Here is a 56962-nt window from a genome sequence, read left to right on the forward strand (position 1 = left end):
GTGACGGCCAGCACCCAACTGTTGAGCACCAGCTTCAGCGCGCTCGCGGCGCCGCTCCCCCCGTCGTCGCCGACCAGGAGGACCCGGCTGCCGATCGCCTCGAAGACCGGCCCGGCCAGCGCCCGCGCCGCGGCGGGACCGGCCACCAGCACCGTCAACTCACCGCTTTCGGCGGGGGCCTTGGTGCCCAGGACGGGTGCGTCGAGGAAGAGCAGGCCGTTCGCCGCGGCGACCGCGGCCAGTTCGCCCTGCGCGTCCGGCCCGACCGTGCTGCTCTGCACCCACACCGCGCCCTGCCGCAGCGCGGGCGCGGCGGACCGCATCACGTCGAGCACGGCGGGGCCGTCGAGCAGCATGGTGAGCACCACGTCGGCGCCCCGGACCGCCTCGGCCGGATCGGCGGTGACCTGCGCCCCGGCGGCGGCCAGCGGCTGCGCACGGGCGATCGTACGGTTCCAGGCGCGGACGTCGTGGCCGGCGGCGGCGAGGTTGCGGGCCATGCCGGCGCCCATGATGCCGGTGCCCAGGACTGCGACGGTGAGCTTCTGCGTTGACATGCCAGCAGGCTATTGCGCGGGCCGGGCGAACGCGGCGGCGGCGTACGGCGGGAGCGGGCTCGGTCGTCCGGCTGGTGGTACGTCAGACCACCTGGTGCAGCCAGCGGACCGGGGCGCCCTCGCCTGCGTAGCGGAAGGGCTCCAGTTCGTCGTCCCAGGGCTTGCCGAGCAGCCGGGACAGCTCCGCCTCCAGGTCGGCCTCGCCCTTGCGGGCGCGCTGCATGGCCGCGCGCAGCCGGTCCTCGGGGATGAGGATGTCGCCGTGCATGCCGATGACGGCGTGGAAGATGCCGAGTTCGGGGGTCGCGCTGTAGCGCTCGCCCTCGGCGGTCGCGCAGGGCTCCGCGGTGACCTCGAAGCGCAGCAACTGCCAGCCGCGCAGCGCGGACGCCAGCTTCGAGGCGGTGCCCGGCTCTCCCTGCCAGGAGAACTCGGCACGCCAGGTGCCCGGAGCCGCGGGCTGCCGGACCCAGTCGAGGTTCACACGCACGCCGAGGACGCCCGCGACGGCCCACTCCACATGTGGGCACAACGCGCGCGGTGCGGCGTGCACGTACAGAACACCACGTGTCGTCACCGGTACCTCCAGTGTGGGACGAGGTTCGCCTTCCCCAGCGGCCTCACCCTCGTACTGGTTGAACCCGGGGCAACATGACACAGTCTGCACTATTCAGCCGAATCAGGACAACTTTCCGCCACCGTCGCCCGTCGTGCGTCGACCTCCCGTCAGATCGGTACACCTGTCAGGGGAAAAGCTACCCTGCGACGTCTGCCGGAGGGTGGCGTACGGCCGGGCCGGCGGCAGATGTCACCCACTCGTCGGAGGGAATCGTGAGGAGAACGCGCATGCGGAAGCCGTCACGGCACGGGCTGGTACTCACCGTGACCGCCGCTCCGCTGGGCCGATGCGGGTTCGGCGGCGGCGCGCCCGGCGGCGGCCGGGGGACGCCGTCCGCACACACTTCGCAATCCGGTTCCGCCGCGCCCTCCGGCGGCACCCCGCGCAGGGTCGCGCCCGCCCGGCGACGCGGCCGGCCGGTCCGGCGACGCGGCCGAGCCGCCCCGGCGGCGGAACCGGCCCTCAGGGGGCGTCCGAGGCGGGCAGGGGGGCGGTCAGGAGGGGGGCCGCGCTGGAGCGGGCCGCGTCCACGGTCAGCGGGCCCGGCACCGGCCGCCATCCGCCGGCCTCCTCGTCCCACCACTGCGCCGCCCGCGCGGGCACCTCGATCACGGCCTCGGCGCTCTCGCCCGGCCCCGCCGCCACCGCGGCGAACCCGGCCAGCCGGCGGTCCCCGTCGGCCGGCGTGAGGTAGAGCTGCACGACCTCCCGGCCGGCCCGGCCGCCGGTGTTGCGCACCTCGACCCGGACCGTCGCCAGCACGCCGTCCGCCGCGGAGGGCCGCACCTCGATCGCGGTGTACTCCCAGGAGGTGTAGCCCAGTCCGTGCCCGAAGGGGTAGGCCGGGGCCGGCCCGGAGCGGGCGGCCCAGGCGCGGTAGCCGATGGACGGGCCCTCGTCGTAGGCGAGTTCGCCGTCGTGCGGGGCCACCTGGCGGACCGGGGCGTCGGTGAGGCTCGCCGGCCAGGTGGTCGGCAGCCGCCCGCCGGGCTCCTCGGCGCCCAGCAGCACGTCGGCCAGCGCGGCGCCGGCCTCCTGCCCGGGGAACCACGCCAGCAGCACCGCCGCCACCTCCTCGCGCCACGGCATCTCCACGGGCGCACCGGCGTTGACCACCACCACGGTCCGGGGGTTGACCGCGGCCACCCGGGCCACCAGCTCGTCCTGCCGGCCCGGCAGCCGCAGGTCGGCGCGGTCGAAGCCCTCGGACTCCACCCGCTCGGTGGTGGCGACCACCACCACCGCGGTCTCCGCGGCGGCCGCCACCGCGACCGCCTCCGCCAGCAACTCGTCCGGGTCCTGCTCGGGTTCGCCGTGCAGCAGGCTGAAACCGACGGCCTGGAGGGGTAGTTCGGCCAGCTCGGGCGGCAGCGTGTAGCGCAGCGCCACCTCGACCGGCTCGCCCTTGGCGAGTTCGACGGCGCCGCGCTCCAGCGGGCGGCCGAAGAACGCCTCGAACGGGTCCTCGTGGGTGTCGGCCTGGACCCCGTCGAAGAGCACCCGGCCGCCGACCTCCAGCCGGAAGCCGCCGTTGCCGCGGGTGCCGAACCGGTGCGCACCCGCCACGGCCGGCACGAACTCCCCGCGCACCTCGACCGCGACCACCTCGTCGTAGGCCACGCCCTCGGGCAGGTCGCCCATCCACTGGACCTGGCCGCTCGGCAGCGGCTCGCCGCCCAACTCCCGTCCGGCCGAGTCCAGCGCGACCGCCCGCAGCACGAACCCGGCCCCGGCGGGCGCCAGTTCGTCGCTCGGATCGGCGCCCGTGGCGTACACCAGCGGGGTGCGGCGGGGCAGCGCGGCCCGCAGCCCGTCCAGCGGCGGGACGACGTGGTCGGGGAAGACCTGCGCGGACCCGCCGCCCAGCACCCGGGCGTGCCGCGCGGCCGCCCCGATCAGCGCGACACCGCCGCCGTACGGGTCGATCGGGAGCACCGGCCGGCCGTGCCGCGGCGCGTTGCGCAGCAGGACGCAGCCGCGCACGGCGACCTCCCGGGCCAGTGCCGCGCCGTCCACCTCCGCCGGCGCCGCCGGCCGCGCGGGCGCCCCCGCGAGCAGTCCGGCCCGGGCCGCCAGCCGCAGCACCCGCGCCGCCGCCTCGTCCACCAGCCGCTCGTCCACCTCGCCGGCGCGCACCGCCGCGGCGAGCGCCTCCCCGTAGACCGTGACCGGCCCGGGCATCGCCAGGTCCAGCCCGCCGCGGATCGCGCCGGCGGTCGAGCGGGCCCCGAACCAGTCGGAGACCACCACCCCGTCGAAGCCCCACTCCTCCCGCAGCACCCCGCGCAGCAGTTCCGCGTGCTCGGTCATCGGCACGCCGTTCACCGCGTTGTAGGCGGCCATCACGCCCCAGGGCCGGGCGCGGCGCACGATCGCCTCGAACGGCGCGAGGTACAGCTCCCGCAGCGCCCGCGGGCCCACCGTGTTGTTCACGGTGAACCGCTCGCTCTCGGCGTCGTTCGCCACGAAGTGCTTGACCGTGACACCGACACCGCCGTCCTGGACCCCCCGCACGTAGGCCGTGCCGATCTCCCCGGTCAGGAGCGGGTCCTCGCTGTACGCCTCGAAGTGCCGCCCGCCCAGCGGGCTGCGGTGCAGGTTCACGGTGGGTGCCAGCAGCAGGTGGACGCCCTTGCGGCGGGCCTCCTGAGCCAGCAGCCGTCCCACCCGGCGGGCGAGTCCGGGGTCCCAGCCGGCCGCCAGCGCGGTCGGGCTCGGCATCGCGACGGACGGGTCCACCGCGGTCCACCGCCGCCCCCGCACGCCGATCGGCCCGTCGGACATCACCAGTTCGCCGAGACCGATCCCGGGCATCGCGCGCAGCGCCCACATGTCCCGGCCCGCCAGCAGGTCCGCCTTGGCCGCGAGGTCCAGCCGCTCCAGCGCCCGTGCCACCGCCCGCTCGACCGCGTCCCGCTCCGCCATGCCCGCATCCCTCCGCCGACGCCGCCACCGCCACCCGCGCCCCAAGTATCACCGCGGCACCCCGCCCGGGAGGAGACCCCGGCACGCGCCGGCGCACGACGGCGCCCGCCCCCCGGCGGGCGGCCGGGGGGCGGGCGGTGGAGCCGGAGGGGCGGGTCAGATGACGCTGAGCTTCACGTCCACGTTGCCGCGCGTCGCGTTGGAGTAGGGGCACACCTGGTGCGCCTTCTCCAGCAGGTCCTTCGCGGTGGCCTCGTCCACGGCCGGGATGGACGCGGCGATCTCGACGGTCAGACCAAAGCCGCCGCCCTCGACCTTGCCGAACCCGACCTTCGCGGTGACGCGCGAACCGGAGATGTCAGCCTTCTGCTGGCGGGCCACCACGCCCAGCGCGCCCTGGAAGCAGGCGCTGTAGCCGGCCGCGAAGAGCTGCTCCGGGTTGGTGCCCGCCCCGCTGCCGCCCAGCTCCTTGGGCGGGTTCACCACGACGTCGAGCTTGCCGTCGTCGCTGGCGACCCGGCCGTCCCGGCCGTTCTCCGCGGTGGCGACCGCCGTGTACAGGACATCTACGGACTGGATGGTCATGAACGGTTCCTCCCGCGGAACGGCCTCGCGTGGCGCCTGTGAAGTTTCGTTGCCTAATGAACCATGTCCTTGATGTTTCAGATTGTCAAGGAAACGAGTAGCCTCCCCCCATGACCCGCCGCACCGATCCGCTGACCGCCGAGGTCGTCGACCTCATCGGCGCGGTCGTCGCGCGGTACCACCAGGAGTACGACGCGGCCGCGGCCGGGCACCGCATGACCGGTGCCCAGGCGCGCGTGCTGGCGATGCTGTCCGCAGGGCCGCTGCCGATGCGCGGCATCGCCGAGCGGCTGCGGTGTGAACCGTCCAACGTCACCGGCATCGTGGACCGGCTGGAGGCGCAGGGGCTCGCCGAGCGGCGCCCCGACCCGGCCGACCGCAGGGTCAAGCTCGCCGCCGCCACCGAGCGCGGACGTGCCGTGGCCGCCGACCTGCGGGACTCCCTGGAGTTCGCCCGCGAGCCGCTGGCGGCGCTGTCGGCCGGGGAACGCGCCACGCTGCGGGACCTGCTCGCCCGCGTGCTCGGCTGAGGCCCGGCCCCGGGGTCGGCGGCGCCACCCGGCCGGGGCGCTCGCCTCATCCCGCCCGCCTCATCCCGCGCGCTTCACCGTCACCGCGCCCCACATCGCCAGGCCCTGCACCCTGATCCGCGGCGCGCCGACCGCCCCGGGCCCGCTCGCCCGGCGGCCGAACAGGCCCAGCAGCCCGACCCCGCCCACGTACACCTCGGCGTCCGCGGGGACCACGACGCGCATCCCGCCCCACAACGCGTAGGCGCGGACGCGGGTTTCGGGTCCGGTGAAGCGCGCCTCGCTGAGGTCGATCACCCCTCCGCCCCACAGGCACAGCGCGGTGATCGAACGCGGCACCGTCCAGGCGCCCTTGCGGGCGAACCCGCCGAACACGGCGACCGCCCACCGCGATCCCCACGCCGCCCGGCCCGTCGACGGCGCCGCGGCGCCGGCCGCGCCCGCGGGCAGGTCCCGGGTGAGGACGTCCAACGCTCCGTAGCTGCGGGCGTCGTAGGCCGCGCCGATCCGCTCGTCGAGTTCGGCGAAGTCGATCCGCCCCTCGGCCGCCGCCGAGCGCAGCGCCTCCGCGACCTGCTCGCGGTCGCGGTCGGAGGGGCGCAACTCCTCCCGCCGCCCCCGCGCGGGAAGTCCGGTCATGGCCCGATGCTCTCACGCCCCGCCGACATCGGGGCGGCGCGCAGGGAGAGCGCGGAAGGACGGCGGACGCGGGCGGTACGGCGGCCCGGCGGGCGCACACACCGGCGCGGGCGGACCCGGGCCCAGGGGCGGCGGTACGGACGGCCCCGAGGCGCGGACGGCCCCGAGGTACGGGCGCGGGCGCCACCGGGGCCACCGGGGCCGCGGGGGACCCGGACGGTACCGGAGCGGGAGCCGCCGCGCTCGCGGGGACCGGGATCAGTCGCACCACCACAGGACCTGGTTGCAGGTCGACTGGGACGGCGAAGGGGTGGCCGTCGTGGGCGGCGGGGTGGTGGGCGCCGTGGTGGCGGCTCGGGTGGAGGGTTCGGGACGGATCGAACCGGTCACCGGGGACGCCTTGCCGGTCGAGGAACCGCCCGGCGTGGCGGTGGGCGACGCGGACGCCGGCGTGGTGGACGGGGCGGTGGTGGCGGCGGAGGACGACGGGGTGCCCGCGGTGCCGCTCGGCGCGGGCGCGTCGGGGCCGGTGGCCTCGGGCGAGGCGTCACCGGAGGTGGGGGCGGGCGGGTTCTGGTCCAGCGGTGCCGCGGGGCTCCCGTCGCCGCCCGACCCGCCCGACAGCGCGGCCACCGAGAACATCGCCGCGGCGCCGACCACGGCGATCACCCCGATGCCGTAGACCGTGGCCCGCTGCCGACCGCGCCGGGCGCGGTCGGCCGCCTGTCCGCGCGCGGCGAGCCGCCGCGCGGCCCGCCCGCCCGCGCGCGGGGCGTCACCGGCGGGGAAGTCGTCCGCCGCGCCGAACGCGGGGAGTCGGGCGGTCTCGCCCACCGCGGGCAGGACCGGCCGGTCGGCCGGGGTACCGCATCCCGGGCACGAGTAGGCGCCGTTGAGATGCCGTCGGCAGGCGTAGCAGTAGTCCATGGCGGAAGGGACACTAGGGGACGGCTGTGGCGGGAGGGAACCCTCGCCTTCCGCTTGCCGCGCCTTTGCCCGGAAACTCCGCGCGGGGCCGGGCACCGATGCCGCGCACGACGGGCGAAACCGGGCGCGGCCGCGGTGACCGTAAAGAACCCGTCAAGGTACCGGTGAGTCGCCCCACATCAGGCCCGTTTTGACGGGGATTGGGAGCACCTACGCCTTGACGCGCACACCACGGGATCCTTTTAATTAGGGTCGCCTAAGTTCGCCGGCCCCCGCACAGCCTCCGCCCAGCCGGCGCACAGACCCTTTTCCGCCAGAGCCCGGCCGGTGCCGGAACCGTGAAGGACCCCCATGCTCCCCACGTTCGTGATCGGACTCCGCGAAGGACTCGAAGCGGCCCTCATCGTGGGCATCATCGCGTCCTTCCTCGGCCAGCAGGGCCGGCGCGACGCGCTGAGGAAGGTCTGGCTGGGCGTCGGCATCGCGGTGGCGATCTGCGTCGCGGTCGCCGTCGCGCTCCAGGTCTTCTCCAGCGAGCTGCCGACGCGCCAGCAGGAGCAGTTGGAGACGGTGGTCGGCGCGATCGCCGTCGTCATGGTCAGCTACATGGTGCTGTGGATGCGCCGGCACTCCCGCGACCTGCGCAAGGACCTGGAGGGCGCGGCCGGCCGCGCGCTGTCCGAGGGCTCGGCCTCCGCGCTGGTGCTGATGGCCTTCCTGGCGGTGCTGCGCGAGGGGTTCGAGACGGCGGTGTTCCTGCTCGCCACCTTCAACGAGAGCAACAACCCCTGGTACGGCGGCACCGGCGCCGCGCTCGGCATCCTGGTCGCCGCGGTGGTCGGCTACGGCATCTACCGCGGCGGGGTCCGGATCAACCTGTCCCGCTTCTTCCGGATCACCGGCATCGTGTTGATCCTGGTCGCCGCCGGACTGGTCTCCACCGCCATCATGACCGCGTACGAGGGCGGCTGGATCGACCGTAACGACCAGGCGTTCGACCTGTCCTGGCTGGTCCGGCCGGGCACGCCGACCTCCTCGGTGGTGACCGGCGTGCTCGGCGTCCAACCCTTCCCGAGCTGGGCGATGGTGATCGGCTGGCTCGTCTACACCGTCCCGATGCTCGCGGTGGTGCTGTGGCCGGCCCGCCGCGGGAAGGCGTCCGCCGCGAGGAGTTCGAAGGCCGAGCCCGTGCAGACCGGCTGAGCCGCCGCCTCACGCGCACCCGCCGCCCGTCCCGCGGCCGCCCCGGCCCCGCCGTCCACACCGGCGGGCCGCCGGGCCGCGCCCGCGGCCCCCGTTCACCCCGTCCGCCCCACCGCACCACCGTCCCGACGTCCGCCGTGCCCTGCCCGGCCTCATCAAGGAGCCCTCGTGAACCCCGCTGCCACCCACCGCCGAGTCCTGGCCTGCGCCGCGACCGTGATCGCCGCGGGCATGCTGCTCACCGCCTGCGGTGGCGACAAGGACAAGGGAGCCTCCGGCACCGACGCCAAGGCCGCGGGCGCGAAGACGTCCAAGGTCACGATCACCATCACCGACAAGGGCTGCGCGCCCAGCCCGGCCAAGGCCCCGGCCGGCACGGTGAAGTTCAGCGTCGCCAACAAGAACTCGGCGAAGGTCACCGAGGCGGAGTTGCAGGACGGCGGCAAGATGCTCGGCGAGAAGGAGAACCTGACCCCGGGCCTGTCCGGCGACTTCACCCTCAACCTCGACAAGGGCACGTACTCCGTGTACTGCCCCGGAGCCAGCGCCGACCGCGCCGCCTTCACCGTCACCGGCGCCGTCGTCAAGACCTGGAAGGACGACCCGCAACTGGTCGCCGCCACGGAGCAGTACGGCACCTGGATCGACGGCGAGGTCAAGCAGCTCGTCACCACCACCGCCGCGTTCACCGCCGCCGTCAAGGCCGGGAAGCTCGACGACGCGAAGACCCTCTACGGCAAGGCCCGCATCCACTACGAGCGGATCGAGCCCACCGCCGAGATCTGGGGCGACCTCGACGGCCGCATCGACGGCCGCGCCGACGACGCCGCCACCCCGGCGGACTTCACCGGCTTCCACCGCCTGGAGCAGGCGATCTGGCAGAAGAAGTCGCTGGCCGGCACGGCCAAGCTCGCCGACCAGCTCAACGCCGACGTCAAGAGCCTCGACGACCAGGTGCCGACGGTCGAGTACCAGCCCGCGGTGATCGCCAACGGCGCCACCGACCTGGTCAACGAGATCCAGTCCTCGAAGATCACCGGCGAGGAGGAGCGCTACTCGCACATCGACCTGCTCGACTTCGACGGCAACCTGGCCGGCGCCAACGAGGCGGTCGACGTGCTGATGCCGACACTGAAGAAGAAGGACCCCGCGCTGGCCGCCGAGGTCACCCAGCGCTACCAGGCCACGGCCGCCGCCCTGAAGAAGTACGCCGCGACGCCCGGCTACGAGGACAGCGGGTACGTGGACTACCAGAAGGTCACCGACGCCCAGCGGCGTACGCTGTCCCAGACCGTGGACGCCTACGCGGAGTCCGTCTCCAAGATCGCCGGAAAGATCGCCTGACCCGTGACCGACAGCACCCCGGACAGCGCCCCGGACATTACCCCGGAACCTGACGCACGGCGGCCCGAACAGGCCGCCGTGAGCAGGCGCCGGCTGCTCGGCGCGGTCGGCGCCGGAGCGGCGGTGGCCGGGGCCGCCGTCGGCGTGGGCGGCACGGTGCTGGCCGGGGGCGGCTCGTCCGGCTCGGGCGGCGACGGCTCCGGCGGCGCCGCCGGCAGCCAGGTCGTCGCCTTCCGGGACGGCCACCAGGCCGGCATCGCCACCCCGTCGCAGGACCGGCTCTGCTTCGCCGCCTTCGACGCGGTGCCCGGCGCGACCCGCGCGGACCTGGCGGACCTGCTGAAGACGTGGACGGCCGCCGCCGAGGCGATGACGCTCGGCCGGCCGGTGCCGGGGGACGCGGGCGACCTCAACACCCCGCCGGACGACACCGGCGAGGCGGTCGGCCTGGCCCCGGGCCACCTCACCGTCACCATCGGATACGGCCCGTCGCTCTTCGACGGCCGCTTCGGGCTGGCCGCGCGCCGCCCGTCGGCGCTCAGGACGCTGCCGCGGCTGCCCCGGGACGAGCTCGACCCGGCGGGCTCCGGCGGCGACCTGTGCGTGCAGGCGTGCGCGGACGACCCGCAGGTCGCCTTCCACGCGGTCCGCAACCTGCGCCGGCTGGCGTTCGGCACGCTGGCGCCGCGCTGGATGGAACTCGGCTTCGGCCGCACCTCGTCCACCTCGCCGCAGCAGGCCACCCCGCGCAACCTGCTGGGCTTCAAGGACGGCACCCGCAACATCGACGGCACCGACGCGTCGATGATGGCCGAGCACGTGTGGATCGGCGACGAGGAGCCGCAGCGCTGGGCGCGCGGCGGTTCCTACCTGGTCAGCCGGAAGATCCAGATGCGGCTGGAGCAGTGGGACCGGGACCGGCTCGGCGACCAGCAGGACGTGTTCGGCCGCTTCAAGTCCAGCGGCGCGCCGCTGACCGGGAAGACCGAGTCCGACACCCCGGACTTCCACGCCCGGTCCGGCGGCCAGTACGTCATCCCGGCCGACGCGCACATCCGGCTGGCGGCCCACGAGAACAACAACGGGCTGCGCATCCTGCGCCGCGGCTACTCGTACACCGACGGGATCGACCCCGAGACGGGCGACCTGCTGGGCGGGTTGTTCTTCGTGGCGTTCATGAAGAGCCCGGAGCAGTTCGTCACGCTCCAGCGCGTCCTGGGCGCGCACGACGCGCTCAACGAGTACATCCAGCACGTCGGCAGCGGCGTCTTCGTCGCGCCGCCCGGGCTGGCGGCGGGCCAGGACTGGTCCGGCCAGCTCTTCGGCTGACGCAGGCCCGCCCCACGGTCCGGCGGTCCGGCGGTCCGGCGGCTCGGCAGCTCGGCGGTCCAACGGTCCGGGGGTCCGGGGGCGCAACGGCTGCGCGGCTTCGCACCGCTTCGCGCGGCCGCACGCATCCGTGACTCCGCCGGGGGCGCCGGACGCCCGGTCGACGGCGCGGCCGACGGGCCGCGACCGTCAGCGGGCGGCCGGCGGGTGGTGGGCCAGGACCCGGCCGCGCAGGGCGACTTCGAGTTCGAAGCGGGCGTCGGGGTCGGCGAGCGCCGCTCCGAAGAGTCGCTGCACCTGGTGCAGCCGGCGGCGGGCGGTCTGCGGGTGGATGCCGAGCCGCGCGGCGACGTCGGGCGCGCTGCCGCGGTGGGTCTGGAGCCAGGCGAGCAGCGTCTCGGCGAGCCGTTCCGCGCGCTTGGGGGTGAGCGCCGCCAGCGGGCGCAGCCGCCGGTCGGCGACCAGCCCGACCAGCGCCGGGTCGCCGAGCAGCAGCAGTTCCGGCAGGCAGCGGTCGCAGTCGACCGGCCCGCCGGTCTGCCCGTCCGGCAGGCAGCCGAGGATCGCCCGGGCCCAGCGCAGCGAGTCCGCGGCCAGCCCGACCGGGACGGTCGGCCCGATCACCGCGGTGCGCGCGTGCAGCGCCCGCTGGACCTGGCCGTCGCGCAGGTAGAGCGCGGGCTCCGGCACCAGCAGGTAGGGCTGCTCGCCGTCGGTGTCCGCCAGCACCAGGTCGGGCAGCCGGGCACGGCCGCGCGCCGTTCCGGCACGGGACGGTCCGGCCGAGGAGGGCCCACCCGGCGGCGGTCCGGCAGGTAGCGGTCCACCCGGCGGCGGTCCGGCAGGGGACGGTCCCGCCGCGGGCGGAGCCGCAGGAGCGGGGCCGAGGGCCACGCACGCCACCGCGGACGGCATCGGCCAGTCCGCGGTGGCGGCCGCCTCCCGTACGGCATCGGGCGCCGCGCCGGTGACCAGCAGGTCCAGCAGCCGGTGCCGGCGGCGCCCGAGGGTGCCCGCCTCGTCGGCCTTCGCCTCCGTGTAGCCGCGCACGGCCGCGGAGGCGAGTTCGTCGAGGCAGGCGAAGATGGCCTCGGCGAGCACCACCATCTGGTCCGTGCCGAGCCCGGAGCGGCGGGCCACCCGGGCGTAGCGGCGCCAGGCGACCCGCCCGCCGAGCCGGTAGGCGGCCTGGAGCGCGTCGAGGCTGCGGCCCTCGGCCAACTCGCCCCGGCCCAGGGCCCGGTGCACCCGCAGCCGGTCCTCGGTGAACGCGCCCTCGGCCCGGCCGGCGGCCAGCAGGTCGGCGAATTCCCGCAGCGCGCTCTCCACGCCCTGCTGGATTCCGGCGCCGAAATTCCCGGCGAGCGGCCGGGCGAACTCGGGCACCTGGCGCCGTATCTCGCCGATGATCTCGGCGGCGAGCGAGGTCCGCTCCTTTCCGACCGCCGCCGTGAACCGCGGCGGAAAGCGTGTCCACGGTCCGTCCACCGGTGCCCTCCGTCGGCCGTGCTGCCGGGCGGCGCGGCGGGCCACGGCAGGTCCGAGCGCCGCCGTTTCCCGTGCTACCAGGGCGAGTTCGCGGCGCGGCACCGGGCACGCCCTGACGTGGTGGCCTACTGGGCAGTATGCGGGGATGTTACCGGTGCGTCAACAGGTGTGACAGGGACGTCCGTTCTTGTGCCACCGATGACCGTTCCGCATTGCGGGTGGACGGTTTCCTGGCATCACGGCACGTGCTTTTCCTGCATGCCGCCGGGGTCGTTGACCGGCCCCTACGGCATTTCCTAGCATCACCGATCGCCGCACTTCCGGAATTCGCCCGCTCGAACAAGGGACGGTACCCCCACATGAAACGCACCCTCCTGCGCGGTTGCGCGACGGCCGCCGCCGCGGTCGGCCTGGCGCTGGCCGGCACCCAGGCCGGCTCCGCGACCGCCGCCGACGCCGGCACCGCTCCGGCGCCCGCCGCCGCCCCCGCCGCGTCGGGCCAACTACCGGTGAACTACCACTTCGGCACCGGTTTCGTCGGCGGTTTCGGCAGCCCGACGACGGCCCCGGCGGGCGCGAACAACTGGTCCTGCAAGCCCAGCGCCGCGCATCCGTACCCGGTGGTGCTGGTGCACGGCACGCTGGAGAACATGAACGACAACTGGGGCGGCGCCTCGCCGCTGCTGGCGAACAACGGCTACTGCGTGTTCGCGTTCAACTACGGCGGCTCGTCGGCGTCCGCCGCGATCCAGGGCACCGGCCCGGCCGAGGACGGCGCGGCGCAGCTGTCCTCGTTCGTGGACCAGGTGCTGGCGGCGACCGGCGCGGGCAAGGTGGACCTGGTCGGGCACTCGCAGGGCGGCATGATGCCGCGCTACTACCTCAAGAACCTCGGCGGCGCCGCGAAGACCGACAAGCTGATCGCGCTGTCCCCCAGCAACAACGGCACCACCCTGGACGGCCTCACCGAGTTCGGCAGGCAGCTCGGGCTGCTGGAGCCGGCCAACCAGTTCGTGGTGGGCCCGGCCTGCGCGGCCTGCGTCGAGCAGGAGATCGGCTCCGACTTCCTCACCTCGCTCAACAGCGGCGGCGAGACGCAGCCCGGGGTGTCGTACACCGTGATCACCACCAAGGACGACGAGGTGGTCACGCCGTACACCAACGCGCTGCTGCCGGCCGCGTCGAACGTCAGGAACATCACGGTGCAGGACCAGTGCGGGCTGGACGCCAGCGACCACCTGGAGATCGCGTACGACCCGATCGCCCTGACCGACGTGCTCAACGCGCTCGACCCGGCGCACCCGCGGGCGGTGCCCTGCGAGGTCGTCCTGCCGGTGACCGGGCCGCTGACGTAGCCGGCGCACGGCCGGGCCCGGCCCCCAGCCAGGGATCGCGAATCCCTGGTTGGGCCGGGCCTTCATCCGGTGCCGCGACGCGCGCAGGCTGGTCGGTGAGGGCGGGTCCCACGGGCCGTACGGACGGTACGGCCGCCGCCGACACCCAGGAGCCAGCACCATGACCCAGCAGACCGGAACCCGCGACCGCGTCGCCCTGATCACCGGCGCCAACCGCGGCCTGGGGCGCAGCACCGCGCTGCGGCTCGCCGCGGAAGGCGTCGACTCGGTCCTCACCTACCGCTCGCACGCCGACGAGGCGCAGGCCGTCGTCGACGAGATCACCGCCCTCGGCCGCACCGCGCGGGCCCTGCCGCTGGACGCCGGCCGGGTCGAGGACTTCCCCGGCTTCGTCGCGGAGGTGGAGCGGACCCTCAAGGAGACCTGGGGGCGCGACCGCTTCGACTACCTCGTCAACAACGCCGGCCACTCCGCCCCGGCGCCGTTCGCGGAGACCACCGTCGAGGACTTCGACGCGCTCTTCGCGGTGCACGTGCGCGGCGTGTACTTCCTCACCCAGGCGCTCGCGCCGCTGATCGCCGATGGCGGCCGGATCGTCAACACCTCCTCCGGCCTGGCTCGCTTCAGCCGGCCGGGCATGTCGGCGTACGCCATGACGAAGGGCGCGGTGGAGGTCTTCACCCGCTACCTGGCGCTGGAGCTGGGCGGGCGCGGGATCACCGCGAACACCGTGGCGCCCGGGCCGATCGCCACCGACTTCGGCGGCGGCTACCTGCGGGACAACGAGCAGGTGCGCACGCAGCTCGGCGCGGAGACCGCCCTCGGCCGGGTCGGGGAGCCGGACGACATCGGCGGTGTCGTCGCGTCGCTGCTCTCGGAGCACACCGGCTGGATCAACGGCCAGCGCGTCGAGGCGTCCGGCGGCACCCTGCTGTGACGGCCGGCGCCGGCGTGACGACCGGCGGCGGCGTGACGACCGGCGGCGGCGCCGGCCGGATCCCGGGGCGCGCGGGACCGTGGAGCCCCGGAACCGCGGAGCCCCGGGCGTCGGGCGTCGGGCGTCGGTGAAGGGGAGACTGGGAGCATGGACCGAGAACAACTGGCGGACTTCCTGCGGACCCGGCGGGAGGCGCTGCAACCGGAGGACGTGGGCCTGCCGCGCGGCCAGCGGCGCAGGACCGCGGGGCTGCGGCGCGAGGAGGTCGCCGCGCTGTGCGGGATGTCCGCGGACTACTACGGACGGATCGAGCAGGCCCGCGGCCCGCAGCCGTCGGAGCAGATGCTCGCCGCGATCGCCCGCGGCCTGCACCTGTCGCTCGACGAGCGCGACCACCTGTTCCGGATGGCCGGGCACGGCACCCCGCGGCGCGGCCTGCGCACCGACCACGTCAGCCCGGGCATGATGCGGGTGGTGGACCGGCTGGCGGACACCCCGGCCCAGGTGATGTCGGTGCTCGGGGAGACCCTGCTCCAGACGCAGCCGTCGATGGCGCTGGTCGGCGACCAGACCGGCTACACGGGCCTGGACCGCTTCCTGGTCCACCGCTGGTTCACCGACCCGGCCTCCCGGCTGGTCTACCCCGAGCCGGACCACCCGCGGCACGGCCGGTACTTCACCGCCGGCCTGCGGGCGGCCTACACCGCGCTCGGCCCGGGCTCGCCGGCCGGCGAGCTGGTGGACGCGCTGCTGGCGTCGAGCCGGGAGTTCGCCGCGATCTGGAGCGCCCACGAGGTGGGGCTGCACCGCGTGGACGTCAAGCGGATGCTGCACCCGGACGTCGGGCTGCTCGAACTGCACTGCCAGACCCTGCTCGACGAGGACCAGGCGCAGCGGCTGCTGGTGTACACGGCCACCCCGGGTTCCGAGTCCTACGACAAGCTCCAGTTGCTGTCGTCGCTCGGCGTGCGCCGGCCCGGAACCTGACGCTCCGTCATGTCGCCCCGCTTCCGCACACCGTGGGGAGCCAGACCATGGTGCGGCGCTGCCGTACCGCCTCCAGCGTCGTCAACTGGTGGGCCAGCGAGGAGGGGTCGGCGAGGTACCGGAGGGCGGCCAGCTCGAAGGCGTCGCGCATCACCGCGGGCATCGCGTCCGACGCGTCGTAGCACCGTACGGTGCCCGGCGCGTCGAGGGCCTTGGCCGCGGCGAGGGTGACCTGGTCGCCGGCGTAGACGGACCGCGCCACCTCGTGGTCCGCGGAGAACCCGGCCTGCGACAGGCTCCACCGCGCCTGCACGTCGGAGCGGGCCAGGTAGCGGATCAACTTCCGTGCCTGCGGGGTGTCGTGGAGCATCGCGGCGAGGTCGCCGGAGACCTCCCAGGAGTCCCGGGAGGCGTGCGGCCCCGGGATGAGGGCGGAGGAGTGCGTGAACCGCGCGTCGGACCGGGCCGGTTGGGCGCTGTCCGCCCAGCCGGGGTCGGTGCGGATGAAGGACGACTGGTGTTCGAGGGTGCACGCGGCGCCGCCCTTCACCGCGGTGCGGGACACCGCGTCGTAGCGGCGGGTCAGCGCGGGCGTGACGTAGCGGGCCTGGCCGGCGCCGACCAGGGTGCCCCAGGTCCGCCAGGCGTGCGCGACCCGGGCGTCGTCCCACGGCAGCTTCCCGACGGCCCACCGCTGGTAGACGTCGGGACCGGCCTGCTGGAGCAGGATGTCCTCGATCCAGTCGGTGGCCGGCCAGCCGGAGGTGGCGCCCGAGACCATGCCCAGGCACCAGGAGCCGGGCCGGGCCGCGGCGGCCGCGAGCCGCTCGGGCGCCATGCCCTTCGGGTACCACACCGTGCTCTTCAGATCGGTCTTGATCGGCAGCCAGTAGTAGTGCGCGCCCGCTCCGGCGGGTCCCCGCACCTTGGCGACCCAGGGGGCGTTGAAGTCCGCGGCGTCGAACAGGTCGTCCAGGGGCTGGAGTTGGCCCGTCGCGGCGTAGTCGGCGAGTTCACCGGGACCGGGCAGCACCGCGACGTCGGGCGGCGCGCCGGCTCCGGCGTCGGCGTCGAGCACCTGGCTCTCGGCCGAACTGCCCTGGTAGAGCACGTGGATGTGCTCCTTCGCCTCGAACGGCTCGATCACCTCCTGCCGGAAGAGCCGCTCGTCCTGCCCGCTCCAGTTCGCCAGCAGCGTCACCGAGCCCTCGTCGCCGACCGCCCGCACCACCACGGCGCCCACCACCGCGAGCACCACCAGGCACAGGCCGATGACGCCGTAGGTCCATCCGCCCGGCCGCCTCATCGGGACACCTTGACCCGGTACTCGCCGATCCGCGGCGCGAGCGCCCACACCACGAGCACCATCAGCGCCACTCCCCCGGCCACGATCCAGCCGGCCGCCGCCGCGCGGAAGCCGGTGTCCGCCATCCGCCGGGCGACGTCCGCCCCCGCGGTGCTGATGCCCGGCCCGGCGTGCGGCCGCTCCAGCAGCCTGCGGGCGTGGAACAGACCGCTGTGGGTCTGCCAGGTGAAGGTCCCCAGGACCGCCGCGCCGCCCACCAGCAGGACCCCGGCCGCGGCCAGTTGGCGGTTCCAGCGGCGCCGGAACCGGGTCCGGTGGAAGCGGTGCGCCTCCGCCAGCGCGGCCGCCAGCGCGACGACCAGCGTCCCCGACACGCACCAGCCCAGCGCCAGCGGCCATCCGAACGCCGCCTGCCGGTGCACCACCGCCACCTGCGCCTGCTGGAGGGCGTTGAGCCGGCTCATCAGCGACGAGCCGGTCACCGGGTCGCCCGGCCGGCCCAGTACGTCCGCCGCGTCCTCCATGTACCCGGCGTGCAGCGGCGACCGGGCCGGCACCTGTCCGGCCAGCCCGATCCAGTACGAGTACGCCGAGATCAGGCCGGTCACCGTCTTCAGGGTCAGCCGACCGGTCGCGCCGGTGACGTCCTCGGCGGCGGCGGAGGTGAGGATCTGGTTGGCGACGGCGACCTGGGTGGAGAAGCTGCTCGTACCGGCCGCGTCGGAGGCCGCGTCCAGTTCGGCGTCCTGCTCGGCCCGCAGCAGCGCGTCCTTCGCGGTGTCCACGTCGAGCACGCCGGGCGCGGTCGACGACGCGAGCGGCACCGCGCCGTCGTGCACCCCGGTGTAGGAGCCGAGCAGCGCCAGCGTGGTCAGCGCCACGAGTGCGGCCAGCAGCCAGAGGCGGTACCACAGTTCGCGTGAGGTGGTGCTCATGACGCCCCGGCCCCGGGCGACCGCTGGTGCCGGCAGTGGGGGCAGAACCTGGCGTTCGACGGGATGCGGGCCCGGCAGTTCGCGCAGTCCACGAGGCCCGCGACCGGCCGCACCGGCACCTCCCCGGCGGTCGGGCCGCCCGAACTCGGGCCGTGCGTGGTGTGGGTGCTCGCGGCGATCAGGTGCTCGAACGCGTCGGCGGCGACCCCCTCCCGCAGTGACACGTCGCCGGCGACCGGATCGCGGATCTCCACGATCCGCTGGAGCTCGGCGAGTTGGCGCTGTGCGCCCAGGTCGTGGGCGAGCGTGACGGCGAGGCCGAGCAACCGGACCGCCTCCTCGCGCCGCCCGCCCCTGAACGCCTCCGCGGCGAGGGCGGCGCTCTCGCCGAGCCGCCGGTGCTTCTCGAAGTGCTCGTCCTCCTCGGTGCCGACCGCCGCGAGCACCGGGTCGTCGGTCCAGCGGACCAGGCACGGCCGGGACGGGGGCAGCCGCAACCCGCGTTCCGGGCCCGGCCGCCCGGTCGGCGGCCGCCCTCCGCCGTCCGGCGCCGCCACCTCCACGACCGCGGCCTGGAGGTCCTCGTCCAGGGCACGGCCGGCCGGGTCCACCGTCACGCAGAGCTGGAACCTGCGTACCTCGTTGCCCCACGCCCGGGTGGTGAAGGCGGTGGCCGGCCCCGACCCGGCCTGCGGCAGGCTCAGCTCGTGCGGGAACATCTGGCGCAGGTACCGCAGCCGCCCGCCGGGCGACGGCGTCACCCTGATCTCCAGCTCCGGCAGCGGCCGGGCCAGCAGCCTGGTGATCAACTCCTCGTACGCCGCCGGAAGTTCGTCCTCGTCGTGCACCGCGTTCGCGCTGCCGTGCAGCCGCCGGGTGACGTCGACGAGCAGGCGCGCGTCCCAGTCCGTGCCGATGCCCCAGGCGTCGCAGAGGAACCGGCCCTGCCAGGTGTCGAGCACGCGGGCGACCGGGTTGAGGCGGTCGTACTCGTTCCTGCCGTCGGTGAGCATCAGCACGTGCGGGATCGGCGCGGACTGCTCCGCGAGCAACATGCCCGCCAGGTCGAGCCAGTTGCCGACGCAGGTACCGCCGCCGGGCCGCATCGCGTAGACCGCGCGCGCCGCCTCCTCGCGGGTCGCCGCGGACGCCGGCCGCATCGGCCCCTCCGGCGGGTAGGCGGTCACCGCCCGGTGGGTGCCCCGGACGACGGCGAACGGGGTGCCCTCCGGCAGCGCCCTCAGCGCGGTGACGGCGGCCCGCCGGGCCGCGTGGATCTTCCGCTCCGGCACTTCCATCGAGGTGGAGCAGTCGACGACCAGCACCTCGGCGACCGACGGGCCGGCACCGCCGGCGGGCGCGCGTACGGCCGCGCCGGCGTCCGCGAGGCCGCTGACCCGGACGGTCAGGATGGCGTGCAGGTCCTGCACGCCGGCCCGGGCCGCGTGGTAGACGCGCTGGCTGATCGCGAGTTCGACGGTAGGGGTGGTGGCGGCTGCCGCCGGCCGCGCCGCGGACCCGTCCGGGTCCGGGTACGGCGGCGGCACGGACCCCGCCTGCGCGCCGGGGTCGTCGGCCCCGGCCGTACGCCGTGAAGCGCTGCCGGTGCCGCCGCGAGCGCCGCCGTCGCCGTTCCGGTCCTCGCTCCCGTTCGTGCTCCCGTACGTGTCCACTGCTGGCCGCTGCTCCTCACCGCTCGGTCGGTACGTCGGTCGGGTCTTCCGGGCTGTCCGGGTCCTTTCGGGTCGTGCGCGTGCTGCGTGCCTTCCGCGTCGCCCCTCCGCCGTCCGCGTCGCTCCTCCGCCGACCGGTTCGACCGGTCGGCGGGCGGATTCGACCGGCCGACGGGCGGCCGCTGCCGGGGCGTCAGAACCTGCTCTCCGGCCGGACCGCGTAGGCGCGGTCGAGCAGGTCGCCGCGCTCGGTGGCGCCGTGCCCCTGGTCGGCCAGGCCGCGCAGCGACGCGTGGAGCAGCATGGCCAGGTGGCGCCCGCTGGCCGCGCCCTCGAAGAGGTCGCCGGGCGGCAGCGCGGGGAACGGCCGGTCGAGCCAGGCGTCGTCGGACGTGGGCGGGGTGCGGGCGCGGGGGGTGAGCGGCACGCGGCGCGCCAGCCCGCGCAGCCACGGGAGGAAGCCGGCCGCCGTGGCGGGCCCGCCGTCCAGGTCGGGACCGCCGTCCGGATCGGGACCGCCGTCCGCGACGGGACTGCTGTCCGGGTCGGGGCCGCCGTACGGATCGGGACCGCTGTCCGGGTCGGGGCCGCCGCCGTACGGATCGGGACCGCCGTACGGATCGGGCGTGCCGTCCCGGCGGAAGGCGCCGGTCCGCGGCGGATCGGGATCGCGCCGGGGAGGGGGGACGTGGACGGCTCCGTCGGAAGCCGCAACCGCCCTGCGCCGCGCGTACTCCTGCTCACGCACCTCCGCGACCAGCCGGTCCCTGGCCCTGCCGGCCGGCTGCTCGGCCACGCGGTCCGCCGCGTCGCGCAGGTCGGCCGCGGTGGGGCCGGCGCCCGGCACCCGTCCGGCGAGCACCCGGATCATCGCGACCCGCGCGGTGTCGTAGTGCCGCGAGGTGGAGGGGACCTGGCCGAGCACCCGGACCGCGGCGGTGCGGCGCCCGGCCCGCAGGTGACCGCGGGCCAGGCCGAACGCGGCGCTGCCCTGGGCGCGGTCGCGCTCCCAGACCGCCTCGTAGTAGCGGCTGACGTCCTCCTCGGGGTCGCCCAGCCGCTCCGCGCAGTAGCCGAGGGCGAGCTTGGGCGCCCACTCGCCGGGCACGATGTCGTAGACCGCCTCGAAGTAGCCCTGGGCGGAACGCACCCGCCCGGCCGCCAGACCGGTCAGGCCGCGGTGCCAGGCGAGCCGCCAGTCGTAGCCCGCGGCCTCCGGGCCCAGCAGCCGTTCCGCCTCGGCGAGCCAGTCCGCGGCGTGGCCGGCGGCCTCCTCGCCGTCGTGCCACAGGAACCCGCGGCACAGCCACAGCGCGACCTCGACCGTGCGCAGCGTCGGGTCGTGCCGCACGCGGTCCGCGACGCGCTCGGGCACCGCCTCGCCCAGCAGGCCGAGGAAGACCACGGCGCCGTCGTCCGGGTCGGGGATCGGCACCGGCAGCGCGCGGGCCACGTCCTGCGGGTCCGGCGCGCCGAACTCCAGCCACGGCGCGGTGCCGATCGCCCGCTCCGCCCGCCGGGTCCAGTAGCCGGTGCCCGGTGCCCTGCCGAGCACCGCGCCGAAGAGCACCGCGGTCGGCTCGAACCGGGTGGAGCGCTCGGGGTGCCGCTCGTGCCGGCTCAGCGCGCGGTGCTCGCGCAGCACCTCCCATAGCTGCCGGGACATCTGCGCGGCCGAGGTGAAGCGGGCGTCGGGGTCGTCGTGCGTGGCGCGGGCGATCAGCCGGTCGAAGGAGCGCTCGGCGAGCCCCGCGGCCGGCGCCGCCTTCTCGTACAGCTCGCGCAGCGTGCGGCCGACGGTGAACAGGTCGCTGTCGACGTGGAAGCCGCGGCCGGTCAACTCCCGCAGCCGCGGGGCGTACGCGCGGGTGTACGACAGCCGGCTGACGCGGTCGTCCTTGCGGCGCACCGCGCCGAGGTCGATCAGCTTGACCTGCCGGCCGTAGTGGATGACGTTCGCGGGCTTCATGTCGCAGTAGAGCAGCCCCTGGTCGTGCAGGTACTCCAGGGCGCCGAGGATCTTGCAGCCGTACGTCACCACGTGGTCGAGCGCGAACGGCTCCCCGAACAGGTCGGCCAGTTGCTCCGGGGTCCGCCTCATCAGCAGGTTCAGCGGGGACCCGGCGACGTACTCCATCACGATGTAGTCGGTCGGTTCCTGGTCGCCGGGCGCGAGGTGCCGGCGCGAGGAGATCACGCCGACCACGTCCCGGTGGTGCAGCGTGGCGAGCGAGCGCATCTCCTCGACCGCGCGGCGGCGGGCGATCGCGTCGCTGTTGTTGATCTGCGCCTTGAGCACCACCCGGTGCCCCTTCAACTCGGTGTCCTCGGCGAGGTAGACCCAACTGGTGCCGCCCGGCGAGAGGTAGCCGAGCACGCGGTAGGTCTGCCGGCTGGCCTCGCCGATCTCGTCGCCGACCCGCAGTTGCGGGCGGAAGGAGTACGGGGTGCCGCACTCCGGGCAGTAGCCGTGGTCCGGCGGCGGCCCGCCGTCGTAGGCCAGCCCGATGGTGCCGGGGCACTCCGGTACGCCGCACGGGCGGCCGCCGACGGGTGGCGGGCCGGGTTCGCCGGCGATGCTGGCGAGGGCGGGCGCGGGGATGTCGGGGAGCGGGACGAGGCCGTCGCTGTCGAGGGTGTCGGGGTTGGGGACGGCGGGGGCCGGGGCGAGGTGGGGGCGGGTGGCGCCCCCGGTGGGGCGGGCGCGGTCCCGCTCCCGCGCCCGTTCGCGTTCACGTTCGCGTTCGCGTTCGACGGAACGGCGCTGGCCGCGCTGCCTGCGGGGCCGGTCGCGCCGCCCGCCGCCCGCGGTACGGCCCGACTCCGCGTCGGGTATGTCGCCCGGGTGGTCCGTGCCGGTACGGGGAGCGGGGACCGACGAGGCCGGGGGAGGCACCGCCGGCGGGGGCGTCGAGGCGGAGGAGTGCGCGGAGTCGGAGGAGGGGGCCGGGGCACGGGCGGAGGCGGACGTGCCCGCGCCTCGGGTGTCGGGTGGCCTGCGCGAGCAACGGTCGCAGAAGCCGGTGGACATCAGGGTGCCGCCGCATCCGGGGCGGGGGCAGGGTGCGGGCTGTTCGGTCACGGGCGGGGCTCGCCCCCCTCCGGGTCCGGTCCGTCCGGCGGTACCGGGTCGGGCTGTTCCGGGCCGCGGGACCGCCTCTCCCGTCCGAACGGTGCGGGAGGTTCGGGGCGTTCGGGGCGTTCGGGGGCGCCGGGCGGCGCCCCCGGGTCGCCCCGCGCGCCCGGGTCCTGCCTCCCGGCCCCGTCCCGCCTCCCGGCCGAGCCCCCTCCCCCTCCCTCGTCCCGGTCCTGGTGCCCTTCAGGGGTCCGGTCCCGGTCCTGTCCGGGGGTCGGCAGGCCGCCGGGCGGCGGGGGCCGGTGGCCCCGGCGCTCGATGAAGTCGACGTACTCGCGCACCGCCGCCTCCGCCGGCCCCAGGTCGCAGGGGCGGGCGTGCAGCAGGTCGTGCGCGGCCTGGTAGCGGTCCTCGGCGTCCAGGTCCTCGCTGCGCACGGCCTGTTGGTAGAGCACCTGGTACGAGTCGAGCCGGCCGATCAGCTCCTCGTGCCGCTCGACGAGCGGGTCGAGGCGTGCGATCGCCTCCCGCATGTGCCGCTCGGCGCGCGCCGCGACGCGCTCGAAGCGGCCCAGGTCCGGGTGCTCGCCGCGGCCCGCGGCGACCCCGGCCGTGCCCGCCATCGTGGTCCGCACCACATGCGCCTTGATCAGGGCGTCGAGCGCGCGGTCGCAGTCGGCGAGCACCACCGCCATCCGCGCGTGCAGCGCGTCGGCGAGCGGGCCGGTGATCTCCGTCAGCGTGCCGAGCAGCCGGGCCTGCCGCTGCTGGCTCGGCTCGATCACCAACTGGCTCTGGGCGCGGGCGACATGGGCGCCGTCGTGGCGGAAGACCAGGAGCATGCGGTCGCCGTGGACGCGCAGCCGCGCGAGCAGGTCGAGCAGCGTGTCGGGATCGTCCGCCTCGTCGACCCCCACCAGGACGAGGGTGAGCGTCGCGGGGGAGGCGAGGACGCGCCGGACGGTCGCGTCGAGGTCCGCCCCGGTGATGTCCTCCAGCCCCTCCGGGAGCACGCCGAGCCGGTCGGCGACGCGCTCCGCGATCCACCGGGTGCCGCGCCCGGCCGCGTTCAGCGCGAGGTCGAGCGCGCCGACCGGCGGGTCGGTGTCCGCGCCGCCGACCGCCCCCTCGCGGGCCGGACCGGCCTGGCTGCGCGTGCCGTTGGCGGGATACCCGTTGGCCGCCCCCGGACGGCCGACCGTGCCCCCGCTCCGGCCGCTGCCCGGACCTCCGATCGTGCCGCCCGGACCGGCGGTCGGACCGGGACCCCGGCCGGCCGTCGGGCCGCCCGCCTCGCGGTCGGCCAGCAGGAGGGCACGGCGGAGCGTGGCCGCGCGGACCGGATCGTCGGCACGGACCCGGCTGATCTTGATCTGGAGGCCGTCGTCGGTGCGGCGGGCGGTGCGGACCGCGGCGCCCGGCGCGGACGGAGCCTCCGATACCCCCGCTGCCGCCGGTACCCCCGCTGCCCCCGGTGGACGCGCGTCGCGCCCGGTACGGTCCCGGTGGTGGTCCGCGTACCGCTCCCCCTGGCGGCCGCCGCGGAACCACTGCGCCAGCCGGCGGGCGAAGTGCGGGTCGAACAGGGCCGGTTCGGGCCCGTGCGCGTGCAGCCGCTCGTCCACCGCGGGCCGGCCCGTGGTCCAGCCGGCGGCGCGCGGGAGGTGGCGCGCGATGGTCTCGGCCGGGCTCAGGCACGGGCCCGCGCGCTCGCCGTCGGGGCTGCCGGGCAGCACCACCCCGACGATCTGGCCGGTGGCGGCGTCCACGGCCGCGGCGCCGCCGTATCCCGCGGTGAAGGCCCCCGCCGGGGCCAGCCCCACCCGCCCGTCGGCGCCGCCCGCCACGCCGCCGGTCGCCGCGGCCATCCACCGCCCGGCGCCCTCCGCGGCCGGGAATCCGTACACCCGCACCTCGCGGTGGGGCACGGACAGCCGGCGCAGCGCGCTCGCGGCGCCCGCCGGGCCGGGTCGGGCCAGCCGCAGCAGCGCGACCCCGCCCGCCTCGGCGGCGCAGACCTGTTCGGCGACCGCGTGGCGGGAGGCGCCCCGGGCCGCGACGAACTCCGCGGTGACGTGTTCCCCCTCGGCGACGGCTGCCGCGTGCGTGAGCACCCACTGCGGGTCGACCAGTACCCCGGCCCCCGCGATCGTCCCGTCGCCCCGCCGGATGCGCACCGCCCACGGTGGCGCCGCCCCGGAGCCCCGGCCGCCGATTCCCCCTTCGGCCTCCATGTCCGGCACTCTACGCCTGACGGTCCATCATGTCCGCCCGATGAACCGGACGATTCGCCCGGTGACGCCCACGGGCGGCCCCCGCGGCGCGGCCCCACCGCCCCGGCCCCGCGCGCCGACCCCCCGCCCGCGCAGCCGAACTCCCGCCCCCGCGGCGCCCACCGCCCGGCCCCCGGCGGCCGAACTCCCGCCCGCGCGGCCCGGATCGCGTCGGACCGCGTCAAACCGCTCAGCCACGTGGCCACCGCGGCGCGCGACCTGATGAACGGCGCCGGTTCCCCCGCGGGCCCGGTGGCCTGGTCGCTCGCCGCCACCGCCGCCGTCGTCCTGGTCTGCGCCCCTGTCACCCTGCGCCTGTACGCCGCGGACCGTTGACGCTCCCCGCGCCGGGCGGCCGCCGCGTCCGCCCGGCGCGGGGAGGTACGGCGGCCGCGAACGGCCGGCGCTCGGACCTTCCGGACCGTCAGACCGCGACCGTCTCGCCGATCGGCACGATCTCCAGGGGGACCTCGGTCAGCGCCTCCGGGCTGAGGAACCGGGCGGTCGACTGCTGACCGGTCTCGCTGAGCATGACCTCGTGGATCTGGACCAGGCGCCGCGGCGCGACCTCGCGGACGTAGTCGACCGAGGCCGCCAGGCTGGTCCACGGCCCGCTGGTGGGCAGCAGCAGGGTGCCGACCCGGGCGTCGGGGGCGTGGTAGGCGTCGCCGGGGTGGTAGACGTCCTCGTCCACGAGGTAGCCGACGTTGGTGACGCGCGGGATGTCGCGGTGGATGGCGGCGTGCAGTTCGCCGAACACGCGGACGTCGAAGCCCGCGACGCCCAGCACGTCCCCCGCCGCCACGGCCGTGACCTGGCCGGGGCGGGCCGACCAGCGGTCGACCACGGACGCGGGACCGTAGACCCGCAACTCGGGCCGCGCCTCCAGGGACTTCGCGATCAGCTCCTCGTCGAAGTGGTCGAAGTGCTCGTGCGTGACCAGCACGGCGTCGGCGGCGGCCACCTCCTGCGCCGCCTCGGGGCTGAACGCGCCCGGGTCGATGACGAGCCGCGCGCCGTCCTTGGCCAGGGTCACGCAGGCGTGGGTGTGCTTGGTCAGGTCCATCAGGCGTCCTCTCCGGATATCTACAGGGGAAACTGTACAGGTTGCCCTACATTACTGCTAGCGTGGCCGCATGCCCCGCCTTCCCCGCGACCCCGCCCGCGACCCCACGCCGGAACAGCTCGCGGCGACCCTCCGCAGCACCGTCGGCACCCTGGTCCGGGCCACCCGTTCGTCCGACCGGCTCGCCGCGATCCCGGCGACGGTGCTGGACCTGCTCGACCGGCGGGGCCCCATGACGACCGCCGACCTCGCGGCCGGCCGGGGGGTGCGCCACCAGACCATGGCCGCGACCGTCAGGGAACTCACCGACGCCGGCTACCTGGCCGCGGGCCCGCACCCGGCCGACGCCCGCAAGAAGATCCTCACCCTGACCCCCGCGGGCGCCCGCGCGCTCGCGGCCGACCGGCGCCACCGGGTCGGCGCGCTCGCGCAGGCGCTGGCCACGAGCCTCGACGGCGACGAGCGGCGCGCCCTGGCCCGCGCGCTGCACCTGCTCGACCGCGTCGCGGCCGCGCTCACGCCGGACGGAAGCACCCCCGACGGAAGCACCTCCGACGGAAGGGCCCCGACGGAACGGCCCCGTCATCCGAGACCCAAGGCGACCCGGCCGCGGATCGCGGCCCCGTGAGCGGACCCTGGTGACACCGGCGGGGTGCGGCCGGCCCGGTCGACGGCCCCGCCGACCTGCGCGGACGACCGCTCCCCCCGCGCGTTTTCAGCGATAACACTTTTCTCGAATCACCGATCGCCCTCGTGTTATCGTTGATCTCGTCAACGTGCAATCGTCGAAAACAAGGAGCGTGTCATGCCCACCAGCTCCGACACCCCCCGCGTCGCCCTGGTCACCGGCGGTTCCGGCGGCATCGGCAAGGCCGTCGTCCGGCGCCTCGCCCGCGACGGGTACGCCGTCGGGGTGCACTACTCCGGCAACGAGGCGGCCGCCGAGGCTCTGGTCGGGGAGATCACCGCCGCCGGGGGCCGGGCCGTGGCCGTCGGCGGCGACGTCGCGGACGAACACGCCATGGCCGCCGCCTTCGACGCCGTGGAAGCCGCGTTCGGCGGGCTCGACGTCGTGGTGCACACCGCCGGGATCATGCGTCTCCGGCCGATCGCCGAGCTCGACCTGGCCGACTTCGACGCGGTGCACCGCACCAACGTCCGCGGCACCTTCGTCGTGGACCAGCAGGCGGCCCGCCGACTGCGCCCGGGCGGCGCGCTGGTGAACTTCTCGACGTCCGTCATGGGTCTCCAGCTCCCCGCCTACGGCGCCTACGTGGCCAGCAAGGGCGCCGTCGAGGCACTGACGCTGGTCCTCGCCCGCGAGCTGCGCGGCCGGGACGTCACCGTCAACGCGGTCGCCCCCGGCCCCACCGCCACCCCGCTGTTCCTGGACGGCAAGGACCAGGAGACCGTCGACCGGCTGGCGGCGCAGCCCCCGCTCGAACGCCTGGGCACCCCGGAGGACATCGCCGAGCTGACCGCCTTCCTGGCGAGCCCCGCCGGCCACTGGGTCAACGGGCAGAACATCCGCGACAACGGCGGCATCGTCTAGGACGCCACCGGTACATCCCCAGCGACACATTCCCACCGAGGAGGAACGACCCGTGCCCTTCGCCAACTTCAAGGTCCCCGCCGGCACCCTCACGCCGGAGCAGAAGAAGCTGATCGTCGACCGCGCCACCGATCTGTACGCCGAGGTCTACGGTGAGCGGGCCCGCCAGAACACCATGGTGCTCGTGGAGGAGGTCCCCGACGGGGGATGGGGCATCGGCGGCACCGTCCTGACGGCTGCCATGATCGACGGCGACGGCCGGGCCGGTGGCGCGTAGCGCCGGGGAAGGGGACGCACCAGCCATGACGCCCGAGACCACCGCAAGGGCCGCGAGGTCCGGCGACCTGCGCGCCCGCATGCTGGAGGCGGCCGAGCGGCTGCTGAACTCCGCTCCGGGCAACGACATCTCCACCCGGGCGGTCTGCGAGGCGGTCGGCGTCACCCAGCCCATCCTCTACCGCCTGTTCGGCGACAAGAACGGCCTGCTCGCGGCGCTCGTGGAGAACGGCTTCGAGCGCTACATCAGCCGCAAGCAGGCGCTGGAGGCGACGGACGACCCCGTCGCCGACCTGCGGGCGGGCTGGGACGACCACACGGACTTCGCCCTCACCCACCGGGCGCTGTACCGGCTGATGTTCTCCCCGGTCCTGCCCGAGGTGCCCGCGCCCGCCGACCGGATCTTCGAGCTGCTCAAGCAGACCCTCGACCGCTGCGCGGCGGTCGGCGCCGTGCGGATTCCCACCGAGGAGGCCGCGCAGGCGATCCTCTCCGCCAACGTGGGCGTCGCCCTGAGCATCCTGTCCCAGCCGTCGCGCTTCCGCGACCCGCTGCTGTCGGCCCGGGTGCGCGACGCGGTCTTCGCCTCCTGCCTGGACGAGTCGGCCGCCGCCCGGCCCGCCCCGGACGAGGGGCCCGCGCGGGCGGCCCTCTGCCTGGAGGCCCGGCTCAGGGACCGGCCCCCCGAGGAGCTGCGCCCGGAGGAGACGGCGCTGCTGCTGCTGTGGCTCGGCCGGCTGCAACGCGCGGCGCCGTGACGCCGTGACGCCGTGAGGCCCCGACGCCGGCGCGGGATCAGTCGGACAGCCGCCGGGTGCCGTCCGCGGTGAACACGTGCAGGCGCGCACCGCTGACGTCCACACCGACCTCCTGTCCCGGCCGGACGTTCAGGAAGCCCGGCGCGCGGGCGAGCAGTTCCGTGCCGGCCACGGTCACCGCCACGTCGGTGGCGTGGCCGAGCGGCTGGATCAGCTTGACCGTCGCCCGCACGTCGCCGTCCTGCGGCTGCTCGTGCACGACGAGTTCGTCCGGCCGAAGCCCCAGCCGCACCTTCCTGTCCGCCGCCTTCTGCGTGACGCCCCGGCCGGGGACGGTGATCCCGGTGCCGGGGACCGTCAGCCTGCCGCCGTCGAGTTCGGCGTCGAAGAGGTTGATGGACGGCTTGCCGACGAAGACCGCCACGAACTCCGTCGCCGGACTGTCGTAGATCTCCTGCGGGGTGCCGTACTGCTCCAGCCGGCCCCTGCTCATCACGGCGATCTTGTCGGAGAGGGTGAGGGCCTCCTCCTGGTCGTGGGTGACGTAGACGCTGGTGGCACCCAGTTCCTGGTGGAGCTGCTTGAGTTCGGTACGGGTGCGGTCGCGCAGCAGCGCGTCGAGGTTGGACAGCGGCTCGTCGAAGAGGAACACCGCCGGGCGCCGGGCGATCGCCCGGCCGAGGGCCACCCGCTGGCGCTGCCCGCCGGACAGGTCCCTGGGCTTGCGGTCCAGGAACGGTTCGAGCGACAGCCGCTCGGCCGCGTCCCGCACCCGCCGGTCGATGTCCGCCTTCGGGGTCTTGCGCATCCGCAGGCCGAACGCCATGTTCTCGTAGACCGTCATGTGCGGGTACAGGGCGTAGTCCTGGAAGACGAACGCCAGGTCCCGCTTGTCCGGGGGGAGTTCGTCGACCCGGCCGCCGTCGATGGTGATCGTGCCGCCGGAGACGTCCTCCAGCCCGGCGATCATGTTCAGCGTGGTGGACTTGCCGCAGCCGGACGGCCCCAGCAGCGTCACGAAGTGGCCCTGCTGGACGGTGTAGGAGATCTCCTCCACGGCGGAGGTCTTCCCGTCGTAGGACTTGTGGACCCGGTCCAGAACGATTTCGCCCATCAGCCCTTCACAGCTCCTTCGGTAAGGCCGCGCACGATCCAGCGTTGTGCGGCGAGGGCCAGCAGCATGACCGGCAGCGTGGTGATCACGCCGGCGGTGGCCGCCGAGGTGTAGTCATTGGCGAACAGCCCCTGGAACGACGCCGTCTTCACCGGAAGCGTCGTGGCGTTGCTCGCGGTGAGGATCTTCGCCAGGAAGAAGTCGCTCCAGGCGGTGATGAACGCGAAGACGCCGGTGGCCGCGAGGCCGGGGGCGGCCAGCGGCGCCGCGATCCGCCAGAGGATCTGCCAGCGGCCGCACCCGTCGATCCGCGCGGCCTTCTCCAGGCTCACCGGGATGTCCTCGAAGAAGCCGACCATCATCCAGACCACCAGCGGCAGGATGAACGCGGTGTAGGTGATGACCAGGGCGGCGGGGGTGTCGAACAGGCCGAGCGTCCGGATGACGATGAACAGCGGCACCGCCAGCACGATCACCGGGATCGCCTGGGTCGACATCATCGCCAGCAGCAGGACCTGCTTGCCGCGGAACCGCAGCCGGGCCAGCCCGTAGGCGGCCACCGACCCCAGTGCCAGGCAGATCAGCGTGGTGAGCAGGCCCACGACCGCCGAGTTGAGCATCGGTTGCAGGAAGCTGCTCTGGCCCAGCAGCCGCCGGTACGACGACAGGGTGAGCGCGCCGGGGTCGAGGTCCGGGTTCTCCCGTTGCAGGTTCCCGGCCGGGAAGACGCTGTACACGACCATCCACAGGAACGGCGCGACGAAGTACAGCAGCGCCACGACGAGCAGGAAGCGGTGCAGCACTGTGACGGCCCGCCTCCTGCCCCGCCGCGACAGGCCCCGGCGGGGGCGGGCGGGCGGCGCGGACGGCGCCGTTACGGCACCGGTGGACGGCCGGGCGTCCGGCGCCGCGGCGGTGCGGGGGGTGTTCACGCGGTCCTCCTCCTCGTGCCCCGGGCGACGAACCACGACGGCGCGCGGAAGAGCAGCATCCAGAACACGGCGATCAGGAGCACCAGCGCCATGATGCTGATGGCGATGGCCGCGCCGTAGCCGCGGTCGAGGTTGCTGAACGTCGTCAGGTAGGCGAAGAAGTTGATGGTGGTGGTGCCGCCGGCGGGCCCTCCGGAGCCGCCGGTCAGCACGTAGATCGTGTCGAACACCTTCAGCGACCACATGCTCTGCACGATCAGTGCGAACAGGATCGTGGTGCGGATGCTGGGCAGGGTGATGAAGGCGAACCGCCGGATCGCGCCGGCGCCGTCGATGCTGGCCGCGCGGTACAGGTTGGCCGGCACGCCCTGGAGCGCCGCGATGAACAGCAGGGTCAGGAACGGCAGCAGTTTCCACATCTCGGCGAAGATCAGCACGTTCATCGCGGAGGTGGGCGAGGACAGCCACTGCTTGTTGGTGTCGATGATGCCCAGGCCCCGCAGGACCGTGTTGGCGATGCCGGTGTCGCCGTCGAAGATGAGGTGCCACATGATCCCGTTGACCACCGGCGGCACCGCCCACGGGACGAGCAGCAGCACCCGGGCGAGCGCCCGGAAGCGGAACTGCTGGGTCAGCAGCACCGCCAGGCCGATGGCGAGCGCGACCCCGGCGAGCACCGTGATCACCGAGAAGTACACGGTGCGGTCCAGGGCCTCGCGGTAGGCGGGGTCGGAGAACAGCTGGTGGTAGTTGTCCACCCCGACGTACGGGTGCACGGGGCTGATCTTGTCGTCCCACTGGTGCAGCGACAGCCAGCCCGCGTAGCCGATGGGGTACGCGAAGAGGGCGAGCACGACCAGCACGGCGGGTGCCATCAGCAGGAGGTTGAACCGCCTGTCGCCGCGTTCGGCGCGGCCGCCGCCGAGGCGGGGCAGCCCGCGCGGTCGGCGGGGCGGGGTCAGCGTGGATGCCGGCATGGGGTGACCTACTTGTACTTGGCGATGATCGTCGACGCCTGGTCGGCCGCCGCGTCGAGCGCCTTCTTGGGGGTGGTCTGGCCGAGCATCGCCTTGGTGATGCCGGTCGAGAGCTGCTGGACGACGTCGCTGTACCACGGCGCCCCGAAGCGCTTGATCTGGTAGCGCGACTCCTGGAGGTAGGTGCTGACGATCGGGAGTTCGGAGGTGACCGTCTTGTCCTGGAGCAGCGAGGAGGTGACCGGGAACCAGCCCTCCTCCTGCACCATCTGCTTCTGCACCGCCGCGGTCGTGACGTACTGGAGCCACTTCAGGGCCGCGGCCTTGTTCTTGGAGTAGTTGTTGATGGCGAAGCCCTCGGAGCCGTCGATGGACGCCGACCTGACCGCGATGCCGGGCAGGATGCCGCTGCCGACGGCGGCCTTGCCCAGCGCGCCCTTGGCGACGGCCACCGGGTACTGGGCCGGCCAGTTGAAGACGATCGCCGCCTTGCCGTTGGCGAACAGGGTGTTCAGGTCGCTGGAGTTGGTGATCTGGAGGCTGGAGGGGCTCATCACCTTGTCGGTGCGCAGCAGCTTCACCAGCCGGTCCAGCGCGTCGACGCCCTTGTCGCTGTTGAACACCGGCTTGTTGGCGGAGTCGTACATGGTGCCGCCGTTCAGCAGCAGCACCCGCAGGAAGTTCTGGTAGGCGCCGTCGGTGTTGCCGAGGTCGGCCGCGTAGCCGTAGACGCCGCCGCCGGTCAGCTCCTTCGCCGCGGAGACGAAGTCGTCCCAGGTGGCCGGGGCGGTGTCCGGGGCGAGCCCGGCCTTCTCGAAGAGGTCCTTGTTCCAGAACATCGTCTGGGCGCTGGCGAACTTCGGCAGACCGTAGACGGTCCCGCCGTAGGAGACGGCGTCCAGCGCGGCCGGCAGCACCCCCGCGGGCACCGCGGACTGCGACAGCGGCTGGAGCCAGCCGGCCCGGCCGAACTCGGCGGACCAGGCGGCCCAGGTCATCACCACGTCGTAGGACGAGTCCTGCGCGGAGAACAAGGTGGCCAGCCGGTCGTGCAGGTCGTTGAAGTTGGCCTGCTCGTACTTCTCGACCTTGATCCCGGTGTCCTTCTCGAACCGGGCGACGACACCGGAGCCGAAGATCTTGTTGGTGTTGTCGTCGAGGATGCGGATGCTGCCCCCGGCGGACGAGGTGGGCGCCAGCGGGGTGGCGGACGTGCTGCTCGCGGTGCCGCCGCCGGAACACGCGGTGAGTCCGGCGGCGGCGACCAGGCCACCGCCGAGGGCGAGCGCCGAGCGGCGGCTCGGCAGCGAGTGCGAGGACTGCGTGTGCTGCGAGTGATGGGCCATGGTGGCTGCTCCATAGGGGTGGCGCTGATCGGTGCGCTGGGCTGGGAGAGGTACCGGCGGGGTTGGGATCGAGTCTGCGTCGACCCACCTGATATGGGCGACATAAGGAGATGTGAGCCATATCTCCGTCGGGCCGGGTCCGACGGTTCTCAGCCGCGCCCTAGCGGGCGGTACGGCCGCGGCTCAGGCGCCGGTAGGCGCGGCTCAGGCGGCGGAGGGCGCGGCCAGCGGGACGACCCCGCCGGTCCGCAGGGACTCCAGCACGGCCAGCACGACGTCGGTCACCAGGGTTCCCTGGTCGAGTCCCGGGCCGACCGGCCGGCCCTCGGCCAGCGCGGAGACGAAGGACTGCGCCATCCACGTGGGCGGGCCCTGGAGGCGGCCGTCGATCTCGCCGCCGAGCAGGCCGGGCCAGGTGTAGGAGCCGCCCGCCTGGCGGAAGCCCTGGTCCTGGAGGTCCACGTCGACCGCGGAGCGGCTGCCGACCACCTTGTACTGGAAGTCGATGATCGACGGCGAGGACTCCGGCAGCACCCAGGTGGAGGTGAGGTTGGCCGTGGTGCCGTCCCCGAACGTCAGCAGGGCGTGCACGACGTCCCAGGTGTCCACGCCCAGCTCGGCGAGCCGGCCGCGCGAGCCGCTGGCGAACACCGAGGTCACGGGCTTGTCCGCGATCCACAGCGCGGCGTCCACGGTGTGGCTCATCAGGAACCACGCCGGTGAGGAGCGCGCCGCCCACGGGATCATCCGGGTCGGCACGTAATAGGTGTTGCTGAGCAGGATGTTCTGGGTCAGCACCTGCCCCAGCTCGCCGGCGGCCGACAGGTCGTGGATGCGGCGGATGGCGGGGTTCCAGCGGTTCTCGAACCCGACCATGCACTGCACCCCGGCCTCGCGCACCGCCTCGCTGATCGCGCGGCAGTCCTCCGCGGTCATGGCCAGCGGCTTCTCCAGCAGCAGGTGGGCGCCGCTGCGCGCGGCGTCGACGGCGACCTCGCGGTGCGCGAAGTCGGGGGTCGCCACGATCACCGCGTCGAGCCCGCCGCGCTCCAGCATGGCGCGGTGGTCGGTGAAGGCGGCGAGGCCGAACTCGTCCGCCACCTTCCGGGCCGCCTGCGGGTCGAGGTCGCAGACCGCGACCACCTTCGCCCCGGGAAATCCGGCGAGCGACTGCGCGTACATGTGCCCGCGGATACCGGCGCCGACGATGCCGACGTTCACCATCAAGACTCCTGACACGACTGTTCGGGGAGCGAAGGCTCCGGACACGCCCCCGCCCCTCTTCGCGGGGCGGTCCGCCTCACTACCGTCGAGGCGAGGGTTTGTAAGTTATCCATGCGAACCTAGGAGGTCAAGGGGTTGCGTTCACCCGCGATCGCCGCCTTCCGTCGCAGGTCGAGCGCCTTATTTCGGGCAAGTTGCCCGGGCGTAACCGCTGGCGGATCCCGGCAACAGCCCAGCCCTTGCCTGGGTTTGTATGATGGCGAACCCATTGCTGTACTGGAACGGCTACTCACCCCAACCGATGGAGCCGCCTTGAGGTCCGATCACGACCGCCGGGACACCCGCGCCCCGGCGGCCCCGCCGACGGGGCGCGCGGCCACCCCGCTGATCTCCCCGAGCCTGGCCAACCAGGTCAACCGCGCGCGCGTCCTTCAGTCGCTCTACGACATCGGCCCGCTGTCGCGTTCCGACCTGGCCCGGCTGACCGGCACCACGCGGGCCGCGATCGGGACGATCGTCCAGCCGATGATCGACAGCGGCATCCTCGCCGAGGGCGACCCGCGCTCCAGCGGCGCGACGGGCGGCAAGCCGGCCCGCCCGCTGTGGTTCTCCCCCTCGGGGCCGTCCATCGCCGCCGTGCACCTGCTGCCCGGCCGCGTGGAGGTCGCGCTGGTCAGCGCCGCGGGCGACATCCTGGCCACCGCGAACGGCCGGTTCCGCCCCGACGGCACCGACGCCGACGCGGTCGTGGAGACGGTGCTGGACTGCCTGGCGCGGGTGCTGCCGCCCGGCGGCACGCCCCCGATGGGGGTGGGCGTCGCGGTGGGCGGCATGGTCGACACCGACACCGGGACGGTGGTGAAGGTCAACCTCGCGCCCGTGCTGGACGGGCTGCCGCTGGGCCGGCTGCTCTCGCGCCGCCTCGACCTGCCCGTCTACCTCGACCACCACCCGCGCGTGCAGGCGCTGGGCGACCGCTGGTTCGGCCAGGCGCGCGGCGTCCAGTCGTTCGCCTCGCTCTACCTCGCCGACGTGCTGGGCGTCGGGCTCGTGCTCGACGGCGCCGTGCAGCGCGGCCAGGCCGGGGCCGGCGGCGAGATCGGGCACACCGTGGTGGAACTGGACGGCCGGGAGTGCGAGTGCGGGCGGCGGGGGTGCTGGGAGACCATCGCCACCGACCGCTGGCTGCGCGACGAGGCCGTCCTGCTCGGGCTGCCCGCCGCCCCGAGCATGACCACCGGTTCGCTCGCGCGGCTGGCCGCGCGCAACCACCCCGGGGCCGCCGACCTGCTCGACCGCTTCGCCCGCAACATCTCGGTGGGGATCGTCAACCTCCAGCAGATCCTGGCGCCCGGCCTGTTCATCCTGCACGGCCACGCCATCGCGGGGGGCGACACCTTCCGGCGCCGGATCGAGGACCACGTGCAGGCGCGCATCCTGCAACACGCGGCCGGCCCGCCGCAGATCGTCCTCGCCGAGGCCAGTGACCACGTCACCGCGCTCGGCGCCGCCGGGCTGGTCCTCTCGCACACCCTGCGGCTGATCGCCTGACGCCGGACCGCCGCCCGCCGACGGCCGACCACCCGACCGACCACCCGCCGACAGACTGCCGCCCGGCCGACCACCCGCCGGCGGCCTGCCGCCCGGGGCCGCCGGGGCGCCCCCGCCGCGCGGGCGGCGCCCCGCGGCCGCGCCGGCCCCGCTCGCTCACCCCTCGGCGCCGGGGTCCGTCCGGGACCCCGCCGGGTCGGCGGGCGGGGGGCGCAGCCGGCTCAGGACGACCGACCCCGCCAGCACGGCGACGATCACCGCCAGGCTGACCAGGGAGGGGATCTCCGGCACGCTGTGGCTGATCGTCTTGTGCGCGGCCTGAAGGATCAGCTTCACCGCGATGAACGCCAGGATGACCGCCAGGCCCTTGCTCAGGTAGTGGAAGCGGTCCAGCAGCCCGGCCAGCATGAAGTACAGCGCGCGCAGGCCGAGGATGGCGAAGGCGTTGCTGCTGTAGACGATGAACGGGTCGTCGCTGACCGCCAGCACCGCGGGCACGCTGTCCACGGCGAACACCAGGTCGGCCGCCTCGATGGCGACGACCACCGCGAGCAGCGGCGTGGCGACGCGCCGGCCCGCCTCCCGGACCAGGAACCTCGCCCCGCTGTACTCCTCGCGGACCGGGACGACCTTGCCCAGCAGCCGCACGGCCAGGCTGCGCCCCGGGTCGAACTCCTCGTCCTCGCCCCGCAGGATCTTGTAGACGCTGTACAGCAGGATGGCCGCGAAGACGAACAGCACCGCGGAGAACCGGGTGACCACCGCCACGCCCGCCGCCAGGAAGATCCCGCGGAAGACCAGCGCGCCCAGGACGCCGAAGAACAGCACCCGGTGCTGGTAGGGGCGCGGCACCTTGAAGTAGCCGAAGATCAGGGCGAAGACGAACAGGTTGTCGACCGACAGGCTCTTCTCCAGCAGCCAGGCGGTGGTGTACTCCACGCCCGCCGTGGTGCCGAGCACGCCGAAGACCAGGCCGGCGAAGACCACCGCGAGGCCGACCCAGAACCCGCTCCACAGCGCGGCCTCCCGGAAGCCGATCACATGCGTGTCGCGGTGGGCCAGCAGGTCGACCGCCAGGGACCCGATCACGACAGCGGCGAACGCGAGCCACAGCCACAGCGGTACGTCGGGCACCTGGCCCTCCTCGGGTACGGCGGGGACACGGACACGGGCTACCGTCTGCGCCCAAGCCTGGCCGACCCGGCCGCCGATGTCCTGCGACGCGGCCGGCCCTCCCGGCGGGCCCGCGGGCCCGCCGGCACCGGGGCCGTCCCAACGCGGCGTCCATCTGCGGAAGTTCCGTGACGTTTCTGCGGTGAACGGTCTAGGCCGTGCAGGTGACTAACGGCTTGCCCAACTATGCATCAAAGGCAGGCACAGGAAACGTATGGGTTTGGCAATGAAGCCGTGCCGTGTGCGACGGCCTCACCTGCCCTCCGGCAGGCGCCTTCCACCCCCACGAGGAGTCACGATGAAGTTGAAGTACGGAAGCAAACTGCGCGAGGACATCGCCGCGCCGGGCACCACACCCCTGATCGGCGTCTACGACATGTACTCGGCGTCGCTGGCCGCGGAGCACTTCGACGGCATGTTCGTCTCGGGCTTCGGGTTCGCCGCGTCGTACTACGGGCTGCCCGACATCGGGTTCATCGCCTGGCCGGACATGGTGGCCTTCGTGCAGCGGCTGCGCGGCGCCTTCCCCCGCCACCACCTCCTCGTGGACATCGACGACGGCTACGTGGACCCGGAGGTGGCCTGCCACGTCGTGGAGGGTCTGGAGCGGATCGGCGCCTCGGGCGTGATCCTGGAGGACCAGAAGCGGCCCCGCCGCTGCGGCCACGCCGACGGCAAGCAGGTCCTCCCGCTGGAGGAGTACCTGGAGAAGCTGGAGATGGTGCTCGCGACCCGCCGGGACCTGGTCGTGGTGGCGCGCACGGACGCGACGGAGGAGGAGGACATCCTGCTCCGGGCGGAGCGGCTGGCCGCCACGGACGCCGACGTCGTCCTGGTGGACGGCGTCCGCAGCGTGGAGTGGATGCGGCGGATCCGCGCGGCGGTCGGTGACAAGCCGCTGCTGTTCAACCAGATCGCGGGCGGCAAGTCGCCCCGGCTGTCGCTGGGCGAACTGACCGAGCTCGGCATGGACGTGGCGATCTACAGCACCCCGTGCCTGTTCGCCGCGCACGCCGCGATGGAGTCGGCGCTGCTCGAACTCAAGGCCACCGACGGCCGTCTGCCCGCCGTGGACCCCGCGCAGGGGATCGGCGTGGCGGCGTCCACGAGGCTGCTGGAGCGGAACATCGCCCGCCACCACCCGGAGCCCGAGACGGTCGGCGCATGAGCCTGCCGCGTCGGGCCGCGGGCCGCCCGCGGCCCGTCCCCGCCCCCGTCCCCGCCCACGCCACTCCCGCCGCCGGCCCGGCCGCGGGCGGGGCGGCGGGGGAAGGGCCGGTTCCCCGATGAGCGCGGACTTCCCACGGGCCCGGGCACGGGCACGGACCCGGGCCCGTGCCCGTACGGTACTGCTGCTGACCGCGGCGGCGCTGGGCTGCGCCGCGGCGCCGGCGGTGGCCGACGGGAGCCTGGTCACCGTCCTGGACAACTCGCACTCCGACTCGATCCTGGAGGTGGACCGGACGGCCAACCTCCAGACCGGCCACGGCGACGCCGGCAGCGACCACGACGGCAGCGCGGTCGACGCCCTGGAGGTCCTCTTCGGCGCGGGCGGCCAGGGTGAGGACGGTGACGACTGAGCCGACCGGCGGAAGACGGTAGGCGTCCGCGCGGGTCCTCCGGGGTTCCCGTCACCGGGTGTTCCGGGGGATGGCGTGCGGCGCCGGGCGGTCGCGCGGCCGTGTACGCGGCCGCCCGATCCGGCGGGACCGCTCCGGCGCGGGCGCGGACGGTCCCGCCCGAGCGGGCCGGAGCCGGCCGGCGGCCGTACCGCCACCCGCACGTCCGTACCGCCGCCGCATCTCCGTACCGGCGCCGCACCGCGGAACCGGCGCCGGCACCGGTGGGTCGCCGGTGGGCTACGCTTGGTGGCCATGACGACCGGGACGGCATCGCGCCACACACGGATGGGTGACCCGGCCCTCCTCTGAGCGCCGCGCGGGCCGCTGCGGGCCCGCTGTTCGATCGAGGCTCCCCCGCCCCCGCGCGGGCTCCGCCTCCGTCGCGTTGATCACAGGCTCGGCACATCAACCGCGACAGGAGACCCCCCATGCCCGCCAAGACGCTGCGCGTTCCCACCCCGGACGGCCAGGCCGACGCCTTCGCCGCCTTCCCCGACGACGGCGAGCGGCACCCCTGGGTGCTGCTCTACACGGACCTCTTCGGGGTGCGGCCGGTGCTGGAGGAAAGGGCCCGCGAACTGGCCGAGCGCGGCTACTACGTGCTCGTCCCCAACCTCTTCTACCGGCACGGCCCGGCACCGGTGACCGAACTGCCCGCGTACATCGGGGAGGACGTGCGGCCGGCGATCGTCGACCGGCTGCTGCCCCTCGTCCAGGAGCACACCACCGACAGGGTCCTGCGGGACGCCGACGCCTACGTCGGCTTCCTCACCGCGCAGGCCGAGGTCAGCGCCGGACCGGGCGCCGTGGTCGGCTACTGCGTGGGCGCGCCCCTGGCGCTGCGCACCGCGGCGGCCCACCCCGACCAGGTGGCCGCCCTCGCCGGGTTCCACCCCGGCTTCATGGTGGTGAACGGGCCCGACAGCCCGCACCGCCTCATCCCCCGACTCGCCGCACGCGTCCACCTCGGGCTGTCCGAGGGCGGCGACATGGCGCCCGCGGCGGCCGCCGAACTCGATCGGGCGCTGGACGCCGCCGGGGTCGACTACACGATGGAGGTCTATCCCGACACCATCCACGGCTTCACCATGTCCGACACCGACGCCTTCAGCCCCACCGGACTTGAGCGCCACTGGGACCGCCTGCTGTCCCTCCTCGACACAGCCCTGGCTCACGGCTGAGGCACCGCGGCCGGTCCGCCCGTCCCCCGGCCGGGGGTCGGGCGGACCGGCCGCGTGCGCCGGGCCCGCGTGTCCCGGTCCCGCCCGCGCCGGCCGCACCCACGCCGACCACACCCGCGACGGCCGCCCTCACCCGTGGCCGAAGCGGAAGCCGACCCCGCGCACCGTGCGGATCCACGAGTAGCCGCCGAGCTTCCCCCGGAGGGAGCTCACGTGCGTGTCTATGGTGCGGCTCGCCTCGGACCAGTCGTCGTCCCACACCTCCGACATGAGCTGCCGGCGCGAGAAGATGGCGTCCGGCTTCGACGCCAGCAGGGCGAGCAGGTCGAACTCCTTGCGGGTGAGTTCCACCGCCCGGCCGTGCAGCGTGACCTCCCGGGTGGAGAGGTTGACCTGCAACGGGCCGCGGGTGACGACGGCCGCGGTCGGCCTGGCGTGCGCGCGGCGCATCACGGCCTGGATGCGCGCCAGCAGCTCCGAGAAGCCGTAGGGCTTGCCCAGGTAGTCGTCCAGCCCGGCCTGGAGCCCGATGACGCGGTCCATCTCGGTGTCGCGCTTGCTCACGGCGATGATCGGCACGTCGCAGTGGTCCCGGAGGCGCCGGGTGATCTCCAGCCCGTCGAGATCGCGCAGGTCGAGGTTGAGCACCACGAGATCCGCCTCCTTCGACGCCGACATCGCGTCGTACCCTTCGCCGACGGCCTGCACCTCGTATCCATGTCGACGCAGGTCGCGAGTAAGGACCTCGGCCGCTTCCGTGTCGTCCTCAACCAATAGCAGGCGCACCTAAACGCTCCCCGTTACGTCGTTCGCTGCAGGTGAGAATTCCGCTTCGATAAGCAAAACGGGTAACCGCATACACATAACAGAAGAAAAAGAAGGTATGGGCGTGGGAAGTAGTCGGACGTGGACGTTGTCAGTTCTTGACTAAAATTAACCCACTTCATCCGAGCCGTCAACTGCATTTACATTCCGTAAAGAATCAGCAAACCAGTCAACCATGCCGCACATTCGATGGTGCCACACCGCCACGCCATCCATGGGCCGACAATCCGGACGAAGGTCGCAGGCCCGTCCCAACGGAGCGGTTCCCCCAAAAGCCGACCGCGCCCCGAACCGGTCACCGGGGCCGCTCCGCAGAAATGCCCCCACCCCGCGGAACGACGTGCACCACCCGGATCGGAACGCCGACCGCGGCCTCCCCGACCGCGAACGGTGAACTTTCACGAACCGCCGCCACCAGATGTGAGACGGATCTCGTTTGACAGGCCCCCCGTATATCCCTCCGAGATCGCGAGCGGAGAAAATACTCAGTCGCGAGCCACGCTATCAAGCGGCAATCGAGTGGCAAGAAGTCGCAACCGGAATAGGTCAGGCGACGGAAACGGCATTTTGGCATAATCCACCGCATCACCGAAACGCCGGGCCCGAGCGAATCCGCCGCCGGTAGCACCGGTCGGCGGGAAAGTAAACAGTGCGACCAGCAGGCACAGGGAGCGGCGACCGGCCGGCACCGCTCCGGGCGGCCGTTGGCTGTGGTCTACACGTTCATCGGCGCCCCGCCGTGCGACCGATCGGCCGAAAATCGATCACGAAGCGTCCGAAATGCGAGGGAAGTCGATCGGATCCGGTCGATCGACATATGCAGGAAAACTCCATCAAGGAAACGCAAACTCTACTACAGAAAATCGACACCGGGCGAACATCCCACCCTTCGGAGTTCAACCCTCGACCTACAACACCCGCTCCGTCCGGGGGCGGGACGGCGAAACACGACACGTCGGAACGGGGTCGACCATGACGCACGACTCGGAGCGCACGGCACGAGTGGGCTGCGAAGGGGTGGTGTGCCGCGGCCGGAGCGGAGTGCCCGGGCAGGCGCGGGCACTCGCCCCGGCGGGGAGCCTGCTCTGCCCGGCCTGCGTCCTCCGCCTGACCGCCGATCTGCGGCGGATGCCCCGCCTGTACGACGAGTGCGCGCGGCTGCTCGGGGGCTCCGACCGTCCGCGCGAACGCACCTCCGGCGGCGGCTCGCCGACCGGACTCCCGTTCAACACCGCGGCGGCCGAAGCGCGTTCGGCGCTCGTCTCCCTCCTGCGCTCCTGGGCCCGGCTGGTCGTCGAGGAGCGGGTGGTCGCGCCGCCCCGGGACACCGTGGCCGGCGCCGTCGCGTTCCTGGTCCGGCACGTCGAATGGCTGGCCGCCCACGACGCCGCGGGCGAGCTGACCGAGGAGGTGGCGCGCGCGGTACGCCGGGCACGGCGGGTGACCGACCCCTCCCCCGGTCGGAGCGTACGCGTCGGGACCTGCGTGGTGGCGGAGTGCGGGGGCGGGCTGACGGCCGTGGCGCGCGGCGGGCGTGACGGCGCGGTGGTCGAGGTCCGCTGCGCCGCGGTCGCCTCGCACCGCTGGTCCGGCCGGGAGTGGATGGCGCTGGGCGGCGGCGCGGTGGCGGCGCCGCGGGAGGACGGCGGGGAGCCGGCGGAGCAACCGGGGTCGGTGGGACGACCAGGGCCGGCTGAGCAGCCGGAGCCGACGGGACCGCCGGAGCGGATTGCCGACCGGGCGCAGGCCGTGCAGTGGTTGAGCCCGCGGGACGTCTCCCTGCTGTGGGGGATTCCCTCCGGCAGCGTCTACCGCCGCGCCAGCGAGCAGAAGTGGCGGCGGCGCAGCGGCAAAGGCCGCACCTTCTACTGGAAGGAGGACGTCCTGCGGTCCGTCGGAGCCGACGGGGGCGACGGGGGCGACGGGGGCGAGGAATCCTGACGCTCCGGCAGAATCGCGCGGGCACGGCCTCCTGGCCGTGCCCGCTCTCGTCGGTGTCCGTTCTCGTCGGTGTCCGTTCTCGTCGGCGTCCGTTCTCGTGGGCGCCTGCTTCCGTCGCGCGTGCGACACGGAAGTCCGCCCGGGTTTCCCGTTTCCGGCGGGAACGCGGCCCCGGCACCGGGAAATCTGCAAGCGGGCGGGCGGCGTCGCATCCGCACTCCGGCCAGGGGGAACGGCCGGGGAACGCCGGGCGACTTGACCTTTCTCTGACATCGGCCTGTCGTTCCTTCGGGAAAGCTGAATTGACATCCCCGACTTCCCCGAAGAGGATGTTCACTATCTTCCTCAGCACTGTGCCGATCGGCCGGACGGAACACGTGCCGGGCCTTTTCCGGAATGCTCCGCACAGGCGGACCGCCGTGCCGTACCGGTGACTTCGGAAGCGGCGGGGAAGCGCACGCACGGAATTCGGTCGCCGCGGCGCCGGTTCGCCCGCCGCCTCGCCCGCAGATTGTTCCGCAGGTTGTTCCGCCCACGGATCGTCCCGCCCCGGGCTGTTTCGCCCGCCGGCCGTTCCGGCCGCCTTTTCGCAGCGGCGGACGCGTGCCCGGGCCGCCCGGAAAAGCCGTCACGACGTCGTCACGGCACGTGCCATCCCGTTCCGCCGTTCCGCGTTGCGCGGTCCCGCGACGGCAGGCACCCCGGATCCGACCGTAACGACAAGGAGATGTGGATGCACAGCACGTTGATCGTGGCCCGGATGGAAACCCACTCGGCCGCGGAGGTCGCGAAGCTGTTCGGCGCGTTCGACACCACGGAGATGCCGCACCGGATGGGAACCCGGCGCCGCCAACTCTTCTCGTACCGCGGCCTGTACTTCCATCTGCAGGACTTCGACGGCGAGGACGGCGGCGAACGCATCGAGGAGGCGAAGACCGACCCCCGGTTCGTCGCCATCAGCGACGACCTGAAGCCGCTCATCACCGCCTACGACCCGGCCACCTGGCGCTCCCCCGCCGACGCCATGGCGCACCGCTTCTACCACTGGGCCGCGCGGTGAGCGCGCCGCACGGCCGGCGGGTCGTCATCACCGGAATCGGCGTCACCGCGCCGCGGGGCGTGGGCGTCAAGGACTTCTGGAGCCTGCTGACCGACGGCCGCAGCGCCACCCGCCGGATCAGCTTCTTCGACCCGTCGCCCTTCCGCTCGCAGGTCGCCGCGGAGGTCGACTTCGACGCCGAACTCCTCGGGCTGAGCAGCCAGGAGATCCGACGGATGGACCGGGCCGCGCAGTTCGCCGTGGTGACGGCGCGCGAGGCGATGGCCGACAGCGGGCTGGACTTCGGCACCCTGGACCCGCACCGCACCGGCGTGACGATCGGCAGCGCGGTCGGCGCGACCACGGGGCTGGACGAGGAGTACCGCACGGTCAGCGACAGCGGCCGGCTCGACCTCGTGGACCACACCTACGCCGTCCCGCACCTCTACAACTACCTGGTGCCCAGCTCCTTCGCCGTCGAGGTGGCGTGGGCGGTGGGCGCCGAGGGCCCGGCCACGGTGGTCTCCACCGGCTGCACCTCCGGGCTGGACGCGGTGGGCTACGCCACCGAGCTGATCCGCGAGGGCTCGGCCGACGTGATGGTGGCCGGCGCGGCGGACGCCCCCATCTCACCGATCACCGTCGCCTGCTTCGACGCGATCAAGGCGACCACCCCGCGCAACGACGACCCGGAGCACGCCTCCCGCCCCTTCGACCGGACCCGGGACGGATTCGTCCTGGGCGAGGGATCGGCCGTCTTCGTCCTGGAGGAGCTGGACAGCGCCAGGCGCCGCGGCGCGCACATCTACGCCGAGGTCGCCGGCTACGCCACCCGGTCCAACGCCTTCCACATGACGGGCCTGCGCCCCGACGGGCGGGAGATGGCCGAGGCGATCCGCGTCGCCCTCGACGAGGCCCGGCTCGACCCGCACGACGTCGACTACGTCAACGCGCACGGCTCGGGCACCTACCAGAACGACCGGCACGAGACCGCCGCCCTCAAGCGCGGCCTGGGCACGCACGCCCACCGGGTGCCCGTCAGCTCGATCAAGTCGATGGTCGGCCACTCGCTGGGCGCGATCGGCTCGATCGAGATCGCGGCGAGCGCGCTCGCGATGGAGCACCACGTGGTGCCGCCGACCGCCAACCTGCACACGCCCGACCCCGAGTGCGACCTGGACTACGTGCCGTTGACGGCACGCGACTGGCGGACCGACGCCGTGCTCACGGTGGGCAGCGGCTTCGGCGGCTTCCAGAGCGCGATGGTGCTGGCCCGTCCCGGAAGGAGCGAGACATGAGCGGCGCCGGCGTCAGAACCGTGGTGACCGGCCTCGGCGTGGCCGCCCCCAACGGGTGCGGCGTGGAGGCGTACTGGGCCGCGGTCCGCAAGGGGACCAGCGGCATCGGCCGTGTCTCGCGGTTCGACCCCGCGCAGTACCCGGCGCGGCTGGCGGGCGAGATCACCGACTTCGTCGCCGAGGACCACCTGCCGGGGCGGCTGCTGCCGCAGACCGACCGGATGACCCGGATCGCCCTGGCCAGTGCCGACTGGGCACTCGCCGACGCGGGCGTCGATCCGCGGAACCTGCCCGAGTACGGCATGGGCGTCATCACGGCCAGTTCCTCGGGCGGTTTCGAGTTCGGCCAGCGGGAGCTGCGGGCGCTGTGGAGCAAGGGCGGCCGCCATGTGAGCGCCTACCAGTCCTTCGCCTGGTTCTACGCCGTCAACAGCGGCCAGATCTCGATCCGCAACGGCATGCGCGGCCCGAGCGGCGTGGTCGTCAGCGACCAGGCGGGCGGGCTCGACGCGCTCGCCCAGGCGCGCCGCCAGATCCGCAAGGGCACCGGGCTGGTGATGTCCGGCGCCGTCGACGCCTCGATCTGCCCGTGGGGCTGGGTCGCGCAGATGGCGAGCGGCCGGCTGAGCACGAGCGAGGACCCGGAGCGGGCGTACCTGCCCTTCGACGCCGCCGCGCGCGGCCACGTGCCGGGCGAGGGCGGGGCGCTGCTGGTCCTGGAGGACCTGGAGCACGCCCGTGCCCGTCAGGCCCGGACCCCCTACGGCGAGATCGCCGGCTACGGCTCGGCCATGGACCCGCGGCCGGGCAGCGGCCGCCCGCCCACGCTGGTCAGGGCGATCGAACTGGCGCTGGCCGACGCCGGCGCGGCCCCGGAGGACATCGACGTGGTGTTCGCCGACGCGGCCGCGGTGCCCGCGCTGGACCGGATCGAGGCGGAGGCCGTCTCCCGGGTGTTCGGTCCGCGGGGCGTGCCGGTCACCGCGCCCAAGACCATGACCGGACGCCTCTACTCGGGCGCCGCGCCGCTGGACGTGGCCGCCGCGCTGCTCGCGCTGCGCGACCAGGTGATCCCGCCCTCCGTCGGGGTGACCCCCGACCCCGGGTACGCCCTGGACCTGGTGGTCGGCGCGGAGCGCGCCGCGCCGGTCCGCTCCGCCCTGGTGGTCGCCCGCGGCCACGGCGGCTTCAACTCCGCGCTGGTGGTGCGCGCCGTCCGGACGTGACGCCCAGGGGGAGGCCGGCCCGGCCGGCGGCCGGACACCGGTTCCGACGGTGCCCGCCCGACCCCGCGACGCCTCCCCGGTTCAGGGCCTGTCCGGCGGATCGTGCCGGTCGGGCTCGCGGCGTGCGATCCAGCGCATCTGACGCCGCACGCTGATCCGCCGGGGATGACCGGACAGCCCTAACCGAGGAGAAAGGACAACCCATCATGTCTGCCCACGAGTTCACCGTCGCCGACCTGAAACGCATCCTGCGGGAGGGAGCCGGCGCGGACGAGGGCGTGGATCTCGACGGAGACATCCTCGACACCGACTTCGAGTCGCTCGGCTACGACTCGCTGGCCATGCTGGAGACCGGCAGCCGCATCGAGCGCGAGTTCGGCGTCACGCTGGACGACGAGGTCCTGACCGAGGCGGAGACGCCACGCGCCCTGATCGAGGCCGTCAACCACGTGGTGGTGCGGTCCGGCGCCGTCTGATCCCCGACCGCACCGCCAGGTCGCGGTCCCGCCCCGGGTCGGCGGCAGGTCCGCCGTCCGCACCGCACCCCGGTCCGCGCCCCGGTCCGCGCCATCGCGCCCGCGCCGCAGCCCCGGCACACCGCACCCCGTGAGTCCGCAGGGCCGCACGCCCGCGGCGCCGCACCCCACAGGGCCGCACCCCCGCCCGCCGCAGGACCGTACGCCCGCACCGCCGTGCCCACGTGCCCGGCGTCGATCACCGACGAGTCAGGAGAGAGCATGACGGAGCAGCATCCGAAGGTCGCCGTCGTCACCGGCGCCACCAGCGGCATCGGCCTGGCGACCGCCAGGCTGCTGGCGCGCCGGGACCACCGCGTGTTCCTCTGCGCCCGCACGCAGGAGAGCGTGACGCGTACCGTCAAGGAACTCGTCGACGAGGGACTCGACGTCGACGGCGCGCCCTGCGACGTGCGCTCCGCGGCGGACGTCCGGCGCTTCGTGCGGCAGGCCGTCGACCGCTTCGGCCCGATCGACGTGCTGGTCAACAACGCCGGCCGGTCCGGCGGCGGGGTCACCGCCGACATCACCGACGAGCTGTGGTCCGACGTCATCGACACCAACCTCAACAGCGTCTTCCGGATGACCCGCGAGGTGCTCACCGCCGGCGGCATGCGGCGGCGCGGCAGCGCCCGCATCGTCAACATCGCCTCGACCGCCGGGAAGCAGGGCGTGGTGCTCGGCGCGCCGTACTCCGCCTCCAAGCACGGCGTCGTCGGCTTCACCAAGGCGCTCGGCAACGAGCTGGCGCCGACCGGGATCACCGTGAACGCGGTCTGCCCCGGCTACGTCGAGACGCCGATGGCACAGCGCGTCCGCCAGGGCTACGCGGCCGCCTACGACACGAGCGAGGACGCGATCCTGGAGAGGTTCCAGGCCAAGATCCCGCTCGGCCGCTACTCGACCCCCGAGGAGGTCGCGGGCCTGGTCGGCTACCTGGTCTCCGACACCGCCGCCTCCATCACCGCGCAGGCGCTGAACGTCTGCGGCGGTCTGGGCAACTTCTGACATCCGCGGGAGAAGAGGACCGATGACGAACCGCCAGGTCGAGCACGAGATCACCGTCGCCGCACCGGCCGCCGCCGTCTACCGGCTGCTGGCCGAGGTGGAGAACTGGCCCCGGATCTTCCCGCCCACCATCCACGTCGAGCACCTGGAGCGCGGCGCGGACGACGAGCGGATCAGGATCTGGGCCACCGCGAACGGCGGGGTCAAGAGCTGGACGTCCCACCGCGCGCTGGACCCGCGCACGCTGCGGATCGCCTTCCGGCAGGAGGTCTCCAGCCCGCCGGTCGCCGCGATGGGCGGCACCTGGATCGTGGAACCGCTGTCCGACGCGGCGTCCCGGGTACGGCTGCTGCACGACTACCGGGCGGTCGACGACGACCCCGAGGGCCTGGCGTGGATCGACGAGGCCGTCGACCGCAACTCCCGCAGCGAGCTGGCCGCCCTGAAGCAGAACGTCGAACGGGCCCACGCGGCCGAGGAGATCACCTTCTCCTTCGAGGACACCGTGCGGGTGCGGGGCAGGGCGGCGGACGTCTACGACTTCGTCAACGAGGCCGGCCAGTGGGCGCGGCGCCTGCCGCACGTGGCGAGCGTCCGCCTGGAGGAGGAGACCCCGGGGCTCCAGGTGCTGGAGATGGACACCCTCGCGCAGGACGGCTCCACGCACACCACCAAGTCGTACCGGGTGACCTTCCCGCACCGCGGGATCGCGTACAAGCAGGTCACCCTGCCCGCCCTGATGGCCCTGCACACCGGGTACTGGACCTTCGCCGAGGACGAGCAGGGGGTCGCCGCCACCTCGCGGCACACGGTGGTCCTCGACACCGGCAACATCGCCCGGGTGCTCGGGCCGCAGGCGAGCGTCGCCGACGCCCGGGGCTACGTCCGGCGCGCGCTGAGCACCAACAGCCGCATCACCCTCGCGCACGCGAAGGACTACGCGGAGGGCAGGCGTTGACCGGGCACGCGCGCGCGGCGGACACCGACGTGGTCGTCGTCGGCGCGGGACCGGTCGGGCTGATGCTCGCCGGGGAGCTGCGGGCCGGCGGGGCGCGGGTGACCGTACTGGAGCGGCTGGCGGCTCCGACCGGGGAGTCGCGGGCGTCGACCCTGCACGCCCGCACCATGGAGATCCTGGACGAGCGCGGGCTGCTCGACGCGTGGGGCACGGTGCCCCGCGCCGCGGGCGGCCACTTCGGCGGCATCGCCCTCGACTTCGGCGGGCTGGACAGCCGGTACGCGGGCCAGTGGAAGGTGCCGCAGACCCGTACCGAGCACCTGCTGGGCGAACGGGCGGTCCGCCTCGGCGCGGTCGTCCGGCGCGGGCACGCGCTCGTCGGCCTGCGCCAGACCGGGTCCGGGGTCGAGGCCGAGACGGAGGGTCCCGCGGGCCGGTCCCGGATCAGGGCCGCCTACCTGGTGGGGTGCGACGGCGAGGACAGCACCGTACGCCGGCTGGCGGGCTTCGCCTTCCCCGGCACGGACGCGACGCGGGAACTGCTCCGCGCCGACATCGCCGGGATCGACGTGCCCGACCGCCGGTTCGAGCGCCACGAGCACGGCCTGGCCATCGCCCACCGGCGGCCCGACGGGATCACCCGGGTGATGGTGCACCAGTTCGGGCGGGCCGCCGCCCCGCGCGCCGCGGCGCCCGGGATCGCGGAGGTCACGTCCGTGTGGGCGAAGGTCACCGGGGAGGACATCGGCGCGGGCACCCCGGTCTGGGTCGACGCGTTCGGCAACGCCCGCCGGCAGGCCGAGCGGTACCGCGCCGGCCGGGTCCTGCTCGCCGGGGACGCCGCCCACGCGCAGATGCCGGTCGGCGGCCAGGCCCTCAACCTGGGCCTCCAGGACGCCGTGAACCTGGGCTGGAAGCTCGCGGCACAGGTACGCGGCCGGGCGCCGCAGGGCCTCCTCGACAGCTACCACGACGAGCGGCACGCCGTCGGCAGCCGGGTGCTGACCAACATCGAGGCCCAGGCCACGCTGCTGCTGGGCGGCCCCGAGGTGGAGCCGCTGCGCGCGGTCGTGACCGACCTGCTCGGCCACGACGAAGTGGTCGGCCACCTGGCCGGCATGATCAGCGGCCTGGACGTGCGCTACCCCGTCGGGGACGACGGTCCGCGAGGCGGCCACCCGCTGCTCGGCGGCCGGGTCCCGCACTGGGAGCTGGCCACCGCCTCCGGCGCGTCCAGCACCACGGAACTGCTGCGCGCCGGCCGCGGCGTGCTGCTCGACCTGGCCGGCTGCCTGCCGCCCGGCGCGGGCGCCGGCTGGGCGGACCGGGTCCGCACGGTGACGGCCGCCCCGGCGCCCGCCGACGGAGCACCGTCCCGCCCCGGCACGGCGGCCGTCCCCGCGGTGCTGATCCGCCCCGACGGGCACGTCGTCTGGTGCGCCGACGGCACGGCCGGCCCGGAGGCCGCGCTGCGCCGCTGGTTCGGCGACCCGCACGCGTGACGCGGCCGCCGCGCGGGCGGGCGGCGTACGGCTGGCCGACGGGCGGCGGACCGCCGGCGGACGGTCCGGCGGACGACCCGGCAGCCGAACGGCCGGCGGTCCCGCGCGGCGGCGCCGCACCCGAACCCAGGATCTGAACAGGAGGCCCCTGATGGATGCTCCCTTCGACGCCGAGGTCGTGGTCGTCGGCGCCGGGCCGACCGGCCTCATGCTCGCCGGGGAACTGCTCCTCGCCGGAGTCCGGGTCACCGTGCTCGACCGGCTCGCCGAACCGACCACCGAGTCCCGCGGGTTGGGCTTCACCCCCAGGACCATGGAGGTGTTCGCGCAGCGCGGCCTGGTGGACCGGTTCGACGGACTGGACATCCCGCTCCAGACCACCACCCGCGGGCACTTCGGCGGGCTGCCGCTGGACTTCGGGGTGTTCCCCGAGGCCCATCCGGCCGTCGCGAACCTGCCCCAGTTCCACACCGAGTCGATGCTGCGCGGCTGGGTCGCCGAACTCGGCTGCGACCTGCGCCGCGGCCACACCGTGACGGGCCTCGCCGACACCGGCGAGGCCGTGGAGGTCACGGTCGAACGCCCCGGCGGCCCGCGGGTCCTGCGCGCCCGGTACGTGGTCGGCTGCGACGGCGGCCGCAGCACGGTGCGCGGGCTGGCCGGCTTCGCCTTCCCCGGCACGCCCGCCACCCTCGAACTCTTCCTCGCGGACGTCCGAGGCTGCGGCCTGCGGCCGCGCTTCATCGGCGAGTGGCTGCCCGGCGGGGTCGCCATGGCGGCGCCCATCGGTGACGGGATCGACCGGGTGGTGGTGTGCGAGCGCGACGCGCCCCCGCGGCGGCGCACCCGGCCTGTGGCGTACGCGGAGGTCGCGGCCGGCTGGCGGCGGCTGACCGGGGAGGACATCAGCCACGGCGAGCCGCTGTGGGTGAGCGCCTTCGGCGACGCCACCCGGCTGGCGACGGAGTACCGCAGGGGCCGGGTGCTGCTGGCCGGGGACGCCGCGCACGTCCACCTCCCGGCGGGCGGCCTCGGGATGAACACCGGTATCCAGGACGCCTTCAACCTCGGCTGGAAGCTCGCCGCGGTGGTGCGCGGCCACGCCCCGGACGCGCTGCTCGACACGTATCACGACGAACGGCACGCCGTGGGCGAGCGGCTGCTCGACACCACCCGCGCCCAGGGGCTGCTCTTCCTGGGCGGCTCGGTGATGCAGCCGCTGCGCGACGTGCTGGGCGAGCTGACGGGCCACGAGGCGGTGCACCGGCGGCTGGCCGGCACGGTCAGCGGGCTCGGCATCCGCTACCCGATGGGCCCGGGCGGCGGTGACGCACGGCAGGGCCGGCCGGGCGGCGATCCGCCGGCCGGCGGCCACCCGCTGCTCGGGCTGCGGATGCCGGACCTGGAGATCGCCGGCGGGACGGGCACCACGTCGGTCTTCGCGCTGCTGCGCGCGGCACGCGGCCTCCTGCTGGACCTCGCCCACGACGCGTCCCTGCGCCGGGCCGCCCGGCCGTGGGCCGACCGGGTCGACGTGGTGGCCGCCGAACCGGCCGCGGACTCCCCGCTGCCGCGGGTGGACGCGGTGCTGGTGCGGCCCGACGGACACGTGGCCTGGGCCGCGCCCGGCGGGCGCGAGGACCTGGCCGACGCGATGACCCGCTGGTTCGGCGCCCCGCGCGCCGCGGCGGCCTGAGGCGGAGGAGGACCCCCATGGCACGGACGGCACAGGAGGCGGACGCGCTGCGCCGGCTCGCGGACCGGATGGACGTACGGGAACTGGTCGACCGCTACCTGGCGGGGCTGGACGAGGGGCGCTTCGACGACACCTGGGCACGGTCGGTCTTCACCGAGGACGGCCGGTTCGAGGTGCCGACGGGCGGTCACGACGGCGTGGCCGGCATGGCGGAGGCCACCGCCGCGATGATCGGCAGGTGGCGGAGCACCCACCACCTGGCCGCGGGCCACCTCGTCGAGATCGACGGGGACCGGGCGCGGGTGCGGGGCAGCCTGGTCGTCACCCACCTCTACCCCCCTGGGGCGGTCGTGCGGGAGCCGGCGCCGCGGGAGTCCGGGCCGCGGAAGCCCGGGCCACGGGAGTCCGGGCTGCAGGACGCGCCCGGGCGGGTCGGAGCGCCGGACGCGCCCGGGGCGCCGGAGCCGTTCCAGGTCGGCGACCGCTTCGAGGGCGCCGCGGTGCGGACCGGCGCCGGCTGGCGCTTCGCGCGGCTCGCGTTCGAGGTGGTCTGGACCCGCGGCACCCCGCCGGGGCGCGTCGAGTTCCCCCACCCCTGACCTCTCCCGGATGACGTCCGCGACGGCCGGCATCCACGACAGCGAGGACAGCCACATGCGCATTCTCATCGCGGTCGCACCGCTGACCGCCCATCTGTACCCCAGCGTCCCGCTGGCGTGGGCGCTCCAGACCGCCGGACACGACGTACGGGTCGCGAGCAACAGCGGTCTGGTCGAGCAGATCACCGCCGCCGGCCTGACCGCGGTCGGCCTCGGCGAACGCACCCTGCCGCCCGCGCCCGTCACCGACGAGGAGCTGGACCGCTTCAGCGACGCGCTCGCCTTCGAGGCCGGCTCCGACGCCGACCAGCTCTGGCGGGCCATCCGCTTCTACCTGGTGGCCGCGCACGCCCGGTACCACCCGGACCGGGAGGGCCGGCAGGAACCGGCCGACAACCTGGTCGAGGCCGCGCGGAGCTGGCGGCCGGACCTGGTCGTCTGGGACCCGGCGTGTCCGGCGGCGTCGGTCGCCGCCCGCGTGTGCGGGGCGGCGTCGGCCCGGATGATGTGGGGCCCGGACTACCTCGGCTGGATCCGCGGACGCCTGCTGGAACGCATGGCCGACCCGGCGTCCGGGGTGCGCCCGGACACCGATCCGCTGGCGGCGAACCTGGCGCCGGTGTTCGAGCGGTACGGCCACGGCTTCTCCGAGGACCTGCTCTTCGGCGACTTCACGGTGGACCCGATCCCCTCGCGGTTGCCGAGACACCCCGGCGTGCGCCGCGTTCCGATGCGCTGGGTGCCCTACACCGGGGCGGCGCCGGTACCGCCGTGGCTGTCCCGGCCGCCGTCGCGGCCCCGGGTGTGCCTGTCGCTGGGCGTCACCGGGCGCACCGTCCAGGAGGGCCGGGACGCGCGCGTGGCGGCCGCCCTGGAGGCCGCGGCCGGCATGGACGTCGAGGTGGTCGCCACCGTCAACGCCTCGCAGCTCGGCCCGGACACGCGCGTGCCCGACAACGTGCGGCTGCACGACTACGTCCCGCTCACCCAGGTGATGCCGACCTGCTCGGCGATCGTCCACCACGGCGGGTTCGGCACGTTCTTCGCGGCGGCCGCGCACCGGGTGCCCCAGATGATCGTCACCGACGAGCTGGGCAGCTCGCTGTCCAGCTCCCGCTACCTGACGTCCAAGGGCGCCGGAGTGGCCCTGCCCGGCGACGGCCTGACCGCCGATCGGTTGGGCGAGGAGCTGTCCAGGGTGCTCACCGAGCCGTCCTTCCGCGAGGGCGCCGACGCGGTGTTCGCCGACCTGGCCTCCGCCCCCCGCCCGACCGAGATCGTGCCGGTCCTGGAGCGGATGGCCGCCCGGCACCGGAAGGGGGCCTGAGGCCGTGGACGTCGTCGAGACCACCGTGCCGGGCGCGTTCGTGTTCACGCCGCGGCAGATCCGCGACGAGCGGGGCGCGTTCTTCGAGGCGTTCCGTGACGACCAGGTCGAGGCGGCCACCGGCCGCCCGTTCCGACCGGAGCAGATCAACTACTCCGTCTCCCGGCGCAACACCCTGCGCGGCATCCACGGGGTGGCCGTACCGCCGGGGCAGGCGAAGTACGTCACCTGCGTCCGCGGGGCGCTGCGCGACATCGTGGTCGACCTGCGGGTCGGCTCCCCCACCTTCGGCGCCCACCACGTGACGTCGCTGGACGCCGGGTCCGCGCGGTGCGTGTACGTGCCGGACGGGGTGGGGCACGGATTCCTCTCGCTCACCGACGACGCCTGCATCTGCTACGTGGTCTCCACGCGGCACGTGCCCGGCACGCAGATCGACATCAACCCGCTCGACCCCGACCTCGCGCTGCCGTGGGAGTTCGACGAGCCGCCGCTGATGTCGGAGAAGGACGCGACGGCACCCGGCGTGCACGCGGCGCTCGCCGCCGGGTCGCTCGCGAACTGGCACGACGTGCGCTGAAGCCGTCCCGTGGGCCGGACGCGCCCCGAGCCGCCCCCGAACCGGACGGCCCGCGGCCGCGCGACCCGGCCGTACCACGCCCGGACGCCGGGCCGGCCTCCCCCGCACGCGGCGGCCCGTCCGGCGAAGTCCCTGGAGAAGGTGGACAACCGACATGCCCGATACGCACTTTGCGGCCGACCCGGCCCAGACCCCGGTGGGTGTCTGGACCGGCTCGGTCCGCCACGACGACCAGACCGACCCCTACACCATTTCCTTCGCACCGGACGGGACGATCGCGCTGCGCACCCCCGTCACGGTCGGCACCGGGACGTGGGTCGCCGGCCCGCCGGGGCGGTTCTCCTACGAACTCACCGAGGTCTTCACGCCGGCGAGCGGCCACGCGGGCCACCTGGAGGCCCACGTCGAGGGCCGGCTCGACGGATCGGCGCACAGCGGCACCGGCACCGCCAGGATCTACACCCCCGACGGGGTGCTGGTGCACACCACCACGGCGGAGTCCGCCGGTGAGCGGGTCGGCGACCGGCCGGCCGCCTGGCACGCCCTCGTGGGCCTGGGCGCGCCGATCCGCGGACGCACGCTCCACCGCGGCGACGACGGGTTCGACGAGGCGGTGTCCCGCCGGCCCGGCAACGGAGGGCGTCCGGAGGCGGTCGTGGTCGCCGCGGACGCCGACGACGTGGCCGCCGCGGTCCGGTTCGCCGCCGAGGCGCGCCGCGCGGTCGCGGTGGAGCCCGGCGGGCCGGCGCCCGCCGACGGCGCGGTGCTGGTGGTGACCGCGGACCTGACGGAACTGGCGGTCGATCAGCGGGCCGCGACTGCCCGGATCGGGGCGGGTCTGCGGTGGGGCGAGGTGCTCGCGGCGGCCGCCGAGCACGGTCTCGCCCCGCTGCGCGACCTGCCGGCGGACGCCGGTGCGGCGGACTACCTGACCGGGGACGCGTCCTGGGCCCGCGGCGCGGCCGCCCCCGCCTCGCACGACGTCCGCTCCCTCGAACTGGTCACCGCCGACGGCCTGGTCCGCACCACCTCGCCCACCCGGGAGCCCGACCTGTTCTGGGCGGTGCGCGGCGGCGCGAGCGGCCTCGGCGTGCTGACCGGCGCCGAGATCGGGCTGGCGCCGGCGCTCCCCGCCGACGGCGGCGAGCCCGCGGGCGCCCGGCCGGCGGCCCCGCACCCGCACCCTCACCCGAACGCGAGGCGGCTCGCCGAACTGAAGGCCGCGTACGACCCGCACGACCTGTTCCGTACCCACCACAGCACCCCGCCGTCGCCGACGGCGGGCGAGAGGGGAACCACCGGCATGCCGCTTTCCACGGACCCGCAGTCGGCGATGGCCGAACTCGTCAAACTGGCCGGAGCGCAGGCCGCCCGGGCCGACGCCGAGCGCAAGGTGAGCCCGGAGGTGATCCGGGCGGTGGTGGACGCCGGGTTCGCCCGGTGGCGGGTGCCGGCCCGCTGGGGAGGGGCCGAGCGCAGCCACGCCGAGCTGACCGCCGCGGTGGCCCGGCTGGGCGAGGAGTGCTCGTCGACCGCCTGGCTGGCCAGTGTCGCCGCCTACTCCGCCCGCTACGTGGCCTGCATGCCGGAGCAGGGCCAGGCCGACATCTGGGCGGACGGCCCCGACGTGCTGGCGGCGATCGTCTTCAAGCCGCTGGGCACGGTCGTCCCGGTGGACGGCGGGTTCCGGCTGTCCGGTTCCTGGACCTACGTCAGCGGCGTCGACCACTTCGACTGGGCCCTGCTGACCGGCCCCGGCCCCGGCCCGAGCGCGGCCGGGCAGCCGATGCGGCTGTTCGCGGTGCCGCGGCGGGACTACGCCTACGAGGACACCTGGTCCTCCCTCGGCATGCGGGCTACCGGCAGCCACACGCTCGTCCTGGACGACGTCTTCGTGCCCGAGCACCGCACCTGCCTGCGCGAGGACGCGATGCGGGGCGCGCTGGTGGGCCTGCCCGGGTACACCCAGTTGTCGAACCCCGCCGTGAGCGGGCTGATGTTCGTCTCCCCCGTGCTCGGCGCCGCGCGCGCCGCCTTGGCGGTCGCGGCGCAGTCCGTGGCGGTCGCCCCCACCGGGCCGCGGACCCACGCCGGCCAGCCCTACCAGGTGGACTTCGCCCGGGCCGCCGGGGAGATCGACGCGGCCCAACTGCTGCTGGAGCGGGCCGCCGCCGTCGCGGACGGCGACGCGGTGCCGCCGGAGCTCGCGCGCCGCAACCGCCGGGACTGCGCGCTGGCGCTCCAGATGCTGATCGGCGCGGTCGACCGGCTGCTGCGGATCGGCGGCACCCGGGCCCAGGACGACGGGCACCCGCTCCAGCGCTACTGGCGGGACGTGCGCTCGGTCTCCAGTCACGCGGTGATGCAGTTCGAGCCCGCGGGGCTCGCCTTCACCGAAGGTCTCGTCGGACAGCCCTGAAGAGGACGGCCATGATCCTGGTAACCGGAGCCACCGGCCATGTCGGCAGGCCGCTGGTGGAGGAGTTGTCGGCGGCCGGCCGGAAGGTCCGGGCGCTCAGCCGCGACCCGGCGCGGGCCGGCCTGCCCGCCGGGGTCGAGGTGGCCGCCACCTCCGACCTCCCCCTCGACGGCGTCACGTCCGTCTTCCTCGTGACGGCCGCCTTCCCGGACGGCTGCGCGGAGCCGATCGCCCGGATGAAGGCGGCCGGGGTGCGCCGCATCGTCGCCCTGTCGTCCTACTCGGTCCTCGACGACGATCCCCGGAACATGATCGGTGTCAGGCACCGCGAGCTGGAACGCCGGATCGAGGAGACCGGCGCCGAGTGGACCTTCCTGCGGCCCGCCGGGGGGTTCGCGGCGACCGCCCTGGAGTGGGCCGCGCGGATCCGCGCCGACGGCGTCGCCCGCTCGCCGTTCGCGGACGCGCGGACCGCCCCGGTGCACGAACGGGACATCGCGGCCGTGGCCGCCCGCGCGCTGCTCACCGACGACCTGGTGGGCGAGGCACCGCTGTTCAGCGGGCCGGAG

Annotated in this window: 50 protein-coding genes (2 of these 50 cut by a window edge); 30 read left to right on the forward strand and 20 right to left on the reverse strand. The window is 74.6% G+C overall.

The genetic code is table 11. The features are described from left to right. From RVR_RS10170 to RVR_RS10185, 4 genes are all read right to left on the reverse strand, one after another. Window positions 1-557, reverse strand: the 5' portion of a protein-coding gene (locus RVR_RS10170) for an NAD(P)-dependent oxidoreductase (protein ID WP_202233531.1). Its footprint begins 325 nt before the window's first position; only the first 557 of its 882 coding nucleotides appear in the window; the start codon lies at window positions 555-557; its stop codon lies off the left edge, out of view. Between the two features lie 82 nt (window positions 558-639). Further along, window positions 640-1134 (reverse strand): DUF3145 domain-containing protein, encoded by a 495-nt coding sequence (locus RVR_RS10175; protein WP_202233532.1) that lies wholly within the window; start codon window positions 1132-1134, stop codon window positions 640-642. A 504-nt stretch (window positions 1135-1638) separates the two neighbouring features. Further along, window positions 1639-4101, reverse strand: coding sequence for a beta-glucosidase family protein (locus RVR_RS10180; protein WP_202233533.1), 2463 nt, complete (start codon window positions 4099-4101; stop codon window positions 1639-1641). 156 nt (window positions 4102-4257) lie between these two features. Then, the gene (locus tag RVR_RS10185; protein WP_202233534.1) at window positions 4258-4686 is read right to left on the reverse strand and encodes an organic hydroperoxide resistance protein; all 429 of its coding nucleotides are present in this window, start codon (window positions 4684-4686) and stop codon (window positions 4258-4260) included. A gap of 110 nt (window positions 4687-4796) precedes the next feature. Between RVR_RS10185 and RVR_RS10190 the strand changes: the two genes are divergently transcribed. After that, the gene (locus RVR_RS10190; RefSeq protein WP_202233535.1) at window positions 4797-5216 is read left to right on the forward strand and encodes a MarR family winged helix-turn-helix transcriptional regulator; all 420 of its coding nucleotides are present in this window, start codon (window positions 4797-4799) and stop codon (window positions 5214-5216) included. 60 nt (window positions 5217-5276) lie between these two features. Here the strand turns inward: RVR_RS10190 and RVR_RS10195 are convergent, their stop codons facing one another. Next, window positions 5277-5855 carry a DUF1707 SHOCT-like domain-containing protein gene (locus RVR_RS10195; RefSeq protein ID WP_202233536.1) on the reverse strand — a complete coding sequence of 193 codons (579 nt, stop codon included), beginning with the start codon at window positions 5853-5855 and terminating at the stop codon, window positions 5277-5279. A 258-nt stretch (window positions 5856-6113) separates the two neighbouring features. Further along, complete coding sequence (locus RVR_RS10200; RefSeq protein ID WP_202233537.1) at window positions 6114-6782, reverse strand: SCO2400 family protein; 669 nt, start codon at window positions 6780-6782, stop codon at window positions 6114-6116. A 351-nt stretch (window positions 6783-7133) separates the two neighbouring features. On the opposite strand from RVR_RS10200, the gene efeU reads away from it, so the two are divergent. From efeU to efeB, 3 genes are all read left to right on the forward strand, one after another. Then, entirely contained in the window at window positions 7134-7985 is an 852-nt protein-coding gene (gene efeU / locus RVR_RS10205) for an iron uptake transporter permease EfeU (protein WP_202233538.1), read from the forward strand. 168 nt (window positions 7986-8153) lie between these two features. Next, complete coding sequence (efeO, locus tag RVR_RS10210; protein WP_202233539.1) at window positions 8154-9329, forward strand: iron uptake system protein EfeO; 1176 nt, start codon at window positions 8154-8156, stop codon at window positions 9327-9329. Window positions 9330-9332: 3 nt separating this feature from the next. Beyond that, window positions 9333-10658: an iron uptake transporter deferrochelatase/peroxidase subunit gene (gene efeB / locus RVR_RS10215; RefSeq protein ID WP_430393122.1), complete on the forward strand. Its 1326-nt coding sequence runs from the start codon at window positions 9333-9335 to the stop codon at window positions 10656-10658. A 189-nt stretch (window positions 10659-10847) separates the two neighbouring features. Here efeB and RVR_RS10220 read toward each other — a convergent pair whose 3' ends face one another. After that, window positions 10848-12146 (reverse strand): PucR-like N-terminal domain-containing protein, encoded by a 1299-nt coding sequence (locus tag RVR_RS10220; protein ID WP_202233540.1) that lies wholly within the window; start codon window positions 12144-12146, stop codon window positions 10848-10850. Window positions 12147-12505: 359 nt separating this feature from the next. Here RVR_RS10220 and RVR_RS10225 point away from each other — a divergent pair, with 359 nt between their 5' ends. The 3 genes from RVR_RS10225 (at window position 12506) to RVR_RS10235 (ending at window position 15425) form a co-directional block, all read left to right on the forward strand. Continuing rightward, window positions 12506-13501: an esterase/lipase family protein gene (locus RVR_RS10225; protein ID WP_202233541.1), complete on the forward strand. Its 996-nt coding sequence runs from the start codon at window positions 12506-12508 to the stop codon at window positions 13499-13501. 160 nt (window positions 13502-13661) lie between these two features. Beyond that, window positions 13662-14438 (forward strand): SDR family NAD(P)-dependent oxidoreductase, encoded by a 777-nt coding sequence (locus RVR_RS10230; RefSeq protein WP_202233542.1) that lies wholly within the window; start codon window positions 13662-13664, stop codon window positions 14436-14438. 147 nt (window positions 14439-14585) lie between these two features. Continuing rightward, window positions 14586-15425 carry a helix-turn-helix transcriptional regulator gene (locus RVR_RS10235; RefSeq protein ID WP_202233543.1) on the forward strand — a complete coding sequence of 280 codons (840 nt, stop codon included), beginning with the start codon at window positions 14586-14588 and terminating at the stop codon, window positions 15423-15425. 7 nt (window positions 15426-15432) lie between these two features. Here RVR_RS10235 and RVR_RS10240 read toward each other — a convergent pair whose 3' ends face one another. The 5 genes from RVR_RS10240 to RVR_RS10260 all read right to left on the reverse strand — a co-directional run bounded on the left by RVR_RS10240 (window position 15433) and on the right by RVR_RS10260 (window position 24649). Beyond that, on the reverse strand, window positions 15433-16731 hold the full coding sequence (locus tag RVR_RS10240) for an extracellular solute-binding protein (protein ID WP_202233544.1): 1299 nt from the start codon (window positions 16729-16731) through the stop codon (window positions 15433-15435). After that, window positions 16728-17666: a hypothetical protein gene (locus tag RVR_RS10245; RefSeq protein WP_202233545.1), complete on the reverse strand. Its 939-nt coding sequence runs from the start codon at window positions 17664-17666 to the stop codon at window positions 16728-16730. The genes RVR_RS10240 and RVR_RS10245 overlap by 4 nt, the downstream gene beginning before the upstream one ends. Then, window positions 17663-19339 carry a VWA domain-containing protein gene (locus RVR_RS10250; RefSeq protein ID WP_237404668.1) on the reverse strand — a complete coding sequence of 559 codons (1677 nt, stop codon included), beginning with the start codon at window positions 19337-19339 and terminating at the stop codon, window positions 17663-17665. The genes RVR_RS10245 and RVR_RS10250 overlap by 4 nt, the downstream gene beginning before the upstream one ends. A gap of 193 nt (window positions 19340-19532) precedes the next feature. Next, window positions 19533-22421, reverse strand: a complete 2889-nt coding sequence (locus RVR_RS37465) for a tetratricopeptide repeat protein (RefSeq protein ID WP_237404669.1) — start codon at window positions 22419-22421, stop codon at window positions 19533-19535. Then, entirely contained in the window at window positions 22418-24649 is a 2232-nt protein-coding gene (locus RVR_RS10260; RefSeq protein WP_202233546.1) for a S1 family serine peptidase, read from the reverse strand. Before RVR_RS10260 ends, RVR_RS37465 begins: the two co-directional genes overlap by 4 nt. A 237-nt stretch (window positions 24650-24886) precedes the next feature. On the opposite strand from RVR_RS10260, the gene RVR_RS10265 reads away from it, so the two are divergent. Next, entirely contained in the window at window positions 24887-25024 is a 138-nt protein-coding gene (locus RVR_RS10265) for a hypothetical protein (protein WP_202233547.1), read from the forward strand. 88 nt (window positions 25025-25112) lie between these two features. Here RVR_RS10265 and RVR_RS10270 read toward each other — a convergent pair whose 3' ends face one another. Next, complete coding sequence (locus RVR_RS10270; protein WP_202233548.1) at window positions 25113-25754, reverse strand: MBL fold metallo-hydrolase; 642 nt, start codon at window positions 25752-25754, stop codon at window positions 25113-25115. Between the two features lie 70 nt (window positions 25755-25824). On the opposite strand from RVR_RS10270, the gene RVR_RS10275 reads away from it, so the two are divergent. The 4 genes from RVR_RS10275 (at window position 25825) to RVR_RS10290 (ending at window position 28340) form a co-directional block, all read left to right on the forward strand. After that, the gene (locus RVR_RS10275) at window positions 25825-26382 is read left to right on the forward strand and encodes a MarR family winged helix-turn-helix transcriptional regulator (RefSeq protein WP_202233549.1); all 558 of its coding nucleotides are present in this window, start codon (window positions 25825-25827) and stop codon (window positions 26380-26382) included. A gap of 177 nt (window positions 26383-26559) precedes the next feature. Beyond that, window positions 26560-27306, forward strand: coding sequence for an SDR family oxidoreductase (locus tag RVR_RS10280; protein ID WP_202233550.1), 747 nt, complete (start codon window positions 26560-26562; stop codon window positions 27304-27306). Window positions 27307-27358: 52 nt separating this feature from the next. Then, window positions 27359-27583, forward strand: coding sequence for a 4-oxalocrotonate tautomerase family protein (locus RVR_RS10285; protein ID WP_202233551.1), 225 nt, complete (start codon window positions 27359-27361; stop codon window positions 27581-27583). A 25-nt stretch (window positions 27584-27608) separates the two neighbouring features. Continuing rightward, window positions 27609-28340 carry a TetR/AcrR family transcriptional regulator gene (locus tag RVR_RS10290; RefSeq protein WP_202233552.1) on the forward strand — a complete coding sequence of 244 codons (732 nt, stop codon included), beginning with the start codon at window positions 27609-27611 and terminating at the stop codon, window positions 28338-28340. Between the two features lie 37 nt (window positions 28341-28377). Here the strand turns inward: RVR_RS10290 and RVR_RS10295 are convergent, their stop codons facing one another. The 5 genes from RVR_RS10295 to RVR_RS10315 all read right to left on the reverse strand — a co-directional run bounded on the left by RVR_RS10295 (window position 28378) and on the right by RVR_RS10315 (window position 33933). Then, on the reverse strand, window positions 28378-29454 hold the full coding sequence (locus RVR_RS10295) for an ABC transporter ATP-binding protein (protein WP_202233553.1): 1077 nt from the start codon (window positions 29452-29454) through the stop codon (window positions 28378-28380). Beyond that, window positions 29454-30386 (reverse strand): carbohydrate ABC transporter permease, encoded by a 933-nt coding sequence (locus RVR_RS10300; RefSeq protein ID WP_202233554.1) that lies wholly within the window; start codon window positions 30384-30386, stop codon window positions 29454-29456. Before RVR_RS10300 ends, RVR_RS10295 begins: the two co-directional genes overlap by 1 nt. Continuing rightward, complete coding sequence (locus RVR_RS10305) at window positions 30383-31363, reverse strand: carbohydrate ABC transporter permease (RefSeq protein ID WP_202233555.1); 981 nt, start codon at window positions 31361-31363, stop codon at window positions 30383-30385. Before RVR_RS10305 ends, RVR_RS10300 begins: the two co-directional genes overlap by 4 nt. An 8-nt stretch (window positions 31364-31371) precedes the next feature. Beyond that, window positions 31372-32709: a sugar ABC transporter substrate-binding protein gene (locus tag RVR_RS10310; RefSeq protein ID WP_202233556.1), complete on the reverse strand. Its 1338-nt coding sequence runs from the start codon at window positions 32707-32709 to the stop codon at window positions 31372-31374. Between the two features lie 204 nt (window positions 32710-32913). After that, the gene (locus RVR_RS10315; protein ID WP_202233557.1) at window positions 32914-33933 is read right to left on the reverse strand and encodes a Gfo/Idh/MocA family protein; all 1020 of its coding nucleotides are present in this window, start codon (window positions 33931-33933) and stop codon (window positions 32914-32916) included. Between the two features lie 312 nt (window positions 33934-34245). Between RVR_RS10315 and RVR_RS10320 the strand changes: the two genes are divergently transcribed. Continuing rightward, on the forward strand, window positions 34246-35484 hold the full coding sequence (locus RVR_RS10320; RefSeq protein ID WP_202233558.1) for an ROK family protein: 1239 nt from the start codon (window positions 34246-34248) through the stop codon (window positions 35482-35484). A 156-nt stretch (window positions 35485-35640) separates the two neighbouring features. Here RVR_RS10320 and RVR_RS10325 read toward each other — a convergent pair whose 3' ends face one another. Further along, window positions 35641-36618 (reverse strand): TerC family protein, encoded by a 978-nt coding sequence (locus RVR_RS10325; RefSeq protein WP_202233559.1) that lies wholly within the window; start codon window positions 36616-36618, stop codon window positions 35641-35643. A 343-nt stretch (window positions 36619-36961) separates the two neighbouring features. Between RVR_RS10325 and RVR_RS10330 the strand changes: the two genes are divergently transcribed. The 3 genes from RVR_RS10330 (at window position 36962) to RVR_RS10340 (ending at window position 39460) form a co-directional block, all read left to right on the forward strand. Continuing rightward, a complete protein-coding gene (locus tag RVR_RS10330; protein WP_202238518.1) occupies window positions 36962-37825 on the forward strand; it encodes an isocitrate lyase/PEP mutase family protein in 864 nt (287 codons plus the stop codon). Window positions 37826-37943: 118 nt separating this feature from the next. Then, the gene (locus RVR_RS10335; RefSeq protein ID WP_237404670.1) at window positions 37944-38237 is read left to right on the forward strand and encodes a hypothetical protein; all 294 of its coding nucleotides are present in this window, start codon (window positions 37944-37946) and stop codon (window positions 38235-38237) included. Between the two features lie 470 nt (window positions 38238-38707). Beyond that, entirely contained in the window at window positions 38708-39460 is a 753-nt protein-coding gene (locus RVR_RS10340; RefSeq protein WP_202233560.1) for a dienelactone hydrolase family protein, read from the forward strand. 129 nt (window positions 39461-39589) lie between these two features. Here RVR_RS10340 and RVR_RS10345 read toward each other — a convergent pair whose 3' ends face one another. Beyond that, window positions 39590-40246, reverse strand: a complete 657-nt coding sequence (locus tag RVR_RS10345) for a response regulator transcription factor (RefSeq protein WP_202233561.1) — start codon at window positions 40244-40246, stop codon at window positions 39590-39592. A 1011-nt stretch (window positions 40247-41257) separates the two neighbouring features. Between RVR_RS10345 and RVR_RS10350 the strand changes: the two genes are divergently transcribed. The 14 genes from RVR_RS10350 to RVR_RS10415 form a co-directional block, all read left to right on the forward strand. Then, window positions 41258-42226 carry a hypothetical protein gene (locus RVR_RS10350; RefSeq protein ID WP_202233562.1) on the forward strand — a complete coding sequence of 323 codons (969 nt, stop codon included), beginning with the start codon at window positions 41258-41260 and terminating at the stop codon, window positions 42224-42226. Between the two features lie 733 nt (window positions 42227-42959). Further along, complete coding sequence (locus tag RVR_RS10355; protein WP_202233563.1) at window positions 42960-43286, forward strand: TcmI family type II polyketide cyclase; 327 nt, start codon at window positions 42960-42962, stop codon at window positions 43284-43286. After that, a complete protein-coding gene (locus tag RVR_RS10360) occupies window positions 43283-44563 on the forward strand; it encodes a beta-ketoacyl-[acyl-carrier-protein] synthase family protein (protein WP_202233564.1) in 1281 nt (426 codons plus the stop codon). The genes RVR_RS10355 and RVR_RS10360 overlap by 4 nt, the downstream gene beginning before the upstream one ends. Beyond that, on the forward strand, window positions 44560-45789 hold the full coding sequence (locus RVR_RS10365; protein WP_202233565.1) for a ketosynthase chain-length factor: 1230 nt from the start codon (window positions 44560-44562) through the stop codon (window positions 45787-45789). The genes RVR_RS10360 and RVR_RS10365 overlap by 4 nt, the downstream gene beginning before the upstream one ends. 206 nt (window positions 45790-45995) lie before the next feature. After that, on the forward strand, window positions 45996-46265 hold the full coding sequence (locus RVR_RS10370; protein ID WP_202233566.1) for an acyl carrier protein: 270 nt from the start codon (window positions 45996-45998) through the stop codon (window positions 46263-46265). 261 nt (window positions 46266-46526) lie between these two features. Next, on the forward strand, window positions 46527-47312 hold the full coding sequence (gene fabG / locus RVR_RS10375) for a 3-oxoacyl-ACP reductase FabG (protein ID WP_202233567.1): 786 nt from the start codon (window positions 46527-46529) through the stop codon (window positions 47310-47312). A 22-nt stretch (window positions 47313-47334) separates the two neighbouring features. Beyond that, window positions 47335-48270, forward strand: coding sequence for an aromatase/cyclase (locus RVR_RS10380; RefSeq protein ID WP_202233568.1), 936 nt, complete (start codon window positions 47335-47337; stop codon window positions 48268-48270). After that, window positions 48267-49772, forward strand: coding sequence for an FAD-dependent monooxygenase (locus tag RVR_RS10385; protein WP_202233569.1), 1506 nt, complete (start codon window positions 48267-48269; stop codon window positions 49770-49772). Before RVR_RS10380 ends, RVR_RS10385 begins: the two co-directional genes overlap by 4 nt. A gap of 151 nt (window positions 49773-49923) precedes the next feature. Further along, on the forward strand, window positions 49924-51468 hold the full coding sequence (locus RVR_RS10390; RefSeq protein WP_202233570.1) for an FAD-dependent monooxygenase: 1545 nt from the start codon (window positions 49924-49926) through the stop codon (window positions 51466-51468). 17 nt (window positions 51469-51485) lie between these two features. After that, window positions 51486-52067, forward strand: a complete 582-nt coding sequence (locus tag RVR_RS10395; protein WP_202233571.1) for a nuclear transport factor 2 family protein — start codon at window positions 51486-51488, stop codon at window positions 52065-52067. Between the two features lie 10 nt (window positions 52068-52077). Next, complete coding sequence (locus RVR_RS10400; protein WP_237404671.1) at window positions 52078-53394, forward strand: nucleotide disphospho-sugar-binding domain-containing protein; 1317 nt, start codon at window positions 52078-52080, stop codon at window positions 53392-53394. 4 nt (window positions 53395-53398) lie between these two features. Next, on the forward strand, window positions 53399-53974 hold the full coding sequence (locus RVR_RS10405) for a dTDP-4-dehydrorhamnose 3,5-epimerase family protein (protein WP_202233572.1): 576 nt from the start codon (window positions 53399-53401) through the stop codon (window positions 53972-53974). A 154-nt stretch (window positions 53975-54128) separates the two neighbouring features. Continuing rightward, a complete protein-coding gene (locus RVR_RS10410; protein WP_202233573.1) occupies window positions 54129-56393 on the forward strand; it encodes an FAD-binding protein in 2265 nt (754 codons plus the stop codon). A gap of 11 nt (window positions 56394-56404) precedes the next feature. Then, window positions 56405-56962 carry the 5' portion of an NAD(P)H-binding protein gene (locus tag RVR_RS10415; RefSeq protein WP_202233574.1) on the forward strand. Its footprint extends 273 nt past the window's final position, so the window shows 558 of its 831 coding nt (coding positions 1-558); it begins with the start codon at window positions 56405-56407; the stop codon falls past the right edge of the window.

Origin of the sequence: Streptomyces sp. SN-593, from assembly GCF_016756395.1 — a bacterium.
GTDB classification, from domain to species: Bacteria; Actinomycetota; Actinomycetes; order Streptomycetales; family Streptomycetaceae; genus Actinacidiphila; species Actinacidiphila reveromycinica.

Coding starts and splice junctions, on each gene's coding strand:
- RVR_RS10180 (WP_202233533.1), bottom strand. CDS start 4,101: ATGGCGGAGCGGGACGCGGTCGAGCGGGCGGTGGCACGGGCGCTGGAG.
- RVR_RS10185 (WP_202233534.1), bottom strand. CDS start 4,686: ATGACCATCCAGTCCGTAGATGTCCTGTACACGGCGGTCGCCACCGCG.
- RVR_RS10190 (WP_202233535.1), top strand. CDS start 4,797: ATGACCCGCCGCACCGATCCGCTGACCGCCGAGGTCGTCGACCTCATC.
- RVR_RS10195 (WP_202233536.1), bottom strand. CDS start 5,855: ATGACCGGACTTCCCGCGCGGGGGCGGCGGGAGGAGTTGCGCCCCTCC.
- RVR_RS10200 (WP_202233537.1), bottom strand. CDS start 6,782: ATGGACTACTGCTACGCCTGCCGACGGCATCTCAACGGCGCCTACTCG.
- efeU (WP_202233538.1), top strand. CDS start 7,134: ATGCTCCCCACGTTCGTGATCGGACTCCGCGAAGGACTCGAAGCGGCC.
- RVR_RS10225 (WP_202233541.1), top strand. CDS start 12,506: ATGAAACGCACCCTCCTGCGCGGTTGCGCGACGGCCGCCGCCGCGGTC.
- RVR_RS10230 (WP_202233542.1), top strand. CDS start 13,662: ATGACCCAGCAGACCGGAACCCGCGACCGCGTCGCCCTGATCACCGGC.
- RVR_RS10235 (WP_202233543.1), top strand. CDS start 14,586: ATGGACCGAGAACAACTGGCGGACTTCCTGCGGACCCGGCGGGAGGCG.
- RVR_RS10240 (WP_202233544.1), bottom strand. CDS start 16,731: ATGAGGCGGCCGGGCGGATGGACCTACGGCGTCATCGGCCTGTGCCTG.
- RVR_RS10245 (WP_202233545.1), bottom strand. CDS start 17,666: ATGAGCACCACCTCACGCGAACTGTGGTACCGCCTCTGGCTGCTGGCC.
- RVR_RS10260 (WP_202233546.1), bottom strand. CDS start 24,649: ATGGAGGCCGAAGGGGGAATCGGCGGCCGGGGCTCCGGGGCGGCGCCA.
- RVR_RS10270 (WP_202233548.1), bottom strand. CDS start 25,754: ATGGACCTGACCAAGCACACCCACGCCTGCGTGACCCTGGCCAAGGAC.
- RVR_RS10275 (WP_202233549.1), top strand. CDS start 25,825: ATGCCCCGCCTTCCCCGCGACCCCGCCCGCGACCCCACGCCGGAACAG.
- RVR_RS10280 (WP_202233550.1), top strand. CDS start 26,560: ATGCCCACCAGCTCCGACACCCCCCGCGTCGCCCTGGTCACCGGCGGT.
- RVR_RS10290 (WP_202233552.1), top strand. CDS start 27,609: ATGACGCCCGAGACCACCGCAAGGGCCGCGAGGTCCGGCGACCTGCGC.
- RVR_RS10295 (WP_202233553.1), bottom strand. CDS start 29,454: ATGGGCGAAATCGTTCTGGACCGGGTCCACAAGTCCTACGACGGGAAG.
- RVR_RS10305 (WP_202233555.1), bottom strand. CDS start 31,363: ATGCCGGCATCCACGCTGACCCCGCCCCGCCGACCGCGCGGGCTGCCC.
- RVR_RS10310 (WP_202233556.1), bottom strand. CDS start 32,709: ATGGCCCATCACTCGCAGCACACGCAGTCCTCGCACTCGCTGCCGAGC.
- RVR_RS10315 (WP_202233557.1), bottom strand. CDS start 33,933: ATGGTGAACGTCGGCATCGTCGGCGCCGGTATCCGCGGGCACATGTAC.
- RVR_RS10335 (WP_237404670.1), top strand. CDS start 37,944: ATGAGCGCGGACTTCCCACGGGCCCGGGCACGGGCACGGACCCGGGCC.
- RVR_RS10340 (WP_202233560.1), top strand. CDS start 38,708: ATGCCCGCCAAGACGCTGCGCGTTCCCACCCCGGACGGCCAGGCCGAC.
- RVR_RS10350 (WP_202233562.1), top strand. CDS start 41,258: ATGACGCACGACTCGGAGCGCACGGCACGAGTGGGCTGCGAAGGGGTG.
- RVR_RS10355 (WP_202233563.1), top strand. CDS start 42,960: ATGCACAGCACGTTGATCGTGGCCCGGATGGAAACCCACTCGGCCGCG.
- RVR_RS10365 (WP_202233565.1), top strand. CDS start 44,560: ATGAGCGGCGCCGGCGTCAGAACCGTGGTGACCGGCCTCGGCGTGGCC.
- RVR_RS10370 (WP_202233566.1), top strand. CDS start 45,996: ATGTCTGCCCACGAGTTCACCGTCGCCGACCTGAAACGCATCCTGCGG.
- fabG (WP_202233567.1), top strand. CDS start 46,527: ATGACGGAGCAGCATCCGAAGGTCGCCGTCGTCACCGGCGCCACCAGC.
- RVR_RS10380 (WP_202233568.1), top strand. CDS start 47,335: ATGACGAACCGCCAGGTCGAGCACGAGATCACCGTCGCCGCACCGGCC.
- RVR_RS10390 (WP_202233570.1), top strand. CDS start 49,924: ATGGATGCTCCCTTCGACGCCGAGGTCGTGGTCGTCGGCGCCGGGCCG.
- RVR_RS10395 (WP_202233571.1), top strand. CDS start 51,486: ATGGCACGGACGGCACAGGAGGCGGACGCGCTGCGCCGGCTCGCGGAC.
- RVR_RS10400 (WP_237404671.1), top strand. CDS start 52,078: ATGACGTCCGCGACGGCCGGCATCCACGACAGCGAGGACAGCCACATG.
- RVR_RS10410 (WP_202233573.1), top strand. CDS start 54,129: ATGCCCGATACGCACTTTGCGGCCGACCCGGCCCAGACCCCGGTGGGT.